Origin of the sequence: uncultured Friedmanniella sp., assembly GCF_964244005.1 — a bacterium.
Classification (GTDB): domain Bacteria; phylum Actinomycetota; class Actinomycetes; order Propionibacteriales; family Propionibacteriaceae; genus Microlunatus.
Window position 1 is genome coordinate 1 of sequence record NZ_CAXTHG010000013.1, and the last position, 56,252, is coordinate 56,252.

59 protein-coding genes (1 of these 59 running past the window's edge) are annotated in these 56,252 nt (G+C 72.4%); 33 read left to right on the top strand and 26 right to left on the bottom strand.

What is annotated here, in order from left to right:
• From ACFE76_RS10010 to ACFE76_RS10025, 4 genes are all read left to right on the top strand, one after another.
• Positions 1-914, top strand: a 914-nt coding sequence (locus ACFE76_RS10010) for an urease subunit alpha (RefSeq protein WP_375431607.1), incomplete at its 5' end; no start/stop codon positions are given.
• Between the two features lie 10 nt (positions 915-924).
• Complete coding sequence (locus ACFE76_RS10015; RefSeq protein ID WP_375431608.1) at positions 925-1,599, top strand: urease accessory protein UreF; 675 nt, start codon at positions 925-927, stop codon at positions 1,597-1,599.
• Positions 1,592-2,347 carry an urease accessory protein UreG gene (gene ureG, locus ACFE76_RS10020; protein WP_375431609.1) on the top strand — a complete coding sequence of 252 codons (756 nt, stop codon included), beginning with the start codon at positions 1,592-1,594 and terminating at the stop codon, positions 2,345-2,347. The genes ACFE76_RS10015 and ureG overlap by 8 nt, the downstream gene beginning before the upstream one ends.
• Positions 2,344-3,099, top strand: a complete 756-nt coding sequence (locus tag ACFE76_RS10025; protein ID WP_375431610.1) for an urease accessory protein UreD — start codon at positions 2,344-2,346, stop codon at positions 3,097-3,099. Before ureG ends, ACFE76_RS10025 begins: the two co-directional genes overlap by 4 nt.
• Here the strand turns inward: ACFE76_RS10025 and ACFE76_RS10030 are convergent.
• From ACFE76_RS10030 to ACFE76_RS10050, 5 genes are all read right to left on the bottom strand, one after another.
• Positions 3,096-3,911, bottom strand: a complete 816-nt coding sequence (locus ACFE76_RS10030; protein ID WP_375431611.1) for a hypothetical protein — start codon at positions 3,909-3,911, stop codon at positions 3,096-3,098. The genes ACFE76_RS10025 and ACFE76_RS10030 overlap by 4 nt on opposite strands.
• 177 nt (positions 3,912-4,088) lie before the next feature.
• The gene (locus ACFE76_RS10035; protein WP_375431612.1) at positions 4,089-5,861 is read right to left on the bottom strand and encodes a cytochrome bc complex cytochrome b subunit; all 1,773 of its coding nucleotides are present in this window, start codon (positions 5,859-5,861) and stop codon (positions 4,089-4,091) included.
• Positions 5,861-6,970 (bottom strand): Rieske 2Fe-2S domain-containing protein, encoded by a 1,110-nt coding sequence (locus ACFE76_RS10040; protein ID WP_375431613.1) that lies wholly within the window; start codon positions 6,968-6,970, stop codon positions 5,861-5,863. Before ACFE76_RS10040 ends, ACFE76_RS10035 begins: the two co-directional genes overlap by 1 nt.
• Positions 6,967-7,782 (bottom strand): c-type cytochrome, encoded by an 816-nt coding sequence (locus ACFE76_RS10045; protein ID WP_375431614.1) that lies wholly within the window; start codon positions 7,780-7,782, stop codon positions 6,967-6,969. The genes ACFE76_RS10040 and ACFE76_RS10045 overlap by 4 nt, the downstream gene beginning before the upstream one ends.
• 88 nt (positions 7,783-7,870) lie before the next feature.
• Positions 7,871-8,485 carry a heme-copper oxidase subunit III gene (locus ACFE76_RS10050; RefSeq protein ID WP_375431700.1) on the bottom strand — a complete coding sequence of 205 codons (615 nt, stop codon included), beginning with the start codon at positions 8,483-8,485 and terminating at the stop codon, positions 7,871-7,873.
• A gap of 254 nt (positions 8,486-8,739) precedes the next feature.
• Between ACFE76_RS10050 and ACFE76_RS10055 the strand changes: the two genes are divergently transcribed.
• Both ACFE76_RS10055 and trpD read left to right on the top strand, forming a co-directional pair.
• Complete coding sequence (locus ACFE76_RS10055; protein WP_375431615.1) at positions 8,740-9,165, top strand: hypothetical protein; 426 nt, start codon at positions 8,740-8,742, stop codon at positions 9,163-9,165.
• Between the two features lie 25 nt (positions 9,166-9,190).
• A complete protein-coding gene (trpD, locus tag ACFE76_RS10060; RefSeq protein WP_375431616.1) occupies positions 9,191-10,273 on the top strand; it encodes an anthranilate phosphoribosyltransferase in 1,083 nt (360 codons plus the stop codon).
• A 240-nt stretch (positions 10,274-10,513) separates the two neighbouring features.
• Here trpD and ACFE76_RS10065 read toward each other — a convergent pair whose 3' ends face one another.
• Positions 10,514-11,386, bottom strand: coding sequence for a DUF2510 domain-containing protein (locus tag ACFE76_RS10065; RefSeq protein WP_375431617.1), 873 nt, complete (start codon positions 11,384-11,386; stop codon positions 10,514-10,516).
• Between the two features lie 80 nt (positions 11,387-11,466).
• Between ACFE76_RS10065 and ACFE76_RS10070 the strand changes: the two genes are divergently transcribed.
• Complete coding sequence (locus ACFE76_RS10070; protein WP_375431618.1) at positions 11,467-11,877, top strand: pilus assembly protein CpaE; 411 nt, start codon at positions 11,467-11,469, stop codon at positions 11,875-11,877.
• An 18-nt stretch (positions 11,878-11,895) separates the two neighbouring features.
• Here the strand turns inward: ACFE76_RS10070 and ACFE76_RS10075 are convergent, their stop codons facing one another.
• The 3 genes from ACFE76_RS10075 to ACFE76_RS10085 all read right to left on the bottom strand — a co-directional run bounded on the left by ACFE76_RS10075 (position 11,896) and on the right by ACFE76_RS10085 (position 14,457).
• Positions 11,896-12,573 carry a prepilin peptidase gene (locus ACFE76_RS10075; protein ID WP_375431619.1) on the bottom strand — a complete coding sequence of 226 codons (678 nt, stop codon included), beginning with the start codon at positions 12,571-12,573 and terminating at the stop codon, positions 11,896-11,898.
• A 34-nt stretch (positions 12,574-12,607) separates the two neighbouring features.
• Complete coding sequence (locus ACFE76_RS10080; RefSeq protein WP_375431620.1) at positions 12,608-13,096, bottom strand: hypothetical protein; 489 nt, start codon at positions 13,094-13,096, stop codon at positions 12,608-12,610.
• A gap of 179 nt (positions 13,097-13,275) precedes the next feature.
• The gene (locus ACFE76_RS10085) at positions 13,276-14,457 is read right to left on the bottom strand and encodes a hypothetical protein (RefSeq protein ID WP_375431621.1); all 1,182 of its coding nucleotides are present in this window, start codon (positions 14,455-14,457) and stop codon (positions 13,276-13,278) included.
• Between the two features lie 272 nt (positions 14,458-14,729).
• Here ACFE76_RS10085 and ACFE76_RS10090 point away from each other — a divergent pair, with 272 nt between their 5' ends.
• Together ACFE76_RS10090 and ACFE76_RS10095 are read left to right on the top strand one after the other, a co-directional pair.
• Positions 14,730-15,245 carry a peptidylprolyl isomerase gene (locus ACFE76_RS10090; RefSeq protein ID WP_375431622.1) on the top strand — a complete coding sequence of 172 codons (516 nt, stop codon included), beginning with the start codon at positions 14,730-14,732 and terminating at the stop codon, positions 15,243-15,245.
• A 68-nt stretch (positions 15,246-15,313) separates the two neighbouring features.
• Positions 15,314-16,090, top strand: coding sequence for a rhomboid family intramembrane serine protease (locus ACFE76_RS10095; protein ID WP_375431623.1), 777 nt, complete (start codon positions 15,314-15,316; stop codon positions 16,088-16,090).
• Positions 16,091-16,103: 13 nt separating this feature from the next.
• Here the strand turns inward: ACFE76_RS10095 and ACFE76_RS10100 are convergent, their stop codons facing one another.
• The 6 genes from ACFE76_RS10100 to ACFE76_RS10125 all read right to left on the bottom strand — a co-directional run bounded on the left by ACFE76_RS10100 (position 16,104) and on the right by ACFE76_RS10125 (position 20,437).
• Positions 16,104-16,241 (bottom strand): hypothetical protein, encoded by a 138-nt coding sequence (locus ACFE76_RS10100; RefSeq protein ID WP_375431624.1) that lies wholly within the window; start codon positions 16,239-16,241, stop codon positions 16,104-16,106.
• Entirely contained in the window at positions 16,234-16,509 is a 276-nt protein-coding gene (locus ACFE76_RS10105; RefSeq protein ID WP_375431625.1) for an Lrp/AsnC family transcriptional regulator, read from the bottom strand. Before ACFE76_RS10105 ends, ACFE76_RS10100 begins: the two co-directional genes overlap by 8 nt.
• 52 nt (positions 16,510-16,561) lie before the next feature.
• Positions 16,562-17,356, bottom strand: coding sequence for a maleylpyruvate isomerase family mycothiol-dependent enzyme (locus tag ACFE76_RS10110; protein WP_375431626.1), 795 nt, complete (start codon positions 17,354-17,356; stop codon positions 16,562-16,564).
• 208 nt (positions 17,357-17,564) lie between these two features.
• Positions 17,565-19,289, bottom strand: a complete 1,725-nt coding sequence (locus ACFE76_RS10115; RefSeq protein ID WP_375431627.1) for a DEDD exonuclease domain-containing protein — start codon at positions 19,287-19,289, stop codon at positions 17,565-17,567.
• A gap of 339 nt (positions 19,290-19,628) precedes the next feature.
• Positions 19,629-19,994 (bottom strand): hypothetical protein, encoded by a 366-nt coding sequence (locus ACFE76_RS10120; RefSeq protein ID WP_375431628.1) that lies wholly within the window; start codon positions 19,992-19,994, stop codon positions 19,629-19,631.
• Positions 19,991-20,437: a class I SAM-dependent methyltransferase gene (locus ACFE76_RS10125; RefSeq protein ID WP_375431629.1), complete on the bottom strand. Its 447-nt coding sequence runs from the start codon at positions 20,435-20,437 to the stop codon at positions 19,991-19,993. The genes ACFE76_RS10120 and ACFE76_RS10125 overlap by 4 nt, the downstream gene beginning before the upstream one ends.
• 128 nt (positions 20,438-20,565) lie before the next feature.
• On the opposite strand from ACFE76_RS10125, the gene ACFE76_RS10130 reads away from it, so the two are divergent.
• The 5 genes from ACFE76_RS10130 to ACFE76_RS10150 all read left to right on the top strand — a co-directional run bounded on the left by ACFE76_RS10130 (position 20,566) and on the right by ACFE76_RS10150 (position 25,804).
• Positions 20,566-20,802: a hypothetical protein gene (locus ACFE76_RS10130; protein ID WP_375431630.1), complete on the top strand. Its 237-nt coding sequence runs from the start codon at positions 20,566-20,568 to the stop codon at positions 20,800-20,802.
• Between the two features lie 372 nt (positions 20,803-21,174).
• Positions 21,175-22,191, top strand: coding sequence for an NlpC/P60 family protein (locus ACFE76_RS10135; protein ID WP_375431631.1), 1,017 nt, complete (start codon positions 21,175-21,177; stop codon positions 22,189-22,191).
• Between the two features lie 158 nt (positions 22,192-22,349).
• A complete protein-coding gene (locus ACFE76_RS10140) occupies positions 22,350-23,462 on the top strand; it encodes a hypothetical protein (protein ID WP_375431632.1) in 1,113 nt (370 codons plus the stop codon).
• A 52-nt stretch (positions 23,463-23,514) separates the two neighbouring features.
• Entirely contained in the window at positions 23,515-24,576 is a 1,062-nt protein-coding gene (locus ACFE76_RS10145; RefSeq protein ID WP_375431701.1) for a glycosyltransferase family 4 protein, read from the top strand.
• 178 nt (positions 24,577-24,754) lie between these two features.
• Positions 24,755-25,804, top strand: a complete 1,050-nt coding sequence (locus tag ACFE76_RS10150) for an ROK family glucokinase (protein WP_375431702.1) — start codon at positions 24,755-24,757, stop codon at positions 25,802-25,804.
• Positions 25,805-25,965: 161 nt separating this feature from the next.
• Here the strand turns inward: ACFE76_RS10150 and ACFE76_RS10155 are convergent, their stop codons facing one another.
• Positions 25,966-26,499 (bottom strand): hypothetical protein, encoded by a 534-nt coding sequence (locus ACFE76_RS10155; RefSeq protein WP_375431712.1) that lies wholly within the window; start codon positions 26,497-26,499, stop codon positions 25,966-25,968.
• On the bottom strand, positions 26,477-27,388 hold the full coding sequence (locus ACFE76_RS10160) for an alpha/beta hydrolase (protein ID WP_375431633.1): 912 nt from the start codon (positions 27,386-27,388) through the stop codon (positions 26,477-26,479). Before ACFE76_RS10160 ends, ACFE76_RS10155 begins: the two co-directional genes overlap by 23 nt.
• Positions 27,389-27,461: 73 nt before the next feature.
• On the opposite strand from ACFE76_RS10160, the gene ACFE76_RS10165 reads away from it, so the two are divergent.
• The 5 genes from ACFE76_RS10165 to ACFE76_RS10185 all read left to right on the top strand — a co-directional run bounded on the left by ACFE76_RS10165 (position 27,462) and on the right by ACFE76_RS10185 (position 32,451).
• A complete protein-coding gene (locus ACFE76_RS10165) occupies positions 27,462-28,244 on the top strand; it encodes a lysophospholipid acyltransferase family protein (protein WP_375431634.1) in 783 nt (260 codons plus the stop codon).
• Between the two features lie 107 nt (positions 28,245-28,351).
• Entirely contained in the window at positions 28,352-29,071 is a 720-nt protein-coding gene (locus tag ACFE76_RS10170; protein WP_375431703.1) for a lysophospholipid acyltransferase family protein, read from the top strand.
• A gap of 35 nt (positions 29,072-29,106) precedes the next feature.
• Positions 29,107-30,546, top strand: coding sequence for a class II 3-deoxy-7-phosphoheptulonate synthase (locus tag ACFE76_RS10175; RefSeq protein WP_375431704.1), 1,440 nt, complete (start codon positions 29,107-29,109; stop codon positions 30,544-30,546).
• Between the two features lie 16 nt (positions 30,547-30,562).
• Positions 30,563-31,588 (top strand): threonine aldolase family protein, encoded by a 1,026-nt coding sequence (locus ACFE76_RS10180; RefSeq protein WP_375431635.1) that lies wholly within the window; start codon positions 30,563-30,565, stop codon positions 31,586-31,588.
• A gap of 206 nt (positions 31,589-31,794) precedes the next feature.
• Positions 31,795-32,451, top strand: a complete 657-nt coding sequence (locus ACFE76_RS10185) for an MBL fold metallo-hydrolase (protein ID WP_375431636.1) — start codon at positions 31,795-31,797, stop codon at positions 32,449-32,451.
• A gap of 88 nt (positions 32,452-32,539) precedes the next feature.
• Here the strand turns inward: ACFE76_RS10185 and ACFE76_RS10190 are convergent, their stop codons facing one another.
• From ACFE76_RS10190 to ACFE76_RS10200, 3 genes are all read right to left on the bottom strand, one after another.
• Positions 32,540-33,484, bottom strand: coding sequence for a DMT family transporter (locus ACFE76_RS10190; RefSeq protein ID WP_375431637.1), 945 nt, complete (start codon positions 33,482-33,484; stop codon positions 32,540-32,542).
• A gap of 43 nt (positions 33,485-33,527) precedes the next feature.
• Complete coding sequence (gene pknB, locus ACFE76_RS10195) at positions 33,528-35,582, bottom strand: Stk1 family PASTA domain-containing Ser/Thr kinase (protein ID WP_375431638.1); 2,055 nt, start codon at positions 35,580-35,582, stop codon at positions 33,528-33,530.
• Positions 35,583-35,746: 164 nt separating this feature from the next.
• Positions 35,747-36,625, bottom strand: coding sequence for an NAD(P)-dependent oxidoreductase (locus ACFE76_RS10200; protein ID WP_375431639.1), 879 nt, complete (start codon positions 36,623-36,625; stop codon positions 35,747-35,749).
• Positions 36,626-36,804: 179 nt separating this feature from the next.
• Here ACFE76_RS10200 and ACFE76_RS10205 point away from each other — a divergent pair, with 179 nt between their 5' ends.
• Genes ACFE76_RS10205 through ACFE76_RS10215 form a run of 3 tightly spaced genes read left to right on the top strand, consistent with a single transcriptional unit; the run spans position 36,805 to position 39,039 of the window.
• Entirely contained in the window at positions 36,805-37,857 is a 1,053-nt protein-coding gene (locus ACFE76_RS10205) for an LLM class flavin-dependent oxidoreductase (protein WP_375431640.1), read from the top strand.
• Between the two features lie 37 nt (positions 37,858-37,894).
• Complete coding sequence (locus tag ACFE76_RS10210; RefSeq protein WP_375431641.1) at positions 37,895-38,596, top strand: thiamine phosphate synthase; 702 nt, start codon at positions 37,895-37,897, stop codon at positions 38,594-38,596.
• Positions 38,593-39,039, top strand: a complete 447-nt coding sequence (locus ACFE76_RS10215) for a ribonuclease domain-containing protein (protein WP_375431642.1) — start codon at positions 38,593-38,595, stop codon at positions 39,037-39,039. Before ACFE76_RS10210 ends, ACFE76_RS10215 begins: the two co-directional genes overlap by 4 nt.
• An 80-nt stretch (positions 39,040-39,119) precedes the next feature.
• Here the strand turns inward: ACFE76_RS10215 and ACFE76_RS10220 are convergent, their stop codons facing one another.
• Positions 39,120-40,235: a polyprenyl synthetase family protein gene (locus ACFE76_RS10220; protein ID WP_375431705.1), complete on the bottom strand. Its 1,116-nt coding sequence runs from the start codon at positions 40,233-40,235 to the stop codon at positions 39,120-39,122.
• Positions 40,236-40,292: 57 nt separating this feature from the next.
• Here ACFE76_RS10220 and metF point away from each other — a divergent pair, with 57 nt between their 5' ends.
• Entirely contained in the window at positions 40,293-41,201 is a 909-nt protein-coding gene (gene metF, locus ACFE76_RS10225) for a methylenetetrahydrofolate reductase [NAD(P)H] (RefSeq protein WP_375431643.1), read from the top strand.
• On the opposite strand, the gene ACFE76_RS10230 is transcribed toward metF, so the two are convergent.
• Together ACFE76_RS10230 and ACFE76_RS10235 are read right to left on the bottom strand one after the other, a co-directional pair.
• A complete protein-coding gene (locus tag ACFE76_RS10230; protein WP_375431644.1) occupies positions 41,167-43,392 on the bottom strand; it encodes a HelD family protein in 2,226 nt (741 codons plus the stop codon). The genes metF and ACFE76_RS10230 overlap by 35 nt on opposite strands.
• Before the next feature lie 82 nt (positions 43,393-43,474).
• Positions 43,475-44,767 carry a phytoene desaturase family protein gene (locus ACFE76_RS10235; RefSeq protein WP_375431645.1) on the bottom strand — a complete coding sequence of 431 codons (1,293 nt, stop codon included), beginning with the start codon at positions 44,765-44,767 and terminating at the stop codon, positions 43,475-43,477.
• 44 nt (positions 44,768-44,811) lie between these two features.
• Here ACFE76_RS10235 and ACFE76_RS10240 point away from each other — a divergent pair, with 44 nt between their 5' ends.
• The 7 genes from ACFE76_RS10240 (at position 44,812) to ACFE76_RS10270 (ending at position 49,521) form a co-directional block, all read left to right on the top strand.
• The gene (locus ACFE76_RS10240) at positions 44,812-44,919 is read left to right on the top strand and encodes an Rdx family protein (protein ID WP_375431646.1); all 108 of its coding nucleotides are present in this window, start codon (positions 44,812-44,814) and stop codon (positions 44,917-44,919) included.
• Positions 44,874-45,170, top strand: coding sequence for a SelT/SelW/SelH family protein (locus ACFE76_RS10245; RefSeq protein ID WP_375431647.1), 297 nt, complete (start codon positions 44,874-44,876; stop codon positions 45,168-45,170). The genes ACFE76_RS10240 and ACFE76_RS10245 overlap by 46 nt, the downstream gene beginning before the upstream one ends.
• Before the next feature lie 252 nt (positions 45,171-45,422).
• A complete protein-coding gene (locus ACFE76_RS10250; protein WP_375431648.1) occupies positions 45,423-45,890 on the top strand; it encodes an SAV_6107 family HEPN domain-containing protein in 468 nt (155 codons plus the stop codon).
• A 101-nt stretch (positions 45,891-45,991) separates the two neighbouring features.
• Positions 45,992-46,708: a class I SAM-dependent methyltransferase gene (locus tag ACFE76_RS10255; RefSeq protein WP_375431649.1), complete on the top strand. Its 717-nt coding sequence runs from the start codon at positions 45,992-45,994 to the stop codon at positions 46,706-46,708.
• A gap of 8 nt (positions 46,709-46,716) precedes the next feature.
• Complete coding sequence (dinB, locus tag ACFE76_RS10260) at positions 46,717-47,922, top strand: DNA polymerase IV (RefSeq protein WP_375431650.1); 1,206 nt, start codon at positions 46,717-46,719, stop codon at positions 47,920-47,922.
• 185 nt (positions 47,923-48,107) lie between these two features.
• A complete protein-coding gene (locus tag ACFE76_RS10265; RefSeq protein ID WP_375431651.1) occupies positions 48,108-48,506 on the top strand; it encodes a DUF3040 domain-containing protein in 399 nt (132 codons plus the stop codon).
• Positions 48,507-48,621: 115 nt separating this feature from the next.
• Complete coding sequence (locus ACFE76_RS10270; protein WP_375431652.1) at positions 48,622-49,521, top strand: alpha/beta hydrolase family protein; 900 nt, start codon at positions 48,622-48,624, stop codon at positions 49,519-49,521.
• Positions 49,522-49,624: 103 nt separating this feature from the next.
• Here the strand turns inward: ACFE76_RS10270 and ACFE76_RS10275 are convergent, their stop codons facing one another.
• The 3 genes from ACFE76_RS10275 to ACFE76_RS10285 are packed head-to-tail and all read right to left on the bottom strand — an operon-like array spanning position 49,625 to position 54,073.
• Entirely contained in the window at positions 49,625-51,850 is a 2,226-nt protein-coding gene (locus ACFE76_RS10275; protein WP_375431653.1) for a transglutaminaseTgpA domain-containing protein, read from the bottom strand.
• Positions 51,850-53,112, bottom strand: coding sequence for a DUF58 domain-containing protein (locus ACFE76_RS10280; protein WP_375431654.1), 1,263 nt, complete (start codon positions 53,110-53,112; stop codon positions 51,850-51,852). Before ACFE76_RS10280 ends, ACFE76_RS10275 begins: the two co-directional genes overlap by 1 nt.
• A 4-nt stretch (positions 53,113-53,116) precedes the next feature.
• A complete protein-coding gene (locus tag ACFE76_RS10285; RefSeq protein WP_375431706.1) occupies positions 53,117-54,073 on the bottom strand; it encodes an AAA family ATPase in 957 nt (318 codons plus the stop codon).
• Positions 54,074-54,559: 486 nt separating this feature from the next.
• Here ACFE76_RS10285 and mraZ point away from each other — a divergent pair, with 486 nt between their 5' ends.
• From mraZ to ACFE76_RS10300, 3 genes are all read left to right on the top strand, one after another.
• A complete protein-coding gene (gene mraZ / locus ACFE76_RS10290) occupies positions 54,560-54,985 on the top strand; it encodes a division/cell wall cluster transcriptional repressor MraZ (protein WP_375431655.1) in 426 nt (141 codons plus the stop codon).
• A 208-nt stretch (positions 54,986-55,193) separates the two neighbouring features.
• Positions 55,194-56,216 carry a 16S rRNA (cytosine(1402)-N(4))-methyltransferase RsmH gene (rsmH, locus tag ACFE76_RS10295; RefSeq protein ID WP_375431656.1) on the top strand — a complete coding sequence of 341 codons (1,023 nt, stop codon included), beginning with the start codon at positions 55,194-55,196 and terminating at the stop codon, positions 56,214-56,216.
• Positions 56,213-56,252 carry the start of a hypothetical protein gene (locus tag ACFE76_RS10300; RefSeq protein ID WP_375431657.1) on the top strand. Its footprint extends 653 nt past the window's final position, so 40 of the gene's 693 nt are visible here — the first part of the coding sequence; it begins with the start codon at positions 56,213-56,215; its stop codon lies beyond the right edge, outside the window. The genes rsmH and ACFE76_RS10300 overlap by 4 nt, the downstream gene beginning before the upstream one ends.

The window sequence follows — 56,252 nt, forward strand, 5'->3', positions numbered from 1 at the left end:
ACGCCCTTGCCGACCGGTCGATCTCGGCGTTCCACGTGGAGGGCGCCGGCGGCGGCCACGCCCCCGACATCCTGACCCTGGCCGGGCTGCCGATGGTGCTGCCCGGGTCGACGAACCCGACCCTGCCGCACACCGTCAACACCGTGGCCGAGCACCTCGACATGCTGATGGTCTGCCACCACCTCAACCCGGCCGTCCCCGAGGACCTCGCGTTCGCTGAGTCCCGGATCCGGGCCAGCACCATCGCTGCCGAGGACCACCTGCACGACCTCGGCGCCATCTCGATCACCTCCTCCGACGCTCAGGCGATGGGCCGGATCGGTGAGGTCATCACCCGCACCTGGCAGGTCGCGCACCTGATGAAGCACGTCCGGGGCGAGATGAGTGGTTCGCTGCCTGCTGACAACTTCCGGGCCCGGCGGTACGTGGCCAAGTACACGATCAACCCCGCGATCTCCCACGGCGTCGACCACGAGATCGGGTCGGTCGAGGTGGGCAAGCTGGCCGACCTGGTGCTGTGGGACCCGCGGTTCTTCGGCGTCCGGCCGAGCATCGTGATCAAGGGTGGCGGGATCGTGGTCGGTGCCCTGGGCGACCCGAACGCCTCCATCCCCACCCCGCAGCCGGTGCTGATGCGGCCGGCGCTCTACTACGGCAGCGGCTCCTACCGGTCGCAGACCTACGTGGCGCCGGCCGCCCTCGACGCGGGGCTCGCCGACGAGCTCGGACTGCGACGCCAGCTGGTGGCCGTCCGGTCAACCCGCGACATGGGCAAGGCCGACATGGTGCTGAACGACGCCCTGCCGCAGATCGTCATCGACGCCGAGACGCACCGGATCGAGGTCGACGGCGACGAGATCACGCCCGACCCGGCCCGCGTGCTGCCTCTGGCCCAGCTGTACAACCTCTTCTGATGGGTCCCTCGTGACGGGTGCCCCGTACCTGACGATGCTGCTGGCTGACGGTCGGCTGCCCACCGGGGCACACACCCAGTCGGCGGGGGTGGAGCCGGCCTTCGGGGCGGGCATGGCTCTGGCCGAGGTGCCCGACTACGTGACCGTCCGGCTGCGGACGGTGACCGAGGTCGAAGCGGCGGTGGCTGTGGTGGCTCGCCACCTCTGGCTCGAGCGACCGCCCGGCGACCGTACGGCTGCCCTGGTCGAGCTCGACGGGGCGTGGCGCGCCCGGACGGTGTCCGACGCCCTGCGCGACGCCGCCGACCTGCTCGGTCGCAGCTATCTGCGGCTGGCCGCCTCGATCTGGGACCTCACCGAGCTCTCCGCCACCCGCCGGACCTGGTGCCGCGGCCTGGTGGTCGGCGCCACGGCGGCGGCCGGTGGGCTCTCCGCGGCGGAGACGGCCCGACTGGTCGCCTTCGAGGACGTGCAGACCGTCCTGGCCGCTGCCCTCAAGCTGGTGCCGTTCGACCCCAGCCAGGGAGTGGCCTGGGCGGTCCACGCCGGACCCGAGGTCGAAGATCTTGTCCGGCGGGTGGCCGGGCTGACGTCCGTGACCGACCTGCCCGCCCCGAGCGCCCCGCTGATCGAACAGTGGGGCCAACGACACCGTGACACCGAAAGGCGGCTCTTCCGTGCCTGATTTGTCTGGGCCTAATCCTTCTGGGCCTCACTCCAAGACCCCCACCCGTGCCCTTCGGCTGGGGGTAGCCGGCCCGGTGGGGACGGGCAAGAGCTCCCTCATTGCGTTGCTCTGCCGCGAGCTCGGCCAGGTGCTGAGCGTTGCGGTGATCACCAACGACATCTACACCGACGAGGACGCACGGTTCCTCCGCTCGGCCGGGGTGCTCGACCCCGAGCGGATCCGGGCGGTGGAGACCGGCGCCTGCCCGCACACCGCGATCCGGGACGACGTCAGCCAGAACCTGCTGGCGGTGGAGGACCTGGAGCGAGACTTCGACCCGGTCGACCTGGTCCTGGTGGAGTCCGGCGGCGACAACCTGACCGCCACCTTCAGCCCGGCGCTGGTCGACGCCCAGTTCTTCGTCCTCGACGTCGCCGGCGGTGGTGACGTTGCGCGCAAGGGCGGTCCCGGGATCGCCCGCGCCGACGTGCTGGTGGTCAACAAGACCGACCTGGCGCCTTACGTGGGCGTCGACGTCCCGCAGATGGTGCACGACGCCGAGCACGCCCGCGACGGCCGACGGGTGATCGCGCTGTCGCGGACCGATCCCGCCTCGATCGCGGCCCTGCGCGGCTGGGTGCTGGACACCCTGCGGAGGTTCCGCGCCGGTGAGCTGGTGCCCACTGACCCGGGACCGATGGCGCCGCACAGCCACGCCGACGACCTACCGCACAGCCACGCTCGCGGCGAGGTCCACGCGCATTGAACGTCGGCTCGCTCTCGCCGACCGTCGTCACCGTCACCCTCGAGGGGGGTCGGTTGCGGACCCGGCTACGGACGGGGCTGCTCCGCCCCCAACGGCTCCACGGACCCCCCGACCGCTGCCGGATCGGTCTGCTCGCCACTTCCGCCCTGCTGCTCGGCGGCGACGGCGTGCGGCTCGAGGTCGACGTTGGCGACGGTGCGACGCTCGAGCTGGTCGACGTGGCCGGCACGGTGGCCTACGACGGACGCGGCCGACCGGCCGGCTGGGACGTCCGGGTCCTGGTCGGTGCGGGCGGTCGGCTGCACTGGAGCGGCGCCCCGTTCGTGGTGGGCGACGGTGCCGACGTCACCCGGACGCTCGAGCTCGACCTGGCCGAGGACGCTCAGGGCCTCGTGCGCGAGACTCTCGTGCTCGGTCGCGCCGGTCAGCTCGGGGGTCGGGTCCGCAACGTGACGACGGTCCGGCGGGCGTCGCGCCCGGTACTGGTGGAGGACACCGAGCTGGACCCGGCCGGACACCGCCGGCTGCCGGGGATGCTGGGCTCGGCCCGTGTGCTCGACACCGTGATGGCTCTGGGAGTGCCGCTGCCGCTCGCGCAGCCGACGGACCCGGCCGACCTGGGACGGTTCCGGCTCGCCGACCCCGGGTCCGGACTGCTCCGCTATCTCGGGGCCGACCTCGACCGGTCGCCCCTGCACCACCTCTGGGCCGCGACGACGCTCTCGCCGCGACCCCTGGTGGCTCCGCGCTAGCCGGTGCCCTGCTCCGTACCCGGCTGGCCGCCTGCGTCCGCGCCCGGCTGGTCGCCCGTGTCCGGCTCGGGGGTGGCGCCCGTGCTGGGCGCGGCCGTCGCACTCGGCGTGGCCGACGGGGCCGGCTCGGTCGCGGAAGGCTCGCTGCTGGGCTCCGAGCTGGCACTCGCGGACGGCTCGGCGGCCCTCGGTGTGTCAGTGACCGACGAGCTGGGGGAGGCGCTCGTGGCACCGCTCGGATCGGTTTTCGGAGCAGCGGGCCCGCCCTCGGCAGCCTGGGTGATGGTCGTACCCTTGCCGCCGGACAGCGACTGGCCGCTCGCCAGCTCCAGTCCGGTCAGGACCGCGGCGGCCAACGCGAACGCAGCCAGCGCGCCCAGCACGACGTTGCGCCAGCGCACCCGCCGGAGCGCGGTACCCGTAGGAGCGGCGACGGGAGAGCCGGCCGGACTGGCAGCAGCGCCAGCAGGGGAGCCTGCTGGCTCCTCGCTCGAGCTCGCATCCCAGCCGGACTCCGGGGGGCCACTCACCGGGGCGGGGGAGCCGTCGGTCCGCCCGCGCAGGACGGTCCGGACCTTTTCGCGGGTGGTCTGCAGGGAGGCTGTGTAGAGGTTGCTCGCGACGGCGGCCACGATGCTGGCGACGGCTGCGCCGCCGATGGTGCCGGCGAGGCTCAGTCGGGACCCCAGGAAGGCGGCGGTCATGGCGGCCAGTGCTCCGCCCATCACCTGGGTGAACGACAGGTCAATCTTCTTCTTGGCCGGGGCGCCGGGGTCGTGCTGGGAGGCGGGTGGTCGTAGTTCGGTACTCATGTCCTCAGTCCGTCTCGGGCGTGGTCGAGCACTCAGGGGGTGCTCGTCGTCCAACCCGTGCCAACGTCGGGGTCCTGCTGATCGTTGCCGGCTCCAGCGACAAGTGACCGAACGCACAGACGCTCCCGACCCAAGCAGGGTCGGGAGCGGCCGTGGACGAACAGGCGGTGCAGTCGGTCAGTCGGCCACGTTCTGGTGGCCTGTCCCCGCCGCGATGGCGTGGTGACCGTTGCCGCTGCTGTCGGTGCTGCTGATCTGGTGCCCGTCGCCGTCCTCACCGCCGGACACCTCGTGACCGTTGCCGTGGTGGGCGGCTTCCTCCAGCTCGGCGGCGTCCGGCTTGCGCAGGTCGTCGACGAAGTAGAACCGGGTCGCCCGACGCCGTAGCTGCTCGAGCCGCAGCTGCTTAGCGGGAACGTCGGACTCAGCCGCCGGCAGCAGCGCCGGGTTCTGCTGGTGCTGGGTGAGCGCGTACGCCTCGCCCGTGCTGATCGGCGCGTGCCGCTCGGAGTAGGAGCCCGAGGGGTCCCGCTCGATGATGCCGGTCTCGGCCCCGTGCAGCAGCCGGTCACGGTCGGCCCGCTGCAGCCCGATGCAGATCCGCTTGGTGATCAGGAACGCGAGCACCGGAGCGACGAAGACCGCCACGCGCAGCACGTAAGTGACCGTGTTCAGCGACACGCGGAACTGGGTGGCCACGAGGTCGTTCCCGCCGCCGATCCAGAACATCGAGTAGCAGGTCATCGCCGCGACACCGAACGCGGTCCGCGTCGGGTTGTTCCGGGGACGCTCGAGGATGTGGTGCTCGGTCTTGTCGCCGGTCACCCAGCCCTCGATGAAGGGGTACGCGGCCAGCAGGACGAAGAACAGCCCGAGCAGCCCGATACCGGGAATGGCGACGTTCCACGACCAGGTGGTCCCGCCGAGGTGCCACTCCCAGTTCGGCATGATCCGGATGGCGCCCTCGACGAAGCCCATGTACCAGTCAGGCTGCGAACCCGCGGTGACCTGTGAGGGGTTGTACGGCCCGAACATCCACACCGGGTTGATCTGCATCAGCGCACCCATCAAGGTGATGACGCCGAAGACGATGAAGAAGAAGCCGCCCGCCTTGGCCATGTAGACCGGGAAGATCGGGTAGCCCACGACGTTGCCCTCGTTACGGCCGGGGCCGGGGAACTGGCCGTGCTTGTGGTAAACGACCAGCGCGAGGTGGGCGGCGATCAGGCCGAGAATCAGGGCCGGGACGAGCAGGATGTGCACCATGTAGAGCCGGGGCACGATCAGGCTGCCCGGGAACTCGCCGCCGAAGACGAAGAACTCGACCCAGGTCCCGACCAGCGGGACGGAGCGGACGAGACCGTCGACGAAGCGGAGACCAGTACCTGAGAGCAGGTCGTCCGGCAGGGAGTAGCCGGCGAAGCCTTCGATGATGCCGAGGAGCAGCAGGCCGACACCCAGCACCCAGTTGATCTCACGCGGCTTGCGGAACGCGCCGGTGAAGAAGGTGCGCAGGCAGTGGGTCAACATCGCGGCCAGGAACAGCGCAGCGGACCAGTGATGCATCTGGCGGACCAGCAGACCGCCCCGGATGTCGAAGGACAAGTTCAGCGTGGACTCGTAGGCCTCCGACATCGGCAGTCCGCGGAGCAGCTGGTAGGTGCCCTCGTACTCGACCTCCCCCATCGACGGCTTGAACCAGATGGTGAGGAACACCCCGGTGATCAGCAGCACGACGAAGGAGTAGAGCGCGACCTCACCCAGCAGGAACGACCAGTGGTCGGGAAAGACCTTGCGGATGAAGGGGCGGCTGAGGGTAGCGACGCCCAAGCGCTCGTCTGCCCACTTCGCCGGCCCGGACGCGGCCTTGAAGACCGGGCCGAGCTGCTTGTCGGGGACGTGCGCTTCGACGGCCTTCTGGTCGTCCACAGTTGAAGCCGGTGTGGCCATCAGTTGTCGCCTTCTTTGAAGTCGTGGGTCGAGTTCCGCTCGAAGAAGCTCGGGCCGACCGGCACGGTGAAACCGCTCCGGGCGACGAGATATCCTTCGGCGTCGGTGGTGATGGGCAGCTGCGGCAGCGCACGCGCTGCCGGGCCGAAGACGACCAGACCCGAGTTGCCGAGGTCAAAGGTCGACTGGTGACAGGGGCAGAGCAGGTGATGGGTCTGCTGCTCCCACAGGCTGATCGGGCACCCGACGTGGGTGCAGATCTTGGAGTAGCAGAGGATCCCGCCGACCTGCCAGTCCTGGCGCGAGGCGGGGATCTTGATCGAGTTGGGGTCCATCCGAACGATGATGATCGAGGCCTTGGCGCGCTGAGTCAGCTCGTCGGTGCCCTCGAGGTCCTTCAGGTTTTCCGGCTGAGCGTTGACCAGCTGGCCGATGACCATCTCACTGGCCTTGATCGGCTCAAACGTGACGTCGTGGCAGAGCCGGATCCCCTCTTTCCAGATCGTCGTCTCGATCGTCGCCGCCCGCAGCCGCTTGGTCGGCTTGGGGCCGAGGTCGGCGAAGCTGACGATCAACGGCAGGGCCAGGGCGCCGAGAGCGCCGAGAAGGCTGTAGCCGAGGATCTTGCGGCGTCGGATGCCGGACTCGTCCGTACCGGCCTCGAGCTCGCGGAGCACGTACTGGACGTCCTCCTCGGTCGACGCGGCTCCGTGCCGGTAGTCGACCATCTCGTGGTCGTCCATCAGCTGGCGACCCCACTGGACTGCGCCGACACCGATCAGCAGCAGCGCCATCCCGGCTGTGAGGCCGAGGCCGATGTTCTTGGCGTTGGCGTGCAGCGGGCCGAAGTCGACGAACATCGAGGTCGGCACGGCGAAGTAGATGACGACGAACCCGATCGCCAGCACCGGGACGAGACCGAACATGGTCGCGACCTGGCGGGCAGCCCGGTCGGCAGCCTTGTCGTCGACGTCGGTCAGCCGGGGCAGGTGCTCCTCAGGGCCAGGGTCGGCCACGGGGTAGCGCGGGTCCTTGACGGTGTCGAGCTCGGCCGCGTGCTGGGCCCCGTCATCGACGTCGTTGCCGTCACGGTGGGTGAGATCGGTCATTTCGCCTTTGCTCCCTTGGCTGCGATCCAGACGGCGATGCCCATCAGGCTGCCGAGGCCCAGGATCCAGGCCCAGAGGCCTTCCGACACCGGACCGAGGCCGCCGAGGCTCAGTCCGCCTTCGTTCGGCTGCCCGTGCAGCGTGTTCAGGTAGGCGATGATCGCCCGCTTGTCCTCAGGTCGGACGACGCCGTCGGAGAAGACCGGCATCTGCTGCGGTCCGGTGATCATGGCTTCGTAGACACGACGGTTGGGCACGTCGTACAGCGACGGCGCGTACTTGCCGCCGGGCAGTGCACCGCCGGCACCCTCGAAGTTGTGGCAGGCCGAGCAGTTGGTCCGGAACAGCTCGCCGCCCCGGGCGACGTCCTCGGCGCTCACGTTGGCCGGGTCGTAGTCGGCGGGGGCCGGCACGTCCGGGCCCGGGCCGAGGGATGCGACATACGCCTCGAGCTGGGCGACCTCTTCGGGGGTGTACCGGTTGGGCTTCACCGGGGCCTGCGCCTCGGGCTTGGCCATCGGCATCCGACCCGACGACACCTGGAAGTCCACGGCAGCCGCTCCGACTCCCGCCAGCGGCGGCCCCTGGATCTCACCGCTCGCCTGGCCCTCGCCGTTCAGACCGTGGCAGGAGGCGCAGCCGACCGCGAAGAGGGCCTTGCCCTCGGCGACCTGCTGGCTGGTCCCGGTGTCGGCTGATACCTGGGGCGCCGGCGCGAACACCGTGTAGAGCGCGCCCATGACGATGAGCCCGAGCACCAGCAGCAAGGCCTTCGCTGCGGGGTGTCGTCGTCGTGAGGACAGGAATCGCACGGGTGGTGCCTCTCGGATCTGCTCGGTCTGCTGAGCGGGCTGATGAGTATTCGGTTGTGTGGGTGGGCGTGGATGCGCCCGAACGGTGCTACTTGAGGATGTAGATGACGCCGAAGAGAGCGATCCAGACCACGTCGACGAAGTGCCAGTAGTAGGACACGACGATCGCGCTGACCGCCTGCTCGTGGGTGAAGGTGCGCGCCAGGAAGGTCCGGCCCAACAGCAGCACGAAGGCGATCAGACCGCCGGTCACGTGCAGGCCGTGGAAGCCCGTGGCCAGGTAGAAGACCGAGCCGTACACGTCACTGGAAAGCGTCATCCCCTCAGAGATGAGGGTGGCGTACTCGAAGACCTGGCCGCCGACGAAGAAGGCGCCCATCACGAACGTGAGCACGTACCACTCGCGCAGACCCCAGTCGCGGTACGGGTGCAGGGTGAGGATGCGGCCGGAGCGGGCGACCTTCCCGGCCTCGGCCGCGAACACGCCCATCTGGCAGGTGAAGGAGCTCGCCACCAGCACGCTGGTGTTGATGACGGCGAAGGGGATGTTCAGCAGCTCCGTCCGCTGGTCCCACAGGCTCTCGAGGCCGCCGCCCGCCGCTTGGGCGTTGGTCACGTTCCGGATCGTGAAGTACGCCGCGAACAGGGCGGCAAAGAACATCAGCTCCGACGCCAGCCAGACGATGGTGCCGACGGCGACCATGTCCGGACGTCCGGGACGACCCCGCAGTCGGGACTGGGGAATGGGGTGCAGGGCCGATTCCGGCTTGGTCATCGAGCCTGAGACGGCGTGCGAGTGTGAGGCCACGCGCTCATTATTGCCTCAGGATCCCAACAGGTCACCCTGGGGCGCGCGACAGGTTTCCGAACTGCCGTTCCGCCAGGCGCTGCGGGGGTCTGGCCGACCGGATGGCTTAGGCTGCTGGCGCCCGCCAAACAAGGGGAGACGATCACCCGATGAGCACGAGTGCGCCGCCGCCGCCGGCTCCGCTGACGATCCTGCTGTACGCCTCCGACCGCTTGACGCGGGAGAACGTCCGGCTGGCGCTGGGGCGCCGGGTCGCGCGCGACCTGCCGGAGGTCCGGGTCCTGGAGGTGGCCACCCAGCCTGCGGTGATCGTCGCCATGGACGCCGGCGGGATCGACCTCGCGATCCTCGACGGGGAGGCCGTGCCCGGCGGGATGGGCGTCTGCCGCCAGCTCAAGGACGAGGTGTTCGACTGCCCGCCCGTGCTGGTGCTCACCGCGCGCCGCGACGATGCCTGGCTGGCGACCTGGTCGCGGGCCGACGGCGTGCTCGCCCACCCGGTCGACCCGATGCGGCTGCCGGACGTGGTGGCCGGGCTGCTGCGCGGCTCCACGGCCGCCGCCTCGTCGGTCTGAGCTCCCCGGTGAACGTGAGGTTCTCGTGAGCTGGCCGGAGCTGCTCAGCTCCCTCGTGCAACGTCGCGACCTCTCCAGCACCGACACGGGGTGGGCGATGCGGGAGATCCTGAGCGGGGCCGCCACCTCGGCCCAGCTGGCCGCGTTCGCGGTGGCGCTGCGGAGCAAGGGCGAGACCGTCGAGGAGATCGCCGGCCTCGCCGACACGATGCTCGCCTTCGCGACCCCGATCACGATCACCGGGCCGGCTGTGGACGTCGTCGGCTCGGGCGGCGACCGGGCCAACACCGTCAACATCTCGACCATGGCCGCGGTCGTCGCCGCGGCCGCCGGCGCGCGGGTGGTCAAGCACGGCAACCGGGCGGCGTCCTCGGCGTGCGGGTCGGCCGACGTGCTCGAGGCGCTCGGGGTGGTGCTGGACCTGCCGCCTGCGGCTCAACAACAGGTGGTCGACGAGGCGGGCATCGCCTTCCTCTTCGCTCCGCACTACCACGCCGGGCTGCGGCACGCCTCCGCCGCGCGGCGCGAGCTCGGCATCCCCACCACGTTCAACTATCTCGGCCCGCTGGCCAACCCGGCGCAGCCGCACGCCCAGGCCGTCGGGGTCGCCGACGCCCGGATGGCCGCGTTGATGGCTGGGGTGTTCGCCAGCCGCGGGCACCAGGGCCTTGTCGTGCACGGCGGCGACGGCCTCGACGAGCTGACCACGACCACCAGCTCCCGCGTCTGGGTGTACGTCGACCACGCGGTGACCGTGACCGAGGTGGAGCCGCTCGACCTCGGGCTGCCGCGGGCGACGGCTGCCGACCTCGTGGGTGGGGACGCCGCCCACAACGCTCAGGTCGTCCGGGACGTGCTCGACGGCGCGGGCGGGCCGGTGCGCGACATCGTCCTGCTGAACGCCGCCGCCACCCTGGTGGCCGCCGCCGGTCCGCAGCCGGAGCGGCTACAGGCTCAGTTCGGCGAGCAGCTGGTGCACGCCGAGACCGCCGTCACCTCCGGCGCGGCTCGCGAGACCCTGCAGCGGTGGATCGCGGCGACCCAGGCCGCCCGGCCCTCGCGCGAGCAACGCGCCCTGAGCCGGGGAGCGCGTCCTTCGACGGGCTGACAACGCCCGGAAGGGGCGGCGAACCCGGCGGCGCGCCCCGACCCTGCCTTCGACAGGTGACACGAAGATCGCCTGGAGCGAGCACCGAGGGCAGCAACGCGCCCCGGGCTTGTCGAGGGCCCGACAGGTTTGCGCCAGGTCGTGCTCACGGTCAGCGCAACCTTGGCAAGGGCGTTCGGTCGATCTCAGGGCGCCTGTGGCTGAGCGTCGGCGACGAGCACGAGCCGTAGGCCCGGATGCTCAGCCGAGGGCGAGAGTCTTCAGCGACGAGGCGGCCAGGTCCCGTACCTGGTCGTCCGCGTCGTCGGGCACCGAGCTGACCGCCGCCACCACCGACCCGTCATCCAACCCGACGAGCACGGCGGTGAGGTCGTCGTAGCGGCTGGGCAGATCGTCGATCGTGTAGTGCACGCGCGCGGTCACCTTCACGCCCGGGTGGCCGTCCACCGCGTGATCGGTGACCCTGACCTGGCTGAGCCGGGTGCTGCTCTTACGGTAGAAGGCCTGGCACATCCCCCGCAGGGCCGCCTGGGCCCGGACCTGCAGGTCGGTGCCGCCGCCGGACAGCCGGGCCAGCAGCACAGCCGAGGACCAGGTGTCGGTGCCGTCGTAGCGGGGGTGGACGGGCGCGCTGGCCACGAACAGCATGTCCATCAGGTCCGGCATGTCGCGGGCGTCGGGGACGAGCTCGTACGGCGCCCCGGGCAGCAGCAGGGTCGCGGCCCCGATCCTCGCCTGCCGCGTCTTCTCGTCCAGCGACCCCACCACGCCGGCGTCGGTCGGCAGACTGGTGGCCGGCGTGGCCGAGGCGGCAGCAGGCACCCGGGTCCCGCGCTTCACCGACGGCGGGTCGTGCCAGATGAGCAGGCCCACACCGACCGTCGCGCTCAGGAACAGCGCCAGACAGAGCACCAGAGCCACCAGGGCGCGGAAACGGGAGTGTGGTCGGCGGGTGAGGTCGTCGTCGGGAGCCGCCGGCAGCTCGGTCCGGGGGCTCGGCGCGCGAGGTGACTCGCTGATGGCGTCGGTCCAGCCGCCGCCGTCCCACCACCGGTAGAGATCGGAGGTGCCGGCCGGGTCGGGATACCAGCCAGGCCGCGGGGCACCACTCACCTCGTGAGCCTAGACCAGTCGACAAGCCTGACCTGGTTGTGCGCCATCGCCCGGCTGGCGCCGCAGGTCATAATCGGGGCGTGATCTCACGCGACCTCGCCATCGAGCTGGCTTCGCACCTGACCTGGACCCCCGCCAACGGCGACCAGTTCTTCATCCCGCGGCCGGAGATCTCCGACTCCGTCTTCACCCTCAGCGACATGGTGGTCGAGCTCGTCGCCGCCTACGGCGAGACACGCTTCCACTTCAACGGCACCGTCGAGTGGGCGCTGGACTCGGTGGAGTCCGACGCCGCGGTCTGGCTGCCGCGCGAGGACCAGCTGCGGGACCTGCTCTCCCCGTGGTTCTTGTCCTTGGACGCCTCGGCGGCCGGCTTCGAGGTGACGGTCAGCGGCCCGGGCCGCGCCCACCACACCGCGGCCGAGGCCGAGGCGGCGGACGCCTACGGCCGGGCGTTGCTCTACGTGCTGAGCGCGGCCCGGGTCGCCTGAGGCGTTCCCCGCCAAGGCTCAGCGGGCGAGGGCCTGCACGAGGGCGGCAAGGTAGGCACCGCCGAGCATGGCCGGCGCATACGGAAAGCTGCCCCGCCGACGGCTGACCAGGCGGCCGAGGCCGTGCACTCCGCCCAGCAGCGAGCCGGCCAGCAGGGTCCAGAGCAGCAGCTGGCTGCTGTCGGCTGCGGCGGCGGCGCCGAGGAGCGGGGCGAACCGGACGTCGCCGTAGCCGACGCCACCGCGGGTGAGGACCCAGACCAGCAGGTACATCCCGCCGGCGAGGCTCGCGCCCAGGCCGGCCCGCAGCAGCATCGACCAGCTGCCGGCCAGCGAGGCGCCGATCAGGGCCGCGACCGTCATCGCGGCCCAGCAGACGTGCACCAGGGGCAGCGGCAGCCAGGTCGTGGCGGCGTCGATGGCGGCCAGCAGCACCCCGCCGACCGACAGCACCGACCAGAGCGGCTGGACGGCCGGCGGCAGGGTCGTCCAGGCGACCGCGGACGCGACGGCGGCAGCGAGGGCGCAGCGCAGCACGAAGGAGCTGCTGGCCAGGCTGAGGTAGGTCACCTTGGGTCCGTCGGCCGGGGGCTCCGTCGGCTCTGGTAGCCAGCTCAGCACGGGCCGGACGACCGCCGCGCAGAGCAGCGCGGTCACCAGCACGGCCAGGCTGAGCAGCAGCTGCGACTGGTTCACCCCGAGATCGTAGGAGAGCGGGCCGGCCGCCGGCTCAGGCCGCCTCCCGGACCAGGGCGGCACGGGAACGGTGCGACGAGCCGGTACTGGCCGGAGCCGGAGCAACTCGAGAGCGGGTGAGCACGACCAGCCGGAGCGCCACCAGGGCAGGGCACCAGACCAGGGAGCCGTCCAACAGGTCGTCGAGTACGGACCGCACCACCCCGAGCTGGTCGGCCAGCGCCGCAACGGTCGTCCCGTCGGCCAGCAGTCGGAGCAGTCGAGCCACCGGCTCGGCGGCGGGGACATGGCTGCTGCGCAGCGACTCTGCGTGCTTGGGCGCCACGTTGAGCAGGGCGATCGCGGTCGCCCGGCTGATCCGGCGCACCGGCTTGCCGCGACGACCGACCAGCAGCGTCTCGGCCGCGCGGCCGGACACTCCGGCCAGCGTGGCCACCTCGTGGGTGCTCAGGTCGCCGATCGCCATCAGGTGCTGCAGGTGGGCCCGGAACGGTCCGGCGTCGACCCAGCTCGTCGTGGTCATGGTCATCCCCTCGTATGTGGTCCTCATACGTGGGGAAGGCCCGAAAAAGGGGCCCGATGTTAACGAGCGACGGCCAGTTTCTCAGCAGGTGGGACGGATTCTTCGAGGGGAGGGCACCGACAAGACGACACTGCCCCCGCCGGGATCCCGGCAGAGGCAGTGGTGGACGAGCTGTCGGGTCAGCCCTGGGCCCGGATGAACCCGGAGCGCTCGGCCGCTTCCTCGCTGTCGAACCAGACCTCGGCGACCGTCTGGTCGTAGCCACCGCCGTCGGGCAGGTGGTACTTCATCGAGTTCTCGTTGCCCTTGATGACGAAACCCTCCGGCGGCTCGTGGCCCACGTAGGACCCCGGTCCGTACGGAGACACCGGCGCCTCGCTGGTCGTCTCGTCGGCTTCAGGTACCTCGACAACCTCCGGGGTCTCCTCGACCGGCGCGAGCTCGTCGGTGGGGACGACCTCCTCGTCGAGGGGAGCGACCTCCTCAACCAGAGCGTTTTCCTCAACCGGGGTCACCTCGTCGAGCGGGGTCACCTCCTCGACCGTGTCGTCGGCCGCGGCCAGGTTCTCGGTCGCCACCGCGGCACTGTCGGCTGCGGCCGCGGTGGGGCCGGCCGGAGCGGGCGGGCTGTAGGGGGCGGACGGCCGCGCGGCCTGCCAGCCCGAGTCCTTGCTGGCCCCGAGGAAGCGGCGCGCGACCAGGGCCACGACTCCCGCCACCGCAGCCACCACGGCGAACCGCTTGAACCAGCTGCCGCTCTTCTTCTCCTCGACCTCAGGCAGGTTCAGCTCGCCGCGGGCGGCGGCGAGGGTCGCCCGCCCCCGACGGGTGGCCTCGACCGCGATCGGTGAGGCGGCCGCTGCGGTGAGCGCGGTCGACAGCCGGGGGAGCAGCTCGTCGGAGACCCGGTCGCGGGCCGCCTCGACGGCCGGGCCGAGCTTTTCGGCCGCTTCGTGGGCCGCCAGGGCACCGCCCGCCGCGAGCGGTGCGAGCCGCTCTGCCGCGAGCCCGGCCTTGTCGGCGACGGAGTGGGCGTAGGGGGAGACCCGGTCGGCCGCCTGCTGGGCGTACGGGGTCACGGCCTCGACGGCCTGGTGGGCGAACGGTGCGGCAAAGGTCACCGCCTGGCCGGCGATCGGGACGACCCGTTCGGCGGCACTGTGGGCCAGCGGAGCCGCCTTGGCGGCGGCGTTCTGGGCGAACGGCACGGCGACCGCAGCTGCGGTCTGGGCCAGCGGTACGGCCTTGGCGGCGGCGTTCTGCGCCAGCGGGACGATCTTGTCGGCCGCGACCTGGGCCAGCCCGGCCGCAGCCGAGGTGGACGTGCTCGGGGCGGGGTCGACGCGTGTGGAGCGCTTCACGTTTCCTCCGTGGGGTGATGAGGCGTTGGCGACGCGGGGACGGGTGCCGGGGCGGGCGGATCCGTCCACCCCTCGGAGGAACAACGTACCGCCAGGCCTCGCCAGGCCGACGGGTGCGGGGGCCTCGGCCCGGTTTCCTCGGCTGCGGCTGGTGCGGCCGGCTTGCGAACGTCTGGGAGGATGGATGCGCACATTCGCCTCCGGCCGGACGCCCCGCCAGGGGCCTGTCCTCTCCCGGCCCCGCCGCACGACCAGCAGAAAGGTGCCCTGACGTGGCCCAGACCGCCATCCTCCACACCAACCACGGTGACATCACCATCAACCTCTTCGGTGACCACGCCCCGAAGACCGTGGCCAACTTCGTGGGGCTCGCCACCGGCACCCAGGAGTACGCCGACCCGCAGACGGGGAAGAAGACCACCGGCAAGTTCTACGACGGGGTGATCTTCCACCGGATCATCGAAGGGTTCATGATCCAGGGCGGCGACCCGCTCGGCACCGGGACGGGCGGTCCGGGCTACACCTTCGCCGACGAGTTCCACCCCGAGCTCGCCTTCTCCAAGCCGTACCTGCTGGCCATGGCCAACGCCGGCCCGGGCACCAACGGCTCCCAGTTCTTCATCACCCTCGGCGCGACCCCGCACCTGAACCGTCGGCACACCATCTTCGGTGAGGTCGCCGACCAGGCCAGCCGCGACGTGGTCGACGCCATCGGCGCGGTGCGGACCGGCCGCAGCGACCGGCCCGTCAACGACGTGGTCCTCCAGTCCGTCGACATCACCGAGTGAGCTCGACCCCGGCCGGCCCGGACTTTTCTCCGCCCGGCTTCGTCGGGTGCTACCAGCACCCGGAACGGATGACGGGAATCCACTGCCAGCGGTGCCGGCGGCCGATCTGCGGTGAGTGCATGCAGCCGGCCTCGGTCGGGTTCCAGTGCCCGCGCTGCGTCTCACGTGGTCGGGCGGGGGTACGGACACCGAAGCGGTCCTTCGGCGGCGCGCTCAGCCGGGGCGGGGGGACGGCCGCCAAGGTGGTGATGGTGGCGCTGACCGCGGTCTACCTGCTCGATTTCATCGCGGGCGGACTGCTCCAGTCGGTGCTGGTGATGAGCAACTACGACGTCACCGGCGGCCAGTTCTGGCGGCTCGTCACGGCCGCCTTCACCTCCGGCAGCCTGCTCGGGCTGCTGATGAACCTGCTGGTGCTCTGGCTCGCCGGTCGGGCGATCGAGTCCGAGGTCGGCTCATGGCGCTTCGTGGCGCTCTTCCTGGTCGCCGGCCTGGGTGGGACGACCGTCTTCTTCGTGTTCGGCCCCTTCGCCGGGGCGGCGCTCGGAGCCTCGGCGGCGGTCGTCGGGCTGCTCGCGGCCAACGCCCTCGGCAAGCGCCATACGGGTGAGGACATCCGGGCCGACGTCGGGCTGCTGGTGCTGCTGGTCCTCTACGCCGTCCTGGTGGGGTTCGCCAGCTTTGGCTGGCTGACCCTCGTTGGCGGTATCGCCGTCGGCGCCCTGGCCGGCTGGATCCTGGCGTACGCTCCGCGGCGCCACCGCGCCACCATCCAGGTGCTCGGGCTGCTCGCGGTCGTCGTGGCCTGCGCGGCCGCCGTCGCCGCCAAGCTCAGCCTCTTCTAGGCTGACAGGTCGGCTAGAGAGCCGACGCCGGGCTCAGGTCGAGCGGCTCCATCGAGCCGCTCCGGGTGGTCAGCAGGGCGACGACCAGCGTCAGGACGAGCGCAGCGGGCAGGGCGACCCCCACCACGGTGAGCGTGCGGGCGCTATCCACCGAGGGAGAACGCCGCCTCGAGGTCGTGGGCGGAGTAGGCCCGGAAGGCGATGTGGGTCTCGGTGCTGACCACGCCCGGCACCCGGTTGAGCTGGTCGGCCACGACGGCGGCGATCTCGTCGAGGTGGCTGACCCGGATCATCGCGATCAGGTCGATGGCCCCCGTCACGGAGTAGACCTCGCTGACGCCGGTCAGCGCGGCGATCGCCTCGGCGACCTGGGGGATCTGGGCCACGTCGGCCTTGACGAAGACGATGGCGGTGACCATGGGCTCATCGTAGTGTCCGGACCGGGGTCAACACCGAGCCGGGCGAGCGGGCTCACTGGACGCCCGCAGCGACCACCTCGCGCAGGCCGGCCAGGACGGCGACGTCGCCGCTGAGTCCTACGTCCCCGAGCGGCGGCCGGCCCCACAACCAGCAGTCCAGGTCGGCGGCGGAGGCGGTGACCGTGGCGACCGCCGGCAGCAGGTGGTCGACCGGGGCGATCGCGAGCGTCGGCCCCTCCTGCTCGTGCCCCTCCTCGTCGGTGCCGGCGTACCGGGCGAGATTGACCGCCCAGCGGTGACCGGTGTCGCTGCTGACCACCCGCAGCGTCGCGTGCTCGTCCACCGTCAGCGTCGCCCAGCTGGGGGCGCCGCCGAACATCACCCGCAGCGCCTCATCGACCCCGTCGGCGGCCAGGGCGGCGTCCATCGGGGTGCGCGCGCCGGTCACGCACTCAGCGTCGACGCGGTGGATCAGCGCCTCGTGGGCCTGGCGGCGCAGCACGAACCCAGCCGACTGGTCCTCGGCCCACGTCCAGACCGGCGTCGCGGGCGGGGTCCGCCGCAGCACCTCGACCAGGTCCCGGGCGCACCGGTCGGCCGTCCGTAACAGCTCGGGGAAGCCCGTCGGCCGGCGGAGGTCCTCGGCCTCGACCTCGGCCAGCGTCGTCCGTTGCTGGCGGACCACCGCCGCCCAGAAATACTGCACCTCGGTCAAGTGCCAGACCAGGTCGGCGACGTCCCAGTCCGGGCAGGTCGGCACGGCGGCGTCGGGCTTCGCCGACTGCAGCACGGCCCGGAACCGGGTCGACTCCGTGCCGATGTGCTTCACGAGCTCGAGGTCGGACATGTCGTCACCATAATGTCCGTGCGCCGGCGACCGCCGCGCCCAGCCGCGGCCGAGATGCTGTGGTTGCACCTGAGGTCCGGAGTCTTCTCGTGGTCACCACCGGGTTGCCGCGACCGTCCTGGTGGCCGGCGGCGTCGTCCTCGTCCCCTTGTGGGTCGTGGCCGCCCGGCCAGGCCGCCCGGCCAGGCCGCCCGGCCAGGCCGCGCGGTCACGCGTCCACCCCGGCTCGGGACCCGAGGGCGTGCTCGACCAAAGCCTCGTGGTCGATCACCGCGTGCAACGGCCAGGCCCAGTCGCCGGTGATCTCGATCAGCCGAACGCCGGGCTGCTCCAGCCAGTCGCAGATCCGTTCCGCCTCCTCGATGCTCGCCGCGGGTAACGGCGTCGGCGCTGCCCGGACGCTCTCGGCGGTCGCACGCAACGACCGGGCGACGGCTTGGGGCACCTCGTACGGCCCCGACCGGCCCGCGGCGGCCAGCCGACCGTGCCGGACGACGTGGATCTCCCAGTCCGGGCCGTCCCGGCGGGCCGCGACGATCTCGGCGCAGCCGGCCAGGGCGCTCACCCGGTGGAAGCGGGCGCCGGTCCGGGTCAGTGCCTCCAGCCGGCGGCGGATCGTCGCGGCCTCCTCGAAGCGTTGCTGGTCGATCAGCCGCAGCAGCCGGCTGCGTACCCCGATGACGGCCGGTCGAGCGTCCGCGGCGAAGGCGTCGCGGACCTGCTCGACGACCTCGCCGTACCTGTCGCGGGAGATCGTGCCGTCGCAGGGGGAGCAGCAGCGCCCCATCCCCGCCAGCGCGCACGCCGTACCTCGGCCGGCCGCGCTCAGCCGAGGGGTGCACTGGCGCAGCGGGAAGCTGTCGTAGACCGCGAGCACGACGTCCTCCGCGGCTTGGCGGCGGGAGAAAGGGCCGAAGTAGGTGGCGCCGTCGTCGCGTACGGTCCGGACGACCGACAGCCGCGGGAACACCTCCTCGGTGATCTTGATCCACTGCACCCGCTCGGGGTGCTTGGACCGACGGTTGTACCGGGGAGCGTGCGCCGCGATCAGCCGCAGCTCGGTCACGTCGGCCTGCAGCCCGGTCGCACAGGGCACGGCTTCGACCCCGGTGGCCACCCGCACCATCTCATCAATCCGCGGCCGCTTCTCCGCCGCGGTGAAGTAGCTGCGTACCCGGGTGCGGATGTTCTTCGACTTGCCCACGTAGAGGACCTGGCGCTCGCCCTCGTGCTCGGCGACGAAGAGATAGACCCCGGGCCCCTCGGGCAGGTCGGCGGCCCAGGTGCGTTTCGCCCGGCGCTGCGGTGAGACCCGGCGGGTGAACTCCTGCAGGTCCTCGATGGTGCCGACGCCGAGGTTGCCGACCCGTTCGATCAGGCCGTGCAGCACGTCGACGGTCGCCTGGGCGTCGGTGAGGGCCCGGTGGTTGGGGGTGACAGGCGTGTGGAAGTGGGCCGCCAACGTGCTCAGCTTGCAGTTGCGCACCTCGTCGCGCAGCAGGATCTGCCGGGCCAGCGCGGCGGTGTCGACCACCGGCCAGCGCGGGAACGGATAGTTCAGCGACGAGCACGCCCGGCGCAGGAAGCCGACATCGAACGGGGCGTTGTGAGCCACGATCACGGTGCCGGCGGCGAAGGCCAGGAAGGCGGGCAGGACCTCCCGCAGCGGCGGGGCTCCGGCCACCATCGTGTTGGTGATGCCGGTCAGCACGGCGATGAGGGGCGGGATGGCCGAGCGGGGGTTGACCAACGTCTGGAACTCGCCCAGCACCTGGCCGCCCTGGACCTTGACGGCGCCGAACTCGGTGATCATGTCGGTCTCCGCGCCGCCGGTGGTCTCGAGGTCGACGACGCAGAACGTCACCTCGGACAGGTGCGTGCCGAGCTCGGCGAAAGAGCTCTGGAGGGCGGGTGCCGGTGCAGGTCTGACCACGTCCGGAACCCTAAGTACGACCTCTGACAGTTCTGGGGTGCGCGACTCCGATGCCCAGCAGTCCGACGGGTCGTGGGCGGCGGCCGCCTGCTCGTCGGCCTTGATGTGCGGCGACGCAGCCTGCGTGTGCGTCGCCGGCGCGCGGCACCAGCTGCCAGCCGACCACCGCGGCCACGGCCACGAGCCCCCCGTCACTGGGACCAGCACCCGACTCGGCCGGGCGTTGGTACGCCGACGCTACCCAGGTCCGGACGAGGCCGACCTCAGGTGGCCCCAGGGTCCAGGCGGCAGGGGTTCGGGCGGCAGGGGTTCAGGCGGCAGGGGTTCACGCGCAGGGGATCAGGCGCGGGCGAGCACCTCACCGTGCAGCACGGCGAACCAGGCACCCGGCTGTTCACCCCAGGCTCGCCAGGCCGTGGCGAGGTTCTCGAGCTCGTCAGCGTCGCTGAGCCCGAGGGCGACCGCGCGTTCGCCGAACGCCGACGTCGTCACCCGCTCGGACCACGTCCCGCACCACCAGGCGAGGTCCTCGGCGGAGGCGAAGCACCAGACGGAGGCGCTGCTGGTCACCTCGGTGAAGCCGGCCTCGGCAGCCCAGGACCGCAGCCGGCGGCCGGCGTCGGGCTCGCCACCGCCCGCCCGGGCGAGCTCCTGGTACAGCGCCAGCCAGCGGGTCAGCCCTGATGAGCGGGGATGCCAGGTCATCGCGGCGTAGTCGGCGTCGGGGCGGCCACCAGTCCGCCCGGTCGGCACACCCGCCGCATCTCAGCGAGCGCGGCCACCGGGTCCACCAGGTGCTGCAACACCTGGTGGGCATGCACGACGTCGAAGCTGTCGTCGGCGAAGTCGAGCGCGTACACGTCGCCGACCGCCGCCGCCACGGCGACTCCCTCGCGGGCCGCGAGCGCACGGGTGGCCTCGACGGCCGCGTCCGCGTTGTCGATGCCGGCCACCGAGCCCTCGGGCAGCCGACACGCGAAGTCGACGGTGATCGTGCCAGGACCGGTACCGACGTCGAGCAGCCGTAGGTCGGGGCGGAGGTGGGGCAGTAGGTACGCCGCCGAGTTCTCCGCCGTCCGCCACCCGTGCGAGCGGAGCACGGAGGCGTGGTGGCCGTGGGTGTAGGTCTCGGTGGGCGTCGCGGTCACGTGGTGATCCTGCGTCTCCGAGCTGGCTTCCGACCGCTGGTTCCCGGTCCCTGAGACGACGACGAGAAGAACTGTCAGTGGCTCCCGGCACAGTCATGACCCGGGGCCGACGAGACGAGGAGTTCGAGATGGATGTGCTGCACGTGGACTGCGACAGCTGTGTGGCGAGGGGGCCGACGTGCGACGACTGCGTGATCAGCGTGCTGCTGGGATCACCGGTGCACGGAGTCGACCTCGACGGCGACGAGCAGGCCGCGCTGACCGCGCTGGCCGACCAGGGTCTGGTGCCGCCGCTGCGGCTGGTGCACGGCGCCCGGCCAGTTCGGTCGGTCCAGTCACCGCTGACCTGGCAGGACTATGCCTGACCGGCGCCGGGCGCGAAGCAGCACAGGATGGCGCTGGAGCAGTTGCCTGTGACCTTTTCGTGACCTAACCTGAGACCTCGTCGGTCGTGGTGTCGTACACTCGAATTTCTGAGTGGACGGTGCACGGGGAGACGAGTCCAGCTCGGGGGAGCAGGTACGTACGGGTCAGCGGCTCTGCCGCGGGACCTGCGCTGTGCTGCCAGCCACCCGGAACACTGGATGTTGCTGGACGAGCTGGGCCGACCGAAGGGAAATGTTCGCGTGACTTCACGCCACCGCGAGACGAGTCGCGACGCGAGGCGCTTTGGCGCCGCTCGAGGTTCGCGCGCCCTGCGGAGGCTGGTCGTCGGTGCTTGCACCGTCGCGCTGACGATGACGTTCGCCCTACCCGGTGCGCAGCCGGCCCAGGCGGCCCCCACCGCTCTCACGGTGGCCGAGGCCAAGGCCCAGATCGAACAGCTGCAGACCGAGGCCGAGGTCATCGACCAGGACTACGTCGGGGTCCAGCAGCAGATCGCCGACGGCAAGGCTCAGCTGGCGCTGAAGCAGGCTGACGTCGAGGCTCAGACCGCCAAGGTGGCGCTGATCAAGCGCCAGGTCGGCCAGGTCGCACTCGCCCAGTTCCAGAACCGCAACGTCGACACCGCAGCCCGGATCTTCTTCACCTCCGACAGCGACAACCTGCTCAGTCAGGTCTCGACCGTCGAGAAGGTCAGCCAGAACCAGAACACGGTGTTGCAGGACTACCAGGAGCAGCAGGCCGCTCTCGCCGAGCTCGAGCACTCGACCGAGACCGACCTCGCGGTGCTGACCGACCAGCAGAAGCAGCTCACCAAGCTGCGGGCCGAGTCGGTTGCGAAGATCGCTGAGTCCAAGAAGGTCCTCGCCAAGCTGACGGCCACCGAGCAGGCCGCTCTGGCCGCAGCGGACAAGAAGGCCGCCGACGACGCCAGGGCCAAAGCCGAGGCGGGTCTGACCGACCCGAGCGCGGCGCCGACCGACGACACGTCCGGAACCTCTGACATCACCGGCAGCGGCCGCGGAGCCACCGCGCTGGCCTTCGCTCGAAAGCAGCTGGGTAAGCCGTACGTCTTCGCCGCGGCCGGTCCGAACTCCTACGACTGCTCGGGGCTGACCATGGCCGCCTGGCGCGCAGCCGGCGTCACCATCCCGCGCATCGCCGCCGCGCAGAGCAAGCAGGGAAAGGTCGTCAGCAAGGCTGACCTGCAGCCGGGCGATCTCGTCTTCTTCTACGACGCCTCCAACCCCAGCCACGTCGGCATGTACGTCGGTAACGGCCAGATCATCCACGCCCCGCACACGGGCTCGGTGGTCAAGTACGCGCCGCTGTCGTCGATGCCGTTCGTCGGCGCCCGCCGCCCCGGCTGAGCGTTCTCGGTATGGCCGTGACCCACCCGTGGTGGCGCGGTCTGCTGGCTCTGACGACCGTACTGGCGCTGGCGGGGTGTTCCTCTCCAGGCTCGGTTCCGCCGGACCCGCCGTCCAGATCCGCGACGGTCTCGTCCGAGGCAGCGGCCCAGCCAGCCGTGGACGACCTCGTCCGGGACGCCCTCGCCGGTGACCGGACGGCGTTCTCGACGCGGATCTCGAACCTCGACCCCTCCTTCGCCGACCGGGCCCGGCTGCTCTACGACAACCTGAGCGGGCTCCCGCTGGACCGGCTGCAGCTCCGGCTGCGCGGTACCGGCCAACCGCTCGCCGCCGCCCGGCAGCAGCTGCTCGGCGACCGAGCCTGGCGACAACAGGCGACCATCAGCTGGCGGCTGACCGGGGAGACTGCGTCCGCGACGGCGACGGTCTGGCTCACCTTCGTTCCCGGCCCCACCGGCGCCCTGTTGGCCGGCACGCTCGATCAGCCGGCCGGTACGCCGACTGCCCAGCCGATCTGGTGGACCGGCCCCGTCAGCGCGGTCCGCGAGGGGGGCGTCGCCGTCCTGGTCGGAGCGGGACAGCCGGCGGCGACGTGGCTGGCGCGAGCTCGAGCGGCGGTCGGCGACGTACGGCAGCGCGTCACGGCCGGCGCCGCCCAGACGTGGACCGGGACGGCCGTGGTCGAGGTGCCCGCCAGCCGGACTGACTTCGAGTCGGTGGTGGGCGCCACCTCGGGCAGCTACGCCGACATCGCCGCGGTCACCCTGGCCGAAGGTCCGGCCGCCACCGCCGCCGTCCGCGTCGTCGTCAACCCGGAGGTGACGCGCCGGCTCAGCGAGCTGGGAGTCGCCACCGTGCTCACCCATGAGGTGGTCCACGTCGCCACCCGGTCGGCGGACTCCCCGGCGCCGACGTGGGCGGTCGAAGGGCTCGCCGACGACGTGGCGTTCGCGAGCCATCCCGGCAGCGCGGCCGCCTCCACCCGTCTGCTCCACGAGCGGGTTCGCCAGCACGGCGCCCCCGCGGCCCTACCGACCAACCGCGCGTTCGGTGCCGGCCAGCCCGACCTTGACCTCACGTACGCCGAAGCGTGGTCGGTCTGCCGCTACGTCAGCACGGCCTGGTCGCCGGCGGCGCTGCAGCGGTTCTACACCGCCCTGGACGACGGCGCCCCGCTGGGCCGGGCAGCCGAGGACACCCTCGGGGTGTCCTCGGCCCGACTGACCGCCGGCTGGCGGCAGTGGCTGGCTGCGCAGGCAGGATCCTGACCTGCCCCGCACTCTCGTCCTGACCAACGACTTCCCGCCCCGGATCGGCGGCATCGAGTCGTTCGTGTCCGACGTCTGCGAGCTGCTGGACCGTGACGTGGTCGTCCTCGCTTCCGGCCCGCCCGACGCCGACCTCGGCGACGCCGACCGCGGTTACCCGGTCGTCCGCGGCGGGCCGCTGCTGGGACCCACCCCGCGGACGGCCCGGCAGGCGGTCCGGCTGCTGCAGGCCTACGGTGCGACCCGGTTGGTCCTCGGCGCCGCGGCCCCCCTCGGTCTGCTCGCCCCTGCGCTGCGTCGCGGCGGGGCGAAGCAGATCGTCGGCCTCACCCACGGCCACGAGGTCTGGTGGGCTCAGGTGCCGGGAGCACGGGCGCTGCTGCACCGGATCGGGGAGTCCTGTGACCACCTGACGGCCATCTCGGACTTCACCACTGCCCAGATCGCCCCGGCACTCACCCCGGCCGCTCAGTCCCGGATGCTGCGGCTCGCACCGCCGGTCGACCTGAGGGTCTTTCGTCCCGGACCTCCCCGGGCGGCGAGCCGACCGCGATGCGTCGCCGTGAGCCGTTTCGTCGTACAGAAGGGACTGGACGTGCTGCTGACGGCGTGGCGGACCGTCCTCGACGACTGGCCGGCCGGACGCGAGCGGCCGGAGCTGGTCGTGGTCGGGGCTGGACCCCAGTCGACCGCGCTGCACCGCCAAGCCGACCGGCTGGGACTGGGATCGACCGTCCGGTGGACCGGTGCGCTGCCGCGTGAGGCCGTGGTCGCCGAGCTGCAGGCGGCACAGGTCTTCGCCCTGCCGGTCCGCACCCGCTGGGCGGGACTGAACGCCGAAGGCCTGGGGCTGGCGGCGATCGAGGCTGCGGCGTGCGGGCTACCGGTGGTGGTCGGGGACTCGGGTGGGGCGCCGGAGACCGTACGCGACGGCGAGACCGGTCACGTGGTCCCCGCGGAGGATCCCCGCCTGCTGGCCGCGCTGCTGAGCGGACTGCTGCTCGACCCTGACCGGGCGGCCGCCATGGGCGCCGCCGGCCGCCGTCACGTGGCCGGACGCTACGGTATCGATCGAGCGCGGCTCACGCTCGAGCAGGCGCTCGGGACGGACTGAGCGGGCGCGTAATCTGTCGGCATCCAGCGTCGCCGTGGAGCAGCATCCGGCGGACCCGATGCGTGCTCCGGCGCGGAACCTGACGGGGAGGTGGGCGGTGCCCGACCACACCAGTGCACCGGTGGTGCTCGCCTCGCCGCACCGCCGGGCGCCACGGCCGACGGTGCCGACGGTGCCGCTGCTCAGCATCGGGATCGACATCGGGGGTACCAAGGTGGCCGCCGGGGTCGTCGACGAGCAGGGCCAGATCCTGGACCGCCGTCAGCTGCCGACTCCGTCGCGCAGCCCGCAGGCCGTGGAGGAGGCGATCGTCGGCCTCGTCGGCGAGCTGAGCACCCGGCACCGGGTCGAGTCCGTGGGAATCGGCGCCGCCGGTTGGGTGGACAACGAACAGGCCGTGGTCCGCTTCTCACCGCACCTGGCGTGGCGGTCGGAGCCGCTCAAGGCTCGACTGAGCGAACGGATCGCGTTGCCACTGATCGTCGACAACGACGCCAACGCTGCCGCCTGGGCGGAGTACCGGTTCGGCGCCGGCCGTGGTTCGTCGGTGATGGTCTGCATCACCCTCGGTACCGGAATCGGCGGCGGACTGGTGATCAACCGTCAGCTGTTCCGCGGCACGTACGGCATGGCGGGGGAGTGGGGCCACATGATCACCGTGCCGGGCGGGCACTGGTGCGAGTGCGGCAACCGCGGCTGCTGGGAGCAGTACGCCTCAGGAAACGCGCTCGTCCGGGAGGCGCGGGCGTTGGCCCGGACGCACTCACCGGCCGCCTACCGGCTGCTCGAGATCGGCGGCGGCGACCCCGACCGGATCACCGGGCCGGACGTGACCGCGGCCGCGATCGCGGGCGAGCCGAACGCCATCGAGCTGCTCGCCGACGTCGGTAGCTGGCTGGGCCGGGGCATCGCCAACCTCGCGGCCGCGCTCGACCCTGAGGTCGTGGTGATCGGCGGCGGGGTCAGCGCAGCCGGCGACCTGCTGCTGCACCCGGCGCAACAGGCGTTCAGCCGGACGCTGACCGGCCGCGGCTTCCGCGAGGAGGCCCGGCTGGTCCTCGCGCACTTCCGCAACGACGCCGGCCTGATCGGAGCCGCCGACCTCGCCCGGCACGCGATGGTGGAACCGCCCGACTCCGCCGGCGTCGGCTTCTGGCCCCGCCGCCGCAAACGCCGGGCCCGCGTCTCCCGCCGCCGCCGCGAAAGCCTTTGGGCCGCCCGGCCCTAGACTTTCCCCCCAGCGCCGAGGTGGGTCCCCCACTTCACATACCGGCGGGCGACCTCACAACCCCGCGCGCGCCTGTGGAGTCGCCCGCGACCATGTGAAGTGACCGTCCAGGGGGTGCCTCGGGTGCCGCGGCCGGGGGCTGGTAGGCCGAGGTGGCGGGCCTAGAGGACCGCGCCGTCGCCGGCGTCCGGCGGGCGGCTGCGGGGCAGTCGGGCGATCAGCACGGCGAAGCCGGCGAGGAAGCCCACGACAGCCACCCAGCCGACCCAGGCGGGGAAGCGGGCGCCGAAGGCGGCGGCGAGGACCACCAGGACGGCCCAGCCGATGCCCAGCCAGCCGAGCAGCGCCGGTACGGCCGGCCGACCGAGCGGTGGCATCGGGTCCGGCACGTAGTGCTCGACCGCAGGCGGCGGGGCCGGAGCCGGCGGCGGCTGGACGGGCAGGTGGAAGAGCGGGTGGTTGTCGGCCCAGTGCGGATCCGGTTCGCCGGCGCCCTCGGGTTCCAACGCCGGCAGGCTGGCCGGGGCATCGGCGTCGGCGAGCCGCTCCGCGGGCTGCTCGAGCGGCGGTCGGTCGGCGGTCAGGTGAAAGCCGGCGACGAGCTCGGCAAAGGCACGGTCGACGGCAGCCCGGTCGTCCTCACCCGGCTCCGTCATCACGCCCACCCCCCGGTCACGCCCGAGCTCCCTGGTCACGCGCGGGTTGCTCGTGCCGGCGGAAAAACTCCGCGGACCCCCGAAAGATGGTCTCCGCGTCGTAGTCCAGCGTGGCTACATGATAACTGCGTTCCAGCACCACGACCTCGAGCTCGGTGCTGTGAGTTCCGGCTCTGATCAGCGCGAGGGACGAGGGGTCGACGACGTGGTCCTGGCGCGACCAGTGGATGATCGTCGGCTGCTCGACCCGCGCCAGGTTCGCCCGGACGTCGGCCCACAGCTGGGTCTGGGAGTGCAGCGCCCGCAGCGGGTTGCGGTCGTACCCGCCCTCGTCCACGCCGGGTCGGGCGATGTCGTTGGCGATCCCGGGGAACGACGGGATGACGCTGAGCAGCCTGATCATCCGGATCCGCGGGTCCACGATGTTGATGCACGGGTTGACCAGCGCCAACGCGGCCACCCGGTCGCCGTGCTGCTCGGCCAGCCGTAGCGCCAGCGCCCCGCCCATCGACAGCCCCGCGACGAAGACCCGGTCACATTCGGCGGCCAGGGCGAGAAAGGCGCGGTCCACGGCCGCGTACCAGTCGGTCCACTGCGTGCGGTTGAGCTCCGCCCAGCTGGTGCCGTGGCCCGGCAGCCGGGGCACTGCCACCCGGAACCCCTCGGCCTGGAGGTGCTGGGCCCACGGCCGCATCGAGTGCGGCGAGCCGGTGAACCCGTGACAGAGCAGCACGCCGAGGGGGCCGGAGCCACCGGCGTACGGCTCGGCGTCGGGCCGGACGGGTGCCGAGGTGGGCGCGTCCGCCGGCGGCAGCGGTGACCGGTCGAGCAGTCGGCTGGCCAGGCCGCGGGCCGGTCGGCTCAGTCGTTCCAGCGAGCGCGTCGCACTCGTGCGCGTGCTCGAGGGGCCGAGGTGCTGCTGAGTCACCCGGGCATGGTGACACGAACGCCCGTGCTGCGGCCATCGGCGCACGTCCGTACGCAACCACTAGGCTCACCGGGTGCTCTACTGGCTGCTCAAATGGGTCGTCTTCCTGCCGGTCATCCGGCTGCTGTTCCGACCCTGGGTCGAGGGCCGCGAGCACATCCCCTCCTCCGGGCCGGCGATCCTGGTCGGCAACCACGTCTCGGCCGGTGACACCTACCTGCTGCCGGCGTTGATCAGCCGTCGGGTGATCTTCCCGGCCAAGGCCGAGGCGTTCGAGGGCCGCGGGTTCCGCGGACGGGTGCTCAAGATCTTTCTGGAGGGCATCGGCATGAAGCCGATGGACCGCTCCGGCGGCCGGGCCAGCGCGACCAGCATGGTCAGCGTGTCGCAGGTGCTGCGCCAGGGCCAGCTGCTCGGGATCTTCCCCGAGGGCACCCGCTCGCCCGACGGACGGCTGCACAAGGGCAAGACCGGAGTCGCCCGGCTCGCGCTGCAGGCGCGGGTCCCGGTGATCCCGGTCGGCATGGTCGACACCGCGTTCGTCCGGCTGCCGGTGCTCGGAATTCCCGTGATGCGGCGTCCGGGGCTGCGGATCGGCGCCCCGCTGGACTTCTCTCGCTACGCCGGCGCCGGGAACGACCGCGACGTGCTGCGCTACGTGACCGACGAGATCATGGCCGCGGTGCAGCAGCTCTCCGGCCAGACCTACGTCGACGCGTACGCGAGCTCGGTGAAGGCCGCGGCCGCCGAGGGGCGCCCGTTCGCGGTGACGGAGCTGGAACGGCCCGGCGTGGGGAAGCCGGTCCCGCCGCTGCCGCCGGCCACGTCGGCGCCGTCCGTGTCGGACTCCGCGTGAGCAACGCCGCTCCGGGCGCGGAGCCGTCCGGCGAGCCGGGCGCTGACCTGGTCTCGTTCGGCGCGGACGGGCGGGTCAGCGTCGAGTCGAGCCGTTCGGGCCGGGGCATCTACTGGCTGCTGCGGCACGTCCTGCTCGGGCCGGCGATCAGCAAGATCTTCCGGCCGATCGACGAGGGCGTGGAGAACGTCCCGGCGACCGGGCCGGCGATCCTCGCCAGCAACCACCTGTCCTTCGCGGACTGGCTGTTCATGCCGTTGGCCCTGGACCGGCGGGTGACGTTCGTGGCCAAGTCCGACTACTTCACCGGCGTGGGGGTCAAGGGCTGGGCGCAGAAGCGCTTCTTCGCCGGCACCGGCCAGGTGCCGATCGACCGGACGGGCGGCCGGGCCAGCGAGGGCGCGATAAGCGCCGGGCTCAAGGTGCTGGAGCGCGGCGAGCTGTTCGGGATCTATCCCGAGGGCACCCGCAGTCACGACGGTCGGCTCTACAAGGGTCGGACCGGCGTCGCGCGGATGGCGCTCTTGGCCAAGGTGCCGGTGATCCCGACCGCGGTGATCGGCACCGACGTGATCGCGCCGCCCGGCCAGATCGTCCGCAAGATCGTCAGCCCCACGGTTCGCTTCGGCACCCCGCTGGACTTCTCCCGCTACGAGGGCCTGAGCGAGGACCGCTTCATCCTGCGGTCGATCACCGACGAGATCATGTACGCGATCATGGAGCTCTCCGGCCAGGAGTACGTCGACCTCTACGCGCCGACCGCCAAGGAGGTCGCCGCCCGCGAGGCCGTGGCGGCCGAACGGGACGAGGTCTCCCCGCAGGCCTGAGCCCGGTCGTGGTGGTGCGGCTGCCCAGCGGGTGAATTCGGGGGTCGGCGGCGCCTGCGCCGTCTAGGGTGTACGTCGTGCTCGCATCGTCCTCGGTTCCCTCGCTGGCAGAGCTGCACGCTCTGAACCCTCTCCAGCAGCCGACCTACGCGGACGCGGGCGCGCTCGACTCGGTGATCGACAAGCTGCGGACGCTGCCGCCGCTGGTCTTCGCCGGCGAGTGTGACGCCCTCCGCGCCAAGATGGCGAGTGTCGCCGCGGGCGAGGCGTTCCTGCTGCAGGGGGGCGACTGCGCCGAGACGTTCGAGGGGGTCACGGCCGCCAACATCCAGGGCAAGCTGCGTACGCTGCTCTCGATGGCCGTCGTGCTGACCTACGCGGCTCAGGTCCCGATTGTGAAGGTCGGCCGGATGGCCGGCCAGTACGCCAAGCCCCGCAGCTCGGCCACCGAGATCCGGAACGGCGTCGAGCTGCCGGCCTACCGCGGCGACGCGGTCAACGGCTTCGACTTCAACCCGGCCTCCCGCGAGCCCGACCCGCAGCGGCTGCTGGGCGTCTACAACGCCTCCGCGGCCACGCTCAACCTGACCCGCGCCTTCGTCACCGGCGGTTTCGCCCATCTGCGCAGCGTGCACAGCTGGAACGCCGATTTCGTGCTCAGCTCGGCTGCGGTGCAGTACCAGGCGCTGGCCGGCGAGATCGACCGCGCCCTGGCGTTCATGGTGGCCTGTGGGATCGACGACGAGGAGTTCCGTACCGTCGACTTCTACTCCAGCCACGAGGCGCTGGTGCTGGAGTACGAGCACGCGCTCACCCGGATCGACTCGCGGACCTCGCAGCCGTACGGCACCTCCGGGCACTTCCTCTGGATCGGGGAGCGGACTCGCCAGCTGGACGGGGCCCACGTCGAGCTGATGCGCCACATCCGCAACCCGCTCGGGATCAAGCTCGGCCCGACCACGACCGCGGACACGGCGCTGGAGCTGGCTGACCGGCTGGACCCCGACCACGAGCCCGGTCGGATCACCTTCATCACCCGGATGGGGGCGGGCAAGGTGCGCCAGATCCTGCCCGAGGTCGTGGCCAAGGTCACCGCCAGCGGGCGCCAGGTGGCGTGGGTCTGCGACCCGATGCACGGCAACACGTTCGAGGCGCGGAACGGCTACAAGACCCGCGCCTTCTCCGACGTCATGGAGGAGCTGAACGGCTTCTTCGACGTCCACGAAGAGCTCGGCACCTGGCCCGGCGGCGTGCACGTGGAGCTGACCGGCGACGACGTCACCGAGTGCGTCGGTGGCAGCGACGACCTGGTCGAGGCCGACCTGGTCAACCGCTACGAGACCCTCTGCGACCCGCGCCTCAACCGCAACCAGTCCCTCGAGCTGGCCTTCCTGGTCGCCGAGCGGCTGACCACGGGCCGGATCGCCCGGGCGGCCGTCGTGCCGACCGGCTCGGCCGTGCCCGCAGTCGTCTGACGACGAGGACTTCCCGATGATCGACCTGCGGTCGGACACCGTCACGCGACCGACCGAGGGGATGCGGGCCGCCATGGCCGCGGCGCCCGTCGGGGACGACGTGTACGGGGAGGACCCGAGCGTCCTCGAGCTCGAGCGGCGGACCGCAGAGCTGATGGGGCACGAGGCGGGGCTGTACTGCGTGTCGGGCTCGCTGACCAACCTGCTCGGCGTCCGGATGCTGGTGGAGCCCGGTGAGGAGGTCCTCTGTGACGTCGGTGCCCACATCGCCCGGGCCGAGATGGGCGCGCACGCGGCCGTGCACGGGCTGACCATGCGTACCTGGCCCTCGGACCGGGGTCGGCTCGACGTGGAGCGGGTCCGGGAGATCCTCTCGCCCTCAGCCGGACCCTACCTGGTCTCGACGACGGCGGTCGCGGTCGAGAACACCCACAACTTCGGCGGCGGTACCGTTCAGCCGCTCGAGCAGCTGGAGGCCACCAGCGCGCTGTGCCGCGAGCACGGGCTCGGCTTCCACCTGGACGGCGCTCGGCTCTGGAACGCCCACCTGGCCACGGGTGTGCCGCTGGCGACCTACGGCCGGCTCTTCGACACCGTCAGCCTCTGCTTCTCCAAGGGTCTCGGCGCTCCGGTGGGCTCGGTGCTCGTCGGCTCCGCGGCGAACATCGCCCGGGCCCGGGTGCAGCGCAAGCGGCTCGGTGGCGGCTGGCGGCAGGCCGGCATGCTCGCCGCCGGAGCCTCGTACGCCCTCGACCACCACCTCGAGCGGATGGCCGAGGACCACGTCGCCGCTCGCCGGCTCGCGACCGCGGTCGCCGAGCACGCTCCGGCCGCCGTGGACCTCGACAACCTTGAGACCAACATCGTGGTGCTGAGCACCGGCGAGGTCCCCGCCGCCCCGATCGCCGCCGCCGCGGCCGAGCACGGCGTCCTCGTCTCCGCGCTGGGGCCGCGGATGCTCCGGGCCGTCACCCACCTCGACGTCAGCGGCGACGACTGCGCCGAGGCCGGCCGGGTGCTCGGGGCGCTGATCGCCGTCTGATCCGCTTACCTTGCGACATGGTGCCGCGAGTACGCGGCACCATGTCGCAACGTCTTTGTCGCCGTCGACGTTTCTCGACCGGGCCCGGCTCACCAGTGGAGCGGACGGGCGGGATACGTGCTCATCGGTCATCCCGGCATGCTGACCGTCGCGGCTCGGCGACGCCACCCGAGCTCCGCCGGAGCGGACCTGAGTAGCGTGACCCCATGCGCATTGCCCACCTCGGCCACGCCGCCGTCCTCGTCGAGACCGAAGCCGCCCGCATCCTCATCGATCCCGGCGCCTTCTCGACCGACTGGCACGGGCTGACCGACCTCGACGCTGTGCTCGTCACCCACCAGCACCCCGACCACCTCGACCCGGCCGCGCTGCCGACGCTGCTCGCCGCGAACCCGTCCGCAAAGGTCTACGTCGAACCGTCGATCCTCCTGCAGGTGCAGTCTGGCGACCTGCCGTCGCTCGGTGACGCCCAGGCGCTGGCCGCCGGCGAGCAGACCACCGTCGGCGACGTGCTGGTCACCGCCGGCGGGGGCCGGCACGCGGTGATCCACCGCGACCTGCCGGGCATCGGCAACGTCGGCTACGTGCTGCGGTCGGCGGGGGAGCCGACCTTCTTCCACCCGGGCGACTCCTACGACACCGTGCCGAGCGGAGTCGACCTGCTGGCCGTCCCCGCGTACGGGCCGTGGGCCGCGCTGAAGGAGACGATCGACTTCGTCCGGGCGGTGGGGGCGCTGGAGGGATTCCCGATCCACGACGAGCTGCTGAACGACCGCGGTCGCGGCCTGGTCCGCGGCCGCCTGGACGCGATGACCAGCACCCGGGTGGTCGACCTCCGGGGCGGGGTCACGCACCAGTTCTGAGGCGCCGCACCCCGTCTCCGGATGATCAGCAAGGCGACCACGAGCAGGATGACCAGCGCCACCACCAGCGCGATCACCCCGCCGCGACTCACGGGGACGACTCCTGGCCGCGCGGCGCGGGGATCTCCTCGTCGGCGGCTGGAGGACGACCGCGTCGACGGTGCGGGGCCAGCTCGACCAGGTACATGGCGGTGAGGATAGCGACCCCGCCGGTCACCATCCGGGTCGTGAGCCGTTCGCCGCCGAACGCGACCGCGAACGCCGCCGCCCAGACGGGTTCCATCGCCATCACCACGGCCGCCCGGGCCGGCTCCACCCGGGCCTGGGCCCAGGTCTGCAGCACCATGGTCAGCGCCCCGGCGACCACGCCGAGGTAGGCCACGATCAGCCAGTCCTGGCCAGACGTCGGCAGCTGGAGCCCGGCCCCGCTACCGCTGCCGGGCCAGCAGGCGGCCACCGTGCAGACGAGGGTGATCGTGGCCACTTGGACGACGCTCAGACCGAGCGCCTCGCCGGGCGCGCTGAGCCGGCCCATCACCAGGATGTGCGCCGCGTAGACCAGCGCCGACGCGATGGTCAACAGCTCGCCGTAGCCCAGGCTGAAGCCGTGCAGCGACAGCACGCCGAGGCCGACGGTGGCCAGCCCGGTCGCCAGCCAGGTGGTCGGCGGGACGCGCGCCCGCAGCAGGACGGCGGCCAGCAGCGGGGTGGCGACCACGTAGAGGCCGGTCAGGAAGCCGGACACGCTGGCCGCGGTGTGGGCGAGGCCGACGGTCTGCAGCACCTGGGCCACCCCGTAGAGCAGTCCAAGGACCACGCCGGAGCGGATCGTCGTCCGGGTCAGCCGCAACCGCCGGCCGGTGAACAGCAGCAGGGCCACCGTGGCCATCGCGAACCGGAGGGCCAGCATGTCGGTCACCGGCAGCCGGGTGAGCAGGTCGTGGATGACGAAGAAGGTCGAGCCCCACGCGGCCGTCATCACCAGCAGCGCCGTCAGCGCGCCCCACTCGCCGCGGGCGGGGGAGGACGGCACCGGACCACCCTAAGCCGTGCCACGAGCGCCGACGGTCGGCCGCTCAGACCACCCAGAGGGTGATGGTCGAGCCTTTGGGCGCCTCGCTGCGCATCTTGGGACGAGTCGTGACGACGTAGCCCAGCCCGAGGTAGTTGACTGCCGCCGGCCGCACCTTGGTCCGGAAGCCGGCGTCGCTCATCACCTTCTCGGCCGCTCGGATGCCCATCGCCCGCACGTTCGGCACGGTGACCATCACCGGGCCGAGAGAACGGGTGAGGGTGACCGTGTCGCCCTTGGCGCCGACGCCGGAGTTGGGCGTCTGCTTCAGCACCAGGTCTTTGGCGACGGTCCCGGAATGTGCGGTCTTGGCCACCACCGTGAAGCCGAGCTTCTTCAGTGCGGTGACCGCGGCGTCCGCCGGCTTGCCGGTGTAGTCCGCGACGGTGATCGGCTTTGGTCCCTGGGAGACGGTCAGGACGACGGGGGTCTGCGGTTTCACCCTGGTGCCGGCGTCGAGCGAGGCGCTCAGCACCGTCCCGACCGCGACGGTGTCGCTCCAGGACTGCGTGACCGGGGCTGCGGTGAGGTGCGCCGCGTTCAGCGCCGTGGTGGCGGCGGCCTGGGTAAGGCCGACCACCGCTGGCACCGGGTAGCGCTCGGGACCCTGGGAGACCATCGCCTCGATCTCGCCGCCGTCAGCGACCTTGGCTCCCGGTCCTGGATCGGTCGAGATCACGGTGCCTTTGGGCACGGTCTCGCTGAAGGCGTCCTCGGTCCGCAGCTGCAGGCCGGACCGGTCGGCGACCTGCTCGGCCTCGGCCTGGCTGAGCGAGGTCAGCGCCGGGGCGGTGGTGAACCGGCCCTCGGTCCAGTAGTAGACGCCGGACGCGGCGACGGCGGTCAGCAGCAGCACCAGCAGCAGCGCGAGCCAGCCGCGGCGACGCTTGCGGCGTTGCCGTTCCTGCTGGTCGGCTACCCGGGCGGCAGCGAGCTGACGTTGCGGCGGGACGGGCGCGGGCAGCGGCACCGGCGGCGGGGCGTCGCGGACGGTCGGGGTCGGGACAGTGGGCACCTGTCCCGGCGGCCGTAGGTCGGGTGGGCGCGGGGCGAAACCAGTCGGGCGTGACGGCGGCAACGGAGCGCTGACCAGCTGCGTCAGCTCGTCGTCGGACCGGTCGTCCGGCGGGCGGACCGCGCTCAGGTCCTGGGTCAGCTCAGCATCCTCGCTCAGCCCGTCGCGCAGCGCAGTCCGGACCCGGCGGACCTGGTTGAGCATGACCCGGGCGTCGTGCGGCCGGGCGGCCGGCTCGCGGGCGGTCGCCCCGCGGACCAGCGCGTCCAGGTACGGCGGGATGCGCGACAGCCCGCCACCCTCAGCCAGCACGGTCGAGGGCGCCGGGACGTCGGCGTGCACGTGCGCGTACGCGACCTGGATCGGCGTCTCGCCGGTGTGCGGCTTGCGGCCGGTCAGCAGCTCGAACAGCACGACCCCGGCGCTGTAGACGTCCGATCGCGCGTCGGCGCGACCCGAGAGGACGAGCTCGGGCGGCAGGTAGGAGACCGTGCCGATCAGCAGACCCTGGGTGGCGGTGGACGTCTGCGAACTGACCGCCTTGGCCAGGCCGAAGTCGGCGACCTTGATCTGTCCGCGGTCGCTGATCAGGACGTTCTCGGGCTTGACGTCGCGGTGCACCAGTCCCGCGTCGTGGGCCGCGGCGAGCGCGGCGAGGATCGGCTCCAGGACCTCCAACGCCCGCAGCGGGGCCATCGGCGCCTCGCGGACGATGATGTCGCGCAGGGTCGGGCCCTCGACGTACTCCATCACGATGTACGGCCGGACCGTGTGCCCGTCCAGCACGGCTTGGCCCTGGTCGAAGACCGAGACGACGTTGGGGTGGGAGAGCCGGGCGGCGGCCCGCGCCTCCCGGTCGAACTTGCGGGCGAACTCCGCGTCGTCGCCCAGCCCGACGTGCATCACCTTGACCGCGACCGTCCGGGTGAGCCGGGTGTCGACCGCCTGGTAGACCGTCGCCATCCCGCCCCGGGCGAGGCGGCTCGTGATCTGGTACCGGCCGTCGAGCACCTGGCCGACCAGGGGATCCCCGACGCTGGTCATGGTCACGCCTGCTCCCGACACTCACATGTTGGTGGCCCGCTGGGCCTCGGCCCTGATCGTAAGTGTCGGAGAGGTCTCGGCCCGGTCAGGCGCGCCGCCCGCCTGCTCGTGCGCACTCACCTGTCGAGGATGCCCTCGCGACCTGTCAGCCGCGCCCCGGCGGGTCAGGATCCACGAACAGGCCGCCGCGGACGCAGGGCGACGTGCACCGCCGCGATGTCGTCGTGACCGTGACCGGCGGCGCTGGCCTCGGCGTACAGCTCACGGACCGCGGCCAGCAGGTCGTCGGGCATCCCGGCCAGCCGCGCGGCGTCGGCGATCAGCCCGAGGTCCTTGAGGCCGCCGTCCAGCGCGAACGAGGGTGCGAGCCGCTCGGTCAGCATGGCGCGGCCCTTGATCTGGGCGTACGCGCTGTCGGTGCCGCCGCCGGCGATGGCCTCCAGGAAGAGCATCGGGTCGACGTCCTGGGCGGCGGCGAGGGCGAGCGACTGTGCCGTGGCGGTGGTGAGGGTCAGCACCCAGGCGTTGCAGGCCAGCTTCAGCGCCGACGCCGCCCCCGGTCGGGCCCCGGCCCAGACCACCCGGCTGCCGATCGCTGCGAACACAGGCTCGGCCCGCAGCCCGAGCCCGGGGTCGCCGCTGGCCAGCACGACCAGGGTGCCCTCCTCGGCCGGTCCTCTCGTGCCCAGCACGGGCGCGTCGAGGTAGTCCAGAGCGTGGGCGCCGGCCCACGTGGCGAGCGCGGCCGTACCTTCGGGTCCGACCGTGCCCGTCTGCAGCCAGAGCGTGCCCGGCGCGAACGCGGCGGCTGCGTCCTGGACGACCTCCCGGGTGGCGTCGAGGTCGAAGAGCATGGTGAGCACGATCCCGGCGCCGTCGACCGCCGCGACGGGGGAGTCGGCCAGGGTCGCGCCGGCGTCGGCCAGCGGGGCGGCCCGCTCGGCGGAACGGTTCCACACCCGGACCTGGTGCCCGGCGCGGAGCAGGTTACGCGCCATGGCCGCGCCCATGGTCCCGGTCCCGAGGACGGCGATGTCGGTCATGGACCAGTTGTACCCGTCGCGTCCGCGGCGTTGTCGTCGGCACCAGTCGCTACGACACCCGGGTGACCGGGACGCGTACGGGCACGGCGATCGTGAGCTGAGCCGGGAGGGGTGTCGTCCAGCAGGAATAATTGACCGATCAATCGTGCTGTCCCGGGCGACTCTAGGAGGAGCACGACATGGAATTCGGACTCACCACTTTCGCCGAGATCAACGACCCGGCAACCTCGCCCGGCGAGCGGCTGCGCCAGGTCGTCGAGGAAGGCGTGCTGGCCGACCAGCTCGGCCTCGACGTGTACGGCGTCGGCGAGCACCACCGGCCCGACATGGCTGCGTCCGCCCCCGAGATCATCCTGGCCGCCATCGCCGGCGCCACGTCGCGGATCCACCTGAGCAGCGCCGTCACCGTGCTCAGCTCGGCGGATCCCGTCCGTACGTTCCAGAACTTCGCCACCCTCGACCTGATCTCCGGCGGCCGGGCCGAGCTGATGGCTGGCCGCGGTTCGTTCACCGAGTCGTTCCCGCTCTTCGGCTATTCCCTCGGCGACTACGACCAGCTGTTCGCCGAAAAGCTCGACCTGCTGCTCGCCCTGCGCGAGGAGGGCCCGACGACCTGGTCCGGTCGGTTCCGCGCCCCGCTGGACAACATCGTCGTGCACCCGCGCCCCGAGGGCCGACCGCTGCCGGTCTGGGTCGCGGTGGGCGGCACACCCAACTCGGTCATCCGGGCCGGCACGCTCGGCCTGCCCGTGGCGCTGGCCATCATCGGCGGCCAGCCGGCCGCGTTTGCCCCGCTGGCCGACCTGTACCGGCGCGCCCTGGCCCACGGCGAGCACGACCCGGCCACCCCGCTCGCGGTGCACAGCCACGGCTACATCGCCCTCGACGAGCAGCAGGCGCGGGCGGACTTCCTGCCCAGCTATCGCGCCACCTTCGCCAAGCTCGGCCGCGAGCGCGGCTGGCCGCCCATGTCGGACGCGCAGGTCGAGTCGCTGATCGGTCCCGACGGTGCCCTGTTCTTCGGCCACCCCGAGCGGGTCGCGGACAAGATCGTCACCCTGCACGAGCAGCTCGGCATCGAGCGGTTCGAGCTGCACGTCAGCCACGTCGACCATGCCTTGACGATGCGATCGATCGAGCTGTTCGCGACCGAGGTGGCCCCGCTGGTCCGGGCGCGTCTCGCTGCGCGTGAGTGGAGCGAGCCCAGAGGTCAGGTTTCCGCCGTCGTCTGACCGGCAGCGCGGGAAGGTCAGCCTTTAAGGTGAGCGCGTGACGGTGCTCCGCGGACTCGACGCCCGGCTACGGCTGGCGCGGCTCTGCCTGGTCACCGACGGCCGCGAGCAGCAGGGTGACCTGGCTGAGTTCCTCGGTGCGGCGTTCGCCGGCGGGGTGGACCTGGTCCAGCTCCGGCCGCCTGGGCTGACACCAGCCTGCGTCGAGGTCGCTCGGCAGGCGGCCGCGTCCGTCCAGGTGCTGGTCGGGCTGCGCGAGTCGCTCGCGCTGGCTGCGGAGGTCCAGGTCGACGTGCTGCACCTGGTTCAGCCGCGTGAGACGTCGGCTGCCGCTCGCCGACACCTGCACCCGTACGCGCTGCTGGGCCGCTCGGTCCACGACGAGCGCGAGCTCGCGGCTGCCCTCGCTGACGACGACGTCGACTACCTGACCGTGGGTCCGGTCTACGGCGTCCCGCCCGACCTGGAGCTGGTCCGCCACGCTGCGGCTGCGGCGCCGGTGTACGCGATGAGCTCCAAGCCTTGGTTCGCCGTCGGCGGGATCACCGCCGACAACCTCAGCGCGGTCCTCGAGGCCGGAGCCGGCCGGATCTGCGTGTCCCGCGCGCTCACCTGGGCCGCTGATCCCCGCGGCACCGCCCGGACCTTCGCCGCCGCTCTGCGCGAGGCGTGGCGGTCCGACCCCGCGGCCGAGCGTTACACCTTCGCGGCCGCGGCCAGCCCCGGTCGCCGCCGGTGAGCGCACGGGCCAAGACCGTCGGCGCCGTCGTGGCGCTGCTCGTGCTCGTGCTGCTCGGCTACCTGGTCGGCCCCGGGGGTGACGCCGGTCCCAGCACCGCCACCCCGGCCGGATCGCCGTCCGCCGCCCGCGCGAGCCACGATCTCGAGACGGGACTGCCGCTGGTATCGCTGGCCGGGCTGCCGGTCGAGGCGCAGCGAACCGTCTCGCTGATCGACGCGGGCGGCCCGTTCCCGTACGCCAAGGACGGCAGCACCTTCGCCAACCGGGAGCGGCTGCTGCCCGCGCACCCCTCCGGCTGGTACCGGGAGTACACCGTCGTCACGCCCGGCTCGGCCGACCGCGGCGCCCGCCGGATCATCACCGGCGACCGCGGCCGGCAGCTCTTCTGGACCGCCGACCACTACGCCTCGTTCGCCCGGATCCAGGCCGCTCCGCCCTGAAAAACGACCCCGAAACGGGCTAAATCGCCTCGTGAGGGCCACCTTTGGCCATCTCGGGGTCGATTTCCAGGGACAGCGTCTCAGAACGTTCGCCGGACGGCCGCCTCGGCGAGAGCGGTGAGCCCTTGCCGACCCGGATCGGTCAGGTCGGCGGCGGCCAGCGCGGCGAGGCTGCGCTCGTAACCCTGCTCGATCATCGCCTCGACGGCGTCGCGGGCGCCGGACTCGACGATCACCTGCTGCAGGTCCGCCACCCCGGAGGGGTCGAGATCGGGGTCGCCGAGCCGGGTCCGGAGCAGCGACTGGCCCGCCGGGCTGGCGTGCGCGTACGCGTGGGCGACCAGGACGGTCCGCTTGCCTTCGCGAAGGTCGTCCCCGACCGGCTTGCCGGTCAGTGCGGCGTCGCCGAAGACGCCCAGCTCGTCGTCGCGGAACTGGAAGGCCCGGCCGAGCGGCGACCCGTACGCCGCGAGCGCCGTCTGCAACCGGTCGTCGCCGCCGGCCAGCGCCGCCCCGAGCTGGCAGGGTCGGGAGACCGTGTAGCGGGCGGACTTGTACTCCACCACCCGCTCCGCCTCGTCCAGCGCCCGGCCGACGTCCTCCCCGAGCGGTTGCGCCTGCGCGACGATGTCGAGGTACTGGCCGCAGGTCACCTCGGTCCGCATCGTTTCAGCGATCGGGGTGGCGGCTGCGAGCACTGCCGGCTCGAGACCGCACTGCTGCAGCAGCTGCACCGACCACATCACCAAGAGGTCCCCGAGCAGGATGGCCCCGGCCCGCCCGAACGCGGCCGCGTCGCCCAGCCGCGCCGAACCGGCGTGCTGCGCCTCGAACTGGCGGTGGGCCGCGGGCTGGCCCCGCCGGACGTCCGAGGCGTCCATCACGTCGTCGTGCACCAGGGCGCTGACGTGCAGCAGGTCCAGGGAGGCCGCCGCCCGCAGCAGGGCGGTCGGCTCGTCGGCGGGCAGCCCGTCGGCCGCGACGAAGCCCCAGACGCAGAACGCCGGCCGCAGCCGTTTGCCCCCCGCGAGCAGCTGCGTGGCCATCGTCTGGACGGCGCCGAGCTCGGGCCCCATCGCGGCCAGGGCCGGCGCCTGCTCGTCGACGAAGGTCGCCAGCACCCTACCGACGGCGTCGGTGAAGGCGGCCGACAGCGGATCTTCCGGCTGCAGCACGGCGGACTCGGGGGGTGACACGGTGACCACATGCTGAGCCTACGGAGGCGGGACGGGACCCCGACTAGGGTGGGGCGCATGCCGGCCCGTACTGCGTCGTACTCACGGCCGCGCGCCGCGACCATCGAGGAGCTGCTCCAGACCGCGACCCGGCCGCTGTTCTCGTTCGAGTTCTTCCCGCCCCGCGACGAGACCTCAGCCCGCCAGCTGTGGCAGGCCGTCCGCGAGCTCGAGTCGCTCGGCCCCGACTTCGTCTCGGTGACCTACGGCGCGTCCGGGTCGACCCGCGAGCGGACGATCACCGCGACGGAGACGATCGCGCAGCACACGACGTTGCGCTCGGTCGCCCACCTGACCTGCGCCAGCCAGAGCCGGGACCAGCTGCGCCGAGTGATCGGCGCGTACGCCGCCGCCGGCGTCCGGCACGTGCTGGCCATCCGCGGTGACATGCCCGGCGGCCCGACCGAACCGTGGGTACGGCACCCCGACGGCCTCGCGAACGCGACCGAGCTGGTCGCGCTGGTACGCGAGCTCGGCGACTTCTGCGTGGGGGTCGGGGCCTTTCCCGACCCGCACCCGCAGAGCTCCGACGCGGCGCTGGACGCCCGGATCCTGGTGGACAAGGCCCGCGCCGGCGCGAGCTTTGCCATCACCCAGCTCTTCTTCGACGCGCACAGCTACTTCGCGCTGGTGGACCGGGTCCGGGCGCTGGGCTGTGACCTGCCGATCATCCCGGGCATCATGCCGATCACGAACGTCCGCCAGGTGACCCGCTTCGCCGAGCTCTCCGGCGCACCGCTGCCGGCGGCGGTCACGAGGCGGATCCAGGCCGTCGCCGACGACGACGACGCGGTCCGCCGGGTCGGGATCGAGCTCGGCACCGAGCTGTCCGAGGCGCTGCTCGCCGGCGGCGCACCGGGTCTGCACTACTACACGCAGAACCGCTCGCGCGCTACCCGAGAGATCTACGCCAACCTGCACCGCTAGTGGCATCCAGCGTCACCAGCCGCTGCGTGGGCCGGGTCAGCGCCACGTAGAGCGCCCGGACGCCGCCCGAGGACTCGGCGACGATCCGGTCCGGGTCGACCACCAGCACCCCGTCGTACTCGAGGCCCTTGGACTGCAGCGAGGTCACCACGGCGAGCCGGCCGGCGCCCTCCAGGTCGGCGGCGTCCAGGGCGGTGGCCACCTCGTCCCGGGTCGTGGGCGGGCAGATCACCCCGACCGTTCCGTCCACCTCGGCCAGCAGGTCACGGACCGCGTCGACCGCCGCAGCGTCCAGGTCGGCCCCGGTCGCCACCCGCAGCTCGGGCGCGACGCCCGTCGAGCGGACGGCCCTGGGCAGGTCGGCGTCGGGGAAAGCGTGGACGACCACGGCCGCGGCCAGGTCGAACACCTCGGCCGGGCTGCGGTAGTTGGTGCTCATCCGGAACCGGCGGACCGGCGCCGTGCCGATGATCTCCTCCAGCGCGCGAGCGGTTTCGGTCGGGTCCGGCCACGAGCTCTGCGCCGGGTCGCCGACGATCGTCCAGGACGCGCTGGCCCCGCGACGGCGCAGCATCCGCCACTGCATCGGGGTGACGTCCTGGGCCTCGTCGACCAGGACGTGGCTGTAGGTCTGGTACGGCAGGTCGAACGGGTCGACCTCGCGGGCCGGGGACAGCCGGTCGGCGGTGGTGACCACCTCGGCGTACTCGGCGTCCTCCGGCAGGAACAGCGGCTCCTCGCGGTCCTCGCTCTCGGGGACCGGCCCGAGCAGGTTGACCAGCTCATCGAGCAGGGCGCTGTCGGCCACCGTCCAGGTGCCCCGGCGGGCCTGCTCGGGTTCACCGGCGTAGCTGGCCGCGAGCAGCGCCTGCTCCTGGTCGGTGAGCACCGGCGTCGCGACCCGCGCCAGCAGGGCTCGGTCCGCGAGCCGGGTGAGGGCCTCGGCTGCGCTGACCGCCGGCCACCAGGCCAGGCAGAACATCGTGAACGCGGCGGTGTCGGTGACGGCGTCGTCGAACTCGTCCCGTTCGAGCTCGAGCTCGGCCGGCCGGCCCCGCCAGAGCGCGGTGAGCAGCGCCTTCTGCGCGGCTTCGCGGCCGGCGTTCAGCTTGTGGTGGGCCAGCACCTCGGCGCGGATCCGCTCGAGGGCGTCGACGGCCACCACCAGCACGTGCCCCTGCAGGGTGAGCCGAAGCTCCAGCGGCACGGACTGTGGCGGCTCCTGGACCAGCCGGCGCAGCACCCGGGCGAGCCGCAGGCTGCCCTTGACCGCCGCGACCGGAGCCGGGTCGACCCGCTCGTCGGCCAGTCGGACGACGTCGCCGGCCACCGCACCGATGGAGCGCAGCGTCACCGACTCCTCCCCGAGGGAGGGCAGCACCCGCTCGATGTAGTTCATGAAGACCCGGCTGGGGCCGACGACCAGCACGCCGCCGGACTCGAAGCGCCGCCGGTTGGAGTAGAGAAGGTACGCAGCGCGGTGCAGGGCCACCACCGTCTTGCCGGTGCCGGGTCCGCCCGAGATCAGCGTGAAGCCTTGGTGCGGGGCTCGGATCGCCTCGTCCTGCTCGGTCTGGATCGTGGCCACGATGTCGCGCATCGTGTGGCCGCGGGCCCGCGACAGGGCCGCCATCAGGGCGCCCTCGCCGATGACCGGTAGGTCGGGACCGTCGTCGCGGGCGTCCAGCAGGTCGTCCTCGATGCCGATCACCCGCATCCCCTGGCAGCGCAGCACCCGGCGACGGAGCACCTGCATCGGGTCGGTCGGGGTGGCGCGGTAGAACGGCTCGGCCGCCCGGGCGCGCCAGTCGATGACCAGCGGCTCGTAGTCGGCGTCACGGACGCCGATCCGGCCCACGTAGCGGACCTCGCCGTCGGTCCGGTCCAGCCGGCCGAAGACCAGGCCCTCGTGCTCGGCGTCGAGCACCGCCAACCGCTTGGCGGTCTGGAACGCGAACACGTCCCGCTCGTAGAGGCCGGTGCCGTCCTCCTCGCGGACGTAGGAGCCACGGTCGGACTGGAAGAGCGAACGACCGGCGGTCGCGACCTGCTGCGCGGTCCGGGTCGCCTCGGCGAGCCGGGTGTAGACGAGGTCGACGTGCGCCTGCTCGACGGCGAGCTCACGCCGGAACAGCTGGTCGCCGACCTCCGGTTGCTCGTCGGGATCGGGCTCGCGGTGCGCAGAAGACAAGCTTGATCGTCCTATCGCCAGAAACGGAACGTCTGAGTATAGGTGGCTGAAGCGGCCTCCGTGCCCCGCGCGGATCCATGGGTCAGGACGCCGCCAGCCGGTCGTGGCAGGCGTAGGACGCCAGTGCCCCCGACAACACGACCTGGGACGGCCCACTGCCGGCGGCGGCGGAGGCGCTGGCGGCGTAGAGGCCGGCCAGGTCCGGGACGACTGGCGGCCGCCGCCGCCAGTCGCGGAACCCGTGCCACGCCACCCCGGCCGCGGGATCGGGGGAGGCGTGGCCGTAGTCGTGCCGGCTGACCAGCGTGGCGTCGCCGAGCGGCCGTCGATAGCTGACCACCGGCACCCCGTCGGCCGAGAGCTCGACCGTCTCGAGCACCCCGGAGCACGGTTGGTCCTCGCGTCCATGGGTCACCGCCGGCGCCCCGGCCGGGTGCAGCCGGCGCAGGTCACGCCGCAGCCGGGGGGCCGTCCGGGCGGGCAGCAGGGCGTCGAGCTGCCACGGGTCGGTCGTGACGATCACCGCGTCGGCGCGCAGCTCTCCGGCGGCGGTCCGGACGCCGACAGCTCGGCCGCCCTCGACCAGCACCGCGTCGACGGCGGCGTCCAGGTGGACCTGGACGCGCCGGGTGGCGAGCCGGGCGGCCAGCACCTCGGTCAGGACCGACGACCGACCCGTGTCGGCGGGGCGATCGGCTGGCGCCTGGACCTGCCAGTGGCCGAACGTCCGGCTGACCGCGAGGTCGACCGCGACCCACGCGGGGGTCTGCTCGGGGGTGGAACCGTGCCGGTGGGCGACGCTGCGGACCAGCGCGGTCAGGTGCGGTTCGTCGAGCCCGGCGGCCAGCGCCGCCAGGCTCCGCCGGGCGCGCAGCCGGGTCCGGACATCGCGGTTGAGCTGCCGGCGGTCGACCAGCTCGGCCTCGAGGCCCAGCGGTCGCAGGGTCTGCCAGACCTCGTCGAGCCCGTCGAGCAGGTCCCGCCAGCGGGCCGCGACCGCAGGCCCGTACGCCTCGGTCAGCACCGCGTACTGCTGGCCGCGCTCGGTGGGCAGCGCGAGCACGGAGCCGTCGGCGAAGACGTAGCGGACGGGTGCGGCCGGCACCAGGGCGTGGCCGCTGCGGGCCAGCTCGACCTCCAACGGTCGACCGCTCTTGCGGAACAGGTCGCGCCAGGGCGCCGGGAAGCCGAGCACCGCCGGAGCTCCGTCCACCAGGCCGAGGCCCGCGACGTCGGTCGCCCGCCACCGGCCGCCGAGGCTGGAGTGCCGCTCAACGAGGTCGACCGGGTGGCCGGCCTTGGCGAGCCGGGCGGCGGCGGCCATCCCGGCCAGCCCGCCGCCCACCACGATCACCGGATCGGCCGCGCGCGCCATCCCAGCAGCGTAGGGGAGGCGGCTGAGGGTGCCAGGCTGGTGCCATGACCGAGCCTGCTGTCTCCGACGTCGGCGGGACCCGCGTCGAGATCACCTACTGCACCCAGTGCCGCTGGCTGCTGCGCGCCACTGGCTGGCCTCGGAGCTGCTGACCTCGTTCGGCACCGACATCGGCGAGATCGCCCTGCGGCCGGGGACCGGCGGTGTCTTCCGGGTCCGGGTGGGCGAGGACGTGGTCTGGGACCGCAAGGTCGACGGCGGCTTCCCCGACCTCGGTCCGCTCAAGCGGCTGGTCCGCGACCGGGTCGCGCCCGGCCGCGACCTCGGGCACACCGACCGTGCGGCGGCCCGACGCGACCCCGGCCACAGCTCCACGGCCGAGCATCTGGGCGAAGGCTCTTGACCTGTCAGTGGAGCCGTGTAGATTGATCCGTGTTCGAACAGGCGTTCTAAATGTCTCGTCGGGGTGACGGGCCGGGGATGGGTCCGAGGGACGTCTGAGGAAGGGCAGCGCGTGTTCGCGGCACGCGCTCCTGGCGTGTCCCGGCGTGGACGGACCTCGACCCCCGTCTACGCCGGGGCTCCGGCCCGTCGAACCGCCGGGTGGTCCTGACCGCCGACCGTACCCCGTTCACACGTCATGAGGAGTATGCCCATGCCCATGCCCGTCGCCGCCGCGCCTGCCCCAGTCTTCGTTCCCACGGGAACGCTGGCCGGCGACCCGGTCGGGCTCACCGGTGATCTGGCCCGAGCCCGAGCCGCCCTGCACGAGGCCTGGGGCACCCGAGAGCCGGACGAGCGGTTCCTCGCCGGCCACCTCGTCGCGCTACGGGTAGCGGCCGTCGTGCTCGCGAGCGGAGCACGTCCCGGCCGCGTCCGCCGGCCCCGGAACGCCTGGCGGGCCGTGACGGAGGCCGTACCCGCCCTGGCCGGCTGGGCGTCGGTCTTCGCCGCGACCGAGAGCCAGCGGGACGCCGTCCGGGCCGGCGCCACCGGTGTGGTCAGCGCGGTCGAGGCCGACCACCTCGTCCGCGCCACGGAGAGCTTCCTGGACGTGGTCGACCAGGTACTGAGCGCCGGACCGCAGCCGGCCGCGACCAGCGGGCGGGAGGTGCGCCGGTGACGGCGGTCCTCGCGTCGGCGCCGACCCGGGCCGCGGGTGGCCTAGGCTGCGGGCCAGGGTGGCCGGTCCTCAGCCGTCCGAGCGCGCCGCAGGAGGGCACCGTGACCGAGTTCCGACGTCGGCGGGCCGACTTCTCGTCCTTTCTGCTCGACCTGTTGACCCGCCAGCTGGATGAGCTCGGTCGCGACCGGGCCCAGCCGTACGACATCGTCGACCTCGGCGGCGGCACGGGTGGCGTCGCCACCGCCCTGGCCCGGCTCGGCCACCGGGTGACCGTTGTCGACCCCAGTCCGGACGCCCTCGCCTCGCTCGAACGGCGGACGGTCGACGCCGGCCTCCAGGGGTTGATCGTGGGCCGCCAGGGCGACGCGTCCGACCTGGTCGACGTCCTCGGCCCGGCCAGCACCGACGTGGTGGTGTGCCACCGGGTGCTGGACGTGGTCGAGTCGGCGCCTGACGCCCTCGCCGCGACCGCTGCGGTGCTGCGTCCCGAGGGCGCGCTGAGCCTGCTCGTCGCCCAGCGGGACGCGACTGTGCTCAGCCTTGCGCTGGCCGGACACGTCGCCCTGGCCCGCCGGGCGTACGCGGACCGGACCGGCTTCGACGTCGAGCAGGTCGTCGCCCTGGTGCAGCAGGCCGGGTTCACCGTCGTCGCCGGCCACGGCATCGGCGCGATCTCGGCCTTCGTGCCCGAACCGGTCCTGGACGCCGAGCCCGGCGCGCGGACCGAGCTCGCCGCGCTGGAGGCCGAGGTCAGCCAGGACCCGGCGTTCCGGTCCCTCGCGCCGTACCTGCACGTGTTCGCCCGGCTGAGCTGAGCGGCGCCGTGGTCGACGCCGAGCCCGACGCCCGATCCGCGCAGCGCGCCGAGCCACCGGTGATCATGCACGTCGACATGGACGCCTTCTACGCCTCGGTCGAGCTGCGGCAGCGGCCGGAGCTGCGCGGTCGGCCGGTGATCGTCGGCGGCTCGCACCGGGGTGTCGTGCTCTCGGCGACCTACGAGGCGCGGGCGCTGGGCGTCCGGTCGGGGATGTCGTCGGGCCAGGCCCGCCGGCTCGCTCCGGGGGCGGTCTTCCTGCCGCCGGACTTCGACAGCTACGCCGCCGTGTCGCGCTCGATCGTCGCCGTCTTCGCCGCGGTGTCGGCGGCGGTGGAGTCGGCCTCGATCGACGAGGCGTTCCTCGACCTGACCGGATCCCGGCGGATGTACGGACCGGCCGCGGCGATCGGCGAACGGCTGCGGGCCACCGTGGCCGACGAGCAGGCCATCACCTGCTCGGTCGGTATCGGCCCGTCCAAGTTCGTCGCCAAGGTGGCCTCCCGCACCGCCAAGCCCGACGGTCTGGTGGAGGTGGCGCCCGAGGACGTGGTGGCCTTCCTGCACCCGATGCCCGTGGACGCCATGTGGGGGGTCGGCCAGCCGACGGCACAGAAGCTCGGCCGGCTCGGCATCGAGACCGTCGGCCAGCTCGCCCACGCGCCGGCCTCGACCCTGCGCCAGGCGTTCGGGCCGCACGCCGGCCGTGGGCTGCAGGAGCTGGCCTGGGGTCGTGACCGGCGCCGGGTCGTGGCCGGCCAGCCCGAACGCAGCATCAGCTCTGCTGAGACCCTCGGTCGGGACACCGACGACCCGGACGCCGTTCGGCTCGAGCTGTTGCGGATGGCCGACCGGACGACCCGCCGGATGCGCAAGGCCGGCCTGGTCGGCCGTACCGTCGCGGTCTCGCTGCGGTTCGCCGACTTCTCCGAGCTGACCCGGTCGGTGACCCTGGCGACCCCGACGGACGTGACCGAGGAGGTGTATGCGGCCGCGGCCGCGCTGTATGACCGGCTCGGCCTGCCGAAGGCCCGGATCCGACGGATCGGCGTCCGGGTCGAGGGCCTCGGGCCGGCGCATCGGGCGGCCCGCCAGCCCCAGCTCACCGACCCCGAACGGGGCTGGCAGGAGGCCGACCAGGCCGTCGACGCCGCGGTGCGCAAGTTTGGACCGACCGCCGTACGGCGCGCCGCCTTGACTCGTCCACGCTAATTTCCGGGATCCGTTTCGCTCAGCCCCAACCGGACCTAAACTTGTCGCGACCCCGCCCACCGGGCGGGGTCAGTCTGGTCCACGAAGCTTGCCCAGCGCCGTCGGTGAGAAACCTGCCGATCGGGGTGCGGTCGCGACGCGTACTATGACGGCGTAGCGAACGACGAGACTGCGGGAGGTGGCCGATGGCCCTGTCCGACGAGGAGCAACGGCTTCTCGAGCAAATGGAAGCGGCCCTGGCCGCTGAGGACCCCAAGCTGGTGAACGCCCTGCGCGGCACCGGGGTCCGGCGTGTGCACCGACGCCGAGCGGCGATCGCGGGGATCGGTTTCTTCGCGGGACTTGCTCTGTTGATCCTCGGCATCTCGACCAACCTGATCTTCAGCGTGCTGGGCTTCGTGGTGATGGTCGCGGCCGCAGTCACCGCCATCTACTCCTGGCAGCACGTCGGTACCAGCGCCGACCTGGGCCGTACCCGCGACCGTGCGACCACCGCTCAGGGCTCACGCCCGGCGGACAACCAGGGCTTCATGGACAAGATGGAGGAGCGCTGGCGCAAGCGCCGCGACGAGTCCGGCTTCTGACCCGGAACCAGCTCTGCTCCACCACGCACCTGCTCTTCGAGCGGGTGCGTTGTGCTGTCCGGACCCGCGCGGTCGGACCTGACCCATCCCGATGACCCGATGACCCGATGACCTGATGAGGCGCCGAGCCCTGCTCGGTGTCCTGAGCGCCGGCGCCGGCGTGCTGGCCACCGGCTGCTCGGCCGCTGACCCGCAGACCTCGGAGACCTCAACCGCGGAGGAGAGTCCAGTGCCCGCCACCTACACCTACGGCGACCTGCCCAGCCAGTTCGGCGAGCTGTCCCTGCCCGCCGGGACGGGCCCGGTACCGGTGGTGGTCGTCGTGCACGGCGGCTTCTGGCGGACCGGCTACGGAGCCGAGCTGGGCCGCCCGTTGGCCCAGGACCTGGTCGGCCACGGCTGGGCCGCGCTGAACGTCGAGTACCGTCGGGTCGGCCGTGGCCACAAGGCCGGTCGCGGCGGCTGGCCGCGGACCATGGTCGACGTCGCGGCCGCCGTTGACGCCCTGGCCACCGACGGCCAGCGGTTGGCGGACGGCCGGCTGCAGCTCGACCGGGTGGTCGGCCTCGGGCACTCCGCCGGCGGCCAGCTGGTGGGCTGGCTCGGCGCCCGACCGGGGCTGCCGGGGGGCACTCCCGGGGCCGACCCGGCCGTACGGCTGCGCGGGCTGGTCGCCCAGGCCGGCGTGCTGGACCTGGTCGGCGCCGCCCGTCAGCACGTCGGCGGGGACGCGGTCCCGGACCTGATGGGTGGCGGACCGGACGCCGAGGCGGCCGCGTACGCACTCGCCTCGCCGCTGGCCCGGTTGCCGCTGGGCGTCCCGTCGGTCTGCGTCCATGGCAGCGCCGACACCACGGTGCCCCTCAGCCAGTCCGAGACCTTCACCGCGGCGGCCCGCGCCGCCGGCGACGACAGCACCCTGATGACGCACGCCGGCGACCACCTCGACCCGATCACCGTGGGCACCCCGGCCTGGACCCTCTGCACCGACGCCATCACCCGACTGCTCGCCTAGACGCGTCCCGAGCTTGTCGAGGGCCCCGAAGGGGTTGCGACAACTCGTCCCGTCCTGACAGTCAGCGCAACCTCTTCGAGGCCTTCGACAAGCTCAGGGCGCGTTACAGCTCGCGGGCACCCCGGCGGAAGAGGGAGCGGGGGACCAGCAGACCGAGCAGTCGGCGGCGCCGGCTCAGCGGGGCGGCGATGCCGCGGCGGATCTCCGACGTCAGCTGGGGAACGCCGGCGGTGGCCTCGAGGTCGTCGAAGCGCCGGGAGTACCGGGACCGCTCCACCAGGGTGGCGACCTGACCGATGGCCGCAGACTCGGGGGTGTCGAGGCGGTGCGCGACCTCGGCGCTGATGGCGTGCGGGGACCCGCTGGGCCACGACCCGCCGTAGTCGAGCACGGTGTCCCGGATCTCCGCCCAGGCGGCTTCGACCTGCTCATCCGCCAGCTGGCCCCCGGCCAGCCGCGCACTTCGCCGACGGACCCGGATGGTCGCGGGTGCGGCGAGCAGCACGAGCACCAGCAGTCCGACGCCCGAACCCGCCAGCGTCTTGCCCCACGGGAACGCGGCGCTGCCGTCGCCGGTGGCGCCAGGGTCCTCCGGCGCCAGGGTCGGCCCGGAGCTGAGCGAGGGCGTGTCCTCGGTCGGCGCGACCGTGGGCTCGGTCGAGGGCTTGGTGCTCGGGTTGTCGGAAGTGGCCAGGGTCCAGGGCGGCGCCGAACCGGTGATGCTGCCCGGCGTCGGCTCGAACCGCACCCAGCCGAAGCCGGAGAAGTAGAGCTCGGGCCAGGCGTGCATGTCGCGGATGGAGACTGACCAGGTGTCGTCGCCCTGCTTCTTGCCGGGCAGGAAGCCGACCGAGACGCGGGACGGGATGCCGGCGATCCGGGCCATCATCGCCATCGAGGCGGCGAACTGCTCGCAGTAGCCGCGCTTGTCCCGCAGCAGGAAGTTCTCCAACGCCCGGTAGCCGTTGCCGGGGAGCGGTTCGACGCTGTACGTGAACTCGCCGCTGCGCAGGTACCCCTGGATCGCCGCCGCCTTCGAGGCCGCGGTGTCGTGACCCCGGACGACCTCCTCGGTGAGCCGGACCAGGTCTTCGGGCAGGTCCTTCGGGATGGCCGCGGTGACCGAGGAGTCGAGCGGGGTGCCCGCCACCGACTGGGCCAGCTCGTTCGCGCTCGGGCTGACGTCGGTGCTGGTCACGCCGTACGTGAGGTTGCGCAGCGCCTCGGGCCGGTTCTCGCCGTTGACCACGGTCAGGGAGTTCGCGTCGTAGCGCCAGTCGCCGGCAGCGGTGAAGCTGCGCGGCGCGTACGGCATCGGCAGGTACTGCGACTGGAAGTCGAGCACCGAGATGGTGACGTCGCGCTGCTTGCCGGAGGTGTCGTTCAGCCCGGGCACGAGCGGCAGCTGGTTGCCGGTGTTCAGCCGGATCTGGACGTTGCTGAAGCCGGACGCGTTGAACTGCGGCAGCGAGGCGAGCCGGAGGTACAGGCCGTCGGTGGAGTCCGTCCGGTAGGTGATGACCTCCTTGCCGGGAGGCTGGCGGAGGTTGCGGCGCAGGTCCAGGCTCGGGTCGGTCAGCTGCAGCGGGCCGTTCCCGCCGCTGCCGCTGCCGATCCCCAGGCCGGAGAGGTTGAGGGTGGGCAGGAGGGCGCTGAGCACCAGGGTGCCGATCACCGCCGGTACGCCGATCAGGGCAGCCGCCCGCCAGACCACGGGGGTGGCGCCGACGCTCTCGGCGGAGTCCAGGGAGAGGCCCCGGGTCCAGCGGCCGGTGGTGTTGAGCCCGTCGGCGACCAGGATGGCGAGGTAGCCGGTCGCGACGAGCAGAAAGCTGCGCAGCCCGGTGTCGGTGCCCAGCCCGACCGCCGGCACCAGGAACAGAGCCGCGAGCGGCGCGATCGACCACGCCGGTCGGCGGAGCCCGGTGGCGAGCAGGTCGGTCAGGATCAGCAGCGCCGCGATCGCGGTCGCGAAGATCAGCACCACCCCGTCGTCGGGGTCCATCGGCGTGCCCTGGGTCTGCATGTGCAGCACGCCGCTGCGCCACACGTCCAGGTAGTGCAGGTACCAGGTCTCGCCCTCCCCGGACAGCGACAGGGTCATGCTCAGCGCCAGGCTGAGCAGTGCGCCCATCAGCACCTGGACCCCCAGCACCAGTGCGGGTCCGAGCCGTGCGCGGTGCAGCAGAGCGGACGCGATCCCCAGCACGAGCAGGAAGCCCCAGCTCGCGCCGAGGTAGCGCAGGTCCGACGTCAGCGGGGTCAGCGTGAAGGCGCCCAGGAACAGGGCGAGGACGACGGCGATGGTGGTGCGGTCGCTGGCGCGCATCAGGCGGCCGCCCGGATCTGGGCGAGCGCGGCCCAGGCGTCGGCGACCCCCATGCCTCGCGGCACGTCGACCACCCGCCAGGCGTTCTCGCGCAGGATCTGGCCGGCCAGCTCGTGCTCGGCCCGCTGCCGCGGGGTGGCCGGGCTCTCGGCGAAGGTGTCCACGTCCAACATCAACGCCATGCCTTGGGATCGGTTCCGCTGCAGCCGCAGCAGGGTGTGGGCGTCCGCGGCGTCCATCCGCCCCAGCACAGCCACGACCAGCTGGCCGGCCCGGTCGTCGGCAGCGGACTGGACGGCGTGGTGCAGGCTCGAGGTCACCTTGCCCGTCAGGTCGGTGAGCCGGCTGACGACCAGCTCAGCCGAGGCCGAGCTGTGCTGGCCCATGCTGCCGGTGATGTGCAGCGGTCCGTCGGCCTCGAAGATCTCGACGCTGTACCCCTCGTCGAGGAAGTGCAGGGCCACCGAGGCCGCGGCCGAGATCGCCCACTCCAGCGAGCTGTGCAGCCCGCGGCCGGCGTGCGCCCCGATCCGGGAGTCGAGGATCACGTTGGCGCTGGGGTCCCAGGCCTGCTCCTCGCGGCGTACCATCAGCTCGCCGCGGTGGGCGGTCGAGCGCCAGTGGATCCGGCGCACCTCGTCGCCTTGCCGGTACTCACGGACGAGCGCGTCGTCCTGACCGACCACGCCGATCCGGTGCGGTCGCGCCTCACCGGTGCTGCCGCCACCGCCGGAGGCTCGCATCGGCGCGAGCGGGACGATCTGCGGAGTGACCATGACGTCGCTGGTCGCCACGAACTGGCGGTCGAGCTGGACCAGCCCGAACGGGTCGGTGGTCCGCACCATCAACGGTCCGGTGGTGAAGCGGCCGCGGACCCGGCCGAGCAGCGGATACTCCACCTCGCGCCGCCAGCTGATGTCGGGCTTGTCGACCAGGAAGCGGGGCCGCAGCCCGAGCTCACGCGGCACGGAGTCCTCGAGCATTAAGATCCCGGCGGGCAGCCGGCCGTCCTGGCCGAGGGTGATCCGGCCACGCATCGGCGAGCCGAGCGGTACCTCGGGCGGGTCGATCGAGCGTTCGCACGACAGCCGCAGCCGCGCGCGGGAGACGAGCACGGCCGCGACCGCGGGCAGGGCGAGCAGCAGCACCGCCAGCCGCAGCACGTCGCGTTGACCGGCCAGCAGCCCGGTCAGCAGCCCGACCAGACCGACGACGACGAAGAGGCGGCCACGTGCGGTCAGTAGGCGCCAGGGCCGACGCACGAGCTCAGATCCTGGCCGCGGCGGCGGGACGGCCGGTCAGGTTCGGCCGGTCGGGCAGGTGCACCGACGAGACGGCGGACGCGATGATGTCGGTCACCGTCCGCCGAGCCAGCTGGGCCTCGGTGGAGAGCAGCACCCGGTGGGCCAGCACCGAGACCCCGAGCGCGGCGACGTCGTCGGGGCTCACGTAGTCGCGGCCGGCCAGGGCGGCGTACGCCCGGCTGGCCCGCAGCAGCTGCAACGTGGCGCGCGGCGAGGCGCCGAGCCGGAGGTCGCGGGAGTTGCGGGTCGCGTTCACGACCTGGACGAGGTAGTGCTTGACCGCCGGGCTGACGTAGATCGTCTTCACGGCGTCGATCAGGCCGCGCAGGGTGGCCGCGTCCGTCACGGGGGAGAGATCGTTCAGGGGGTCGGAGGTGCCGTGGGACTCGAGCATGTCGAGCTCGGCGTTCGGTGTCGGGTAGCCCATTTCGATCCGGGCCATGAAGCGGTCTCGCTGGGCCTCGGGGAGGGGATAGGTGCCCTCCATCTCGATCGGGTTCTGGGTGGCCACGACCATGAAGGGGGACTCGAGCAGGTACGTCGTGCCGTCGACGCTGACCTGCCCCTCCTCCATCGACTCCAGCAGCGCTGACTGGGTCTTCGGTGAGGCGCGGTTGATCTCGTCCCCGACCACGATGTTGGCGAAGATGCCGCCCGGCTTGAACTCGAAGTCGCGGGTCTCCTGGTTGAAGATGGAGACGCCCGTGATGTCGGAGGGCAGCAGGTCGGGGGTGAACTGGATCCGCCGGACCGAGCCGGCGATGGAGCGGCCGAGAGCCTTCGCGAGCATCGTCTTGCCCACACCCGGCACGTCCTCCACCAGCAGGTGGCCCTCGGCGAGCAGCACGACCAGGGCGAGGTCGACCGAGCTGCGCTTGCCTTCGATCACCGACTCGATGCCGGCGCGGACCTTGCCCATCACCGAGACGACGTCACCGAGGGAGTACGCGCTGCCGGTCTCGTCGAGATCGGTTCTCTCATAGCTCAGACTCACGCTTGCCTCCGTCCGGAGGGGACGTGGCCCGGCGTCGAACCGCCCGTCCCTAACGTCCCCGCGCCACGCGGGGCCGTCGGCCTCGTCGCGGTCCTGGTCATGGTATGCGCCCCTGGTCGAGCGCGCGCCTAAACCTTACGTGGTCGCTCCGACAGGACTCGAGGCGTACGAACCCAGCTCCTGGAGCGGAACAGCGCCGCTAAGGGTGCAAGTGGAGGGAAGTGGAGTAGAGTGGCGGAAAGTGGAGCACGGGGGGTCGTGAATGCGGAGCAAGCCCAGCCGGAATGGGCGCCGGCGTGCTGAGGAGGAGGCGGTGAACACGCTTTTCGTTCACCGACGACGACGAAGTAGCCGGGTCAGAGCTCATTCCGCAGGCGAAGCGAAGCGAGCCAATCAGAGAGGGGCGCAATCGTGTTCTTGGGCACGCACACCCCGAAGCTCGACGAAAAGGGACGACTCATCCTGCCGGCGAAGTTCCGCGACGAGCTGGCTGACGGCCTGGTGATCACCCGGTTCCAGGAGCGGTGCCTGGCGATCTGGCCGATGGCCACGTTCGTCGAGGTCGCGCAGTCGGTCCAGGGCGCCTCGTCGAGCCAGCAGGTCCGCGACTACCAGCGGATGCTCGCCTCCGGCGCCTCCGACGAGACGCCGGACAAGCAGGGCCGCATCACCGTCCCGCCGCACCTGCGGGCGTACGCGGGGCTGGACAAGGAGTGCGTGGTGGTGGGGGCCATCAACCGGGTGGAGGTGTGGGACGCCACCGCCTGGGAGCAGTACTCGGCGCAGAAGGAGACGGCCTACGCCGGGCTCGACGAGGCCGGGTTCCCCGGCGTCTGATCCGCCAGCAGGACAGCACGACCAGCACGACAGCACGACAGCACGACAGCACGACCAGCACGGAACGCAGGACGCACGCGGCGCGTGTGCAGAGGCTTCAGCCCGAGGGTCCGACCTCCCTGGCGCACCTTCCCCGGTGCCAGGTAGTCGTTCGGGGCCCCCGGGTTGAAACCCCCGCACACGGGTCCAACAGAGGAGAAGGGTCGAGATGGCGTCGTCGGACGAGCGGGTGCACGTCCCCGTCATGCTGTCCGAGGTGGTTGCCCTGCTCGCGCCCGCGCTGACCCCGGCCGACGCACTCCTCACCGATTCCCACGGCGCTCCACCGGTGCTGGTGGACGGTACGCTCGGCCTCGCCGGGCACGCGGCCGCGCTGCTGGAAGCCTGCCCGCAGGCCCGGCTGATCGGGCTCGACCGTGACCCGCAGGCGCTGGAGCGGGCGCGGCTGCGGCTGGCCCCGTACGCGGACCGGGTCACCTTGGTCGAGGCTGTCTACGACGAGCTGCCGGCGGTGCTCGCCGACCTCGGCCAGCCGCGGGTGCAGGGGGTGCTGCTCGACCTCGGGCTCTCCTCGCTGCAGATCGACGACCCGAGCCGCGGGTTTGCCTACGCCCAGGACGCGCCGCTCGACATGCGGATGGGCCCCCAGGACCTGACGGCGGCCGACGTGCTGAACACCTACTCCGCCCCCGACCTGGCCCGGGTCCTGCGCCGCTACGGCGAGGAGCGGTTCGCCGACCGGATCGCCCGCCGGGTGGTGGAGGCGCGGGCCGACGAGCCGTTCACCAGCTCGGGACGGCTGGTCGAGCTGCTCTACGCCGCCATCCCCGCGGCCACTCGCAAGACCGGCGGCCACCCCGCCAAACGGACGTTCCAGGCCCTGCGGATCGAGGTCAACGCCGAGCTGGAGGCCCTCGAGGCCGTGCTGCCCAGTGCCGTCGCTGCGCTCGCGGTCGACGGCCGGATCGCCGTCCTGGCCTACCACTCGCTCGAGGACCGGCTGGTCAAGCAGCTGCTCGCCGTCCGCTCCGCCAACCGGGCGCCGCGGGACCTGCCCGTCGTGCCGGCCGGGATGGGTCCCGAGCTGCGGCTGCTCACCCGCGGGGCCGTGCGGCCCACGCCGGAGGAGTCCGAGACCAACCCGCGCGCCGCATCGGCGCGGCTGCGGGCCGCCGTACGCATCGACGAGCCGAGCCCGCGGGGCCGGTCACTTCAGGAGGTGGGCGTATGAGCGCTCTGTGGGCACCGCTCGACCCGGCGACCGGTA

Coding starts and splice junctions, on each gene's coding strand:
- ACFE76_RS10180 (WP_375431635.1), top strand. CDS start 30,563: ATGATCGACCTGCGGTCGGACACCGTCACGCGACCGACCGAGGGGATG.
- ACFE76_RS10235 (WP_375431645.1), bottom strand. CDS start 44,767: ATGGCGCGCGCGGCCGATCCGGTGATCGTGGTGGGCGGCGGGCTGGCC.
- ACFE76_RS10285 (WP_375431706.1), bottom strand. CDS start 54,073: ATGGGCAAGGTCCGCGCCGGCATCGAGTCGGTGATCGAAGGCAAGCGC.
- ACFE76_RS10200 (WP_375431639.1), bottom strand. CDS start 36,625: ATGACCGACATCGCCGTCCTCGGGACCGGGACCATGGGCGCGGCCATG.
- ACFE76_RS10185 (WP_375431636.1), top strand. CDS start 31,795: ATGCGCATTGCCCACCTCGGCCACGCCGCCGTCCTCGTCGAGACCGAA.
- ACFE76_RS10080 (WP_375431620.1), bottom strand. CDS start 13,096: ATGACCACGACGAGCTGGGTCGACGCCGGACCGTTCCGGGCCCACCTG.
- ACFE76_RS10095 (WP_375431623.1), top strand. CDS start 15,314: ATGACGGGAATCCACTGCCAGCGGTGCCGGCGGCCGATCTGCGGTGAG.
- ACFE76_RS10275 (WP_375431653.1), bottom strand. CDS start 51,850: ATGCGCGCCAGCGACCGCACCACCATCGCCGTCGTCCTCGCCCTGTTC.
- ACFE76_RS10105 (WP_375431625.1), bottom strand. CDS start 16,509: ATGGTCACCGCCATCGTCTTCGTCAAGGCCGACGTGGCCCAGATCCCC.
- ACFE76_RS10040 (WP_375431613.1), bottom strand. CDS start 6,970: ATGACCGATCTCACCCACCGTGACGGCAACGACGTCGATGACGGGGCC.
- ACFE76_RS10135 (WP_375431631.1), top strand. CDS start 21,175: ATGACGTTCGCCCTACCCGGTGCGCAGCCGGCCCAGGCGGCCCCCACC.
- ACFE76_RS10265 (WP_375431651.1), top strand. CDS start 48,108: ATGGCCCTGTCCGACGAGGAGCAACGGCTTCTCGAGCAAATGGAAGCG.
- ACFE76_RS10120 (WP_375431628.1), bottom strand. CDS start 19,994: ATGACCTGGCATCCCCGCTCATCAGGGCTGACCCGCTGGCTGGCGCTG.
- ACFE76_RS10110 (WP_375431626.1), bottom strand. CDS start 17,356: ATGTCCGACCTCGAGCTCGTGAAGCACATCGGCACGGAGTCGACCCGG.
- ACFE76_RS10050 (WP_375431700.1), bottom strand. CDS start 8,485: ATGGTCGCCGTCGGCACCATCGTCTGGCTGGCGTCGGAGCTGATGTTC.
- ACFE76_RS10130 (WP_375431630.1), top strand. CDS start 20,566: ATGGATGTGCTGCACGTGGACTGCGACAGCTGTGTGGCGAGGGGGCCG.
- ACFE76_RS10250 (WP_375431648.1), top strand. CDS start 45,423: ATGCCCATGCCCGTCGCCGCCGCGCCTGCCCCAGTCTTCGTTCCCACG.
- pknB (WP_375431638.1), bottom strand. CDS start 35,582: ATGACCAGCGTCGGGGATCCCCTGGTCGGCCAGGTGCTCGACGGCCGG.
- ACFE76_RS10205 (WP_375431640.1), top strand. CDS start 36,805: ATGGAATTCGGACTCACCACTTTCGCCGAGATCAACGACCCGGCAACC.
- rsmH (WP_375431656.1), top strand. CDS start 55,194: ATGGCGTCGTCGGACGAGCGGGTGCACGTCCCCGTCATGCTGTCCGAG.
- ACFE76_RS10270 (WP_375431652.1), top strand. CDS start 48,622: ATGAGGCGCCGAGCCCTGCTCGGTGTCCTGAGCGCCGGCGCCGGCGTG.
- ACFE76_RS10035 (WP_375431612.1), bottom strand. CDS start 5,861: ATGGCCACACCGGCTTCAACTGTGGACGACCAGAAGGCCGTCGAAGCG.
- ACFE76_RS10030 (WP_375431611.1), bottom strand. CDS start 3,911: ATGAGTACCGAACTACGACCACCCGCCTCCCAGCACGACCCCGGCGCC.
- ACFE76_RS10055 (WP_375431615.1), top strand. CDS start 8,740: ATGAGCACGAGTGCGCCGCCGCCGCCGGCTCCGCTGACGATCCTGCTG.
- metF (WP_375431643.1), top strand. CDS start 40,293: ATGCCGGCCCGTACTGCGTCGTACTCACGGCCGCGCGCCGCGACCATC.
- ACFE76_RS10240 (WP_375431646.1), top strand. CDS start 44,812: ATGACCGAGCCTGCTGTCTCCGACGTCGGCGGGACCCGCGTCGAGATC.